General features: G+C 30.7%; 46 protein-coding genes, 1 riboswitch and 1 other annotated feature (1 of these 48 running past the window's edge). Of the genes, 34 read left to right on the plus strand and 12 right to left on the minus strand.

Going from position 1 to position 57671, the window contains the following annotated elements; translation table 11 throughout:
• Nucleotides 1–33: 33 nt before the first annotated feature.
• From tyrS to I6U48_RS12715, 3 genes are all read right to left on the minus strand, one after another.
• Complete coding sequence (gene tyrS / locus I6U48_RS12705) at nt 34–1245, minus strand: tyrosine--tRNA ligase (protein ID WP_218320841.1); 1212 nt, start codon at nt 1243–1245, stop codon at nt 34–36.
• Between the two features lie 87 nt (nt 1246–1332).
• Nucleotides 1333–1591: a binding site (T-box leader), on the minus strand.
• A 119-nt stretch (nt 1592–1710) separates the two neighbouring features.
• The gene (locus tag I6U48_RS12710; protein WP_218320842.1) at nt 1711–2115 is read right to left on the minus strand and encodes a winged helix-turn-helix transcriptional regulator; all 405 of its coding nucleotides are present in this window, start codon (nt 2113–2115) and stop codon (nt 1711–1713) included.
• 122 nt (nt 2116–2237) lie between these two features.
• Nucleotides 2238–3203 carry a substrate-binding domain-containing protein gene (locus I6U48_RS12715; protein ID WP_218320843.1) on the minus strand — a complete coding sequence of 322 codons (966 nt, stop codon included), beginning with the start codon at nt 3201–3203 and terminating at the stop codon, nt 2238–2240.
• A gap of 447 nt (nt 3204–3650) precedes the next feature.
• Between I6U48_RS12715 and modA the strand changes: the two genes are divergently transcribed.
• From modA to I6U48_RS12790, 15 genes are all read left to right on the plus strand, one after another.
• Nucleotides 3651–4481, plus strand: coding sequence for a molybdate ABC transporter substrate-binding protein (gene modA, locus I6U48_RS12720; protein WP_218320844.1), 831 nt, complete (start codon nt 3651–3653; stop codon nt 4479–4481).
• Nucleotides 4482–4537: 56 nt separating this feature from the next.
• On the plus strand, nt 4538–5221 hold the full coding sequence (gene modB, locus I6U48_RS12725) for a molybdate ABC transporter permease subunit (RefSeq protein WP_218320892.1): 684 nt from the start codon (nt 4538–4540) through the stop codon (nt 5219–5221).
• A gap of 3 nt (nt 5222–5224) precedes the next feature.
• Nucleotides 5225–6298: a sulfate/molybdate ABC transporter ATP-binding protein gene (locus I6U48_RS12730; protein WP_218320845.1), complete on the plus strand. Its 1074-nt coding sequence runs from the start codon at nt 5225–5227 to the stop codon at nt 6296–6298.
• Between the two features lie 467 nt (nt 6299–6765).
• Nucleotides 6766–7584 carry a nitrogenase iron protein gene (gene nifH / locus I6U48_RS12735; RefSeq protein WP_218320846.1) on the plus strand — a complete coding sequence of 273 codons (819 nt, stop codon included), beginning with the start codon at nt 6766–6768 and terminating at the stop codon, nt 7582–7584.
• 138 nt (nt 7585–7722) lie between these two features.
• Nucleotides 7723–8049 (plus strand): P-II family nitrogen regulator, encoded by a 327-nt coding sequence (locus tag I6U48_RS12740; protein ID WP_218320847.1) that lies wholly within the window; start codon nt 7723–7725, stop codon nt 8047–8049.
• Between the two features lie 13 nt (nt 8050–8062).
• A complete protein-coding gene (locus tag I6U48_RS12745; protein WP_218320848.1) occupies nt 8063–8446 on the plus strand; it encodes a P-II family nitrogen regulator in 384 nt (127 codons plus the stop codon).
• Between the two features lie 23 nt (nt 8447–8469).
• Nucleotides 8470–10065 carry a nitrogenase molybdenum-iron protein alpha chain gene (gene nifD / locus I6U48_RS12750; protein ID WP_218320849.1) on the plus strand — a complete coding sequence of 532 codons (1596 nt, stop codon included), beginning with the start codon at nt 8470–8472 and terminating at the stop codon, nt 10063–10065.
• Nucleotides 10065–11426 (plus strand): nitrogenase molybdenum-iron protein subunit beta, encoded by a 1362-nt coding sequence (nifK, locus tag I6U48_RS12755; RefSeq protein WP_218320850.1) that lies wholly within the window; start codon nt 10065–10067, stop codon nt 11424–11426. Before nifD ends, nifK begins: the two co-directional genes overlap by 1 nt.
• A gap of 183 nt (nt 11427–11609) precedes the next feature.
• Entirely contained in the window at nt 11610–13001 is a 1392-nt protein-coding gene (gene nifE, locus I6U48_RS12760) for a nitrogenase iron-molybdenum cofactor biosynthesis protein NifE (protein WP_218320851.1), read from the plus strand.
• A 14-nt stretch (nt 13002–13015) separates the two neighbouring features.
• Nucleotides 13016–15646: a nitrogenase cofactor biosynthesis protein NifB gene (gene nifB / locus I6U48_RS12765; RefSeq protein WP_218320852.1), complete on the plus strand. Its 2631-nt coding sequence runs from the start codon at nt 13016–13018 to the stop codon at nt 15644–15646.
• Nucleotides 15647–15731: 85 nt separating this feature from the next.
• Entirely contained in the window at nt 15732–16742 is a 1011-nt protein-coding gene (locus I6U48_RS12770; RefSeq protein ID WP_218320853.1) for a homocitrate synthase/isopropylmalate synthase family protein, read from the plus strand.
• Between the two features lie 158 nt (nt 16743–16900).
• Nucleotides 16901–17845: a hypothetical protein gene (locus I6U48_RS12775; RefSeq protein WP_218320854.1), complete on the plus strand. Its 945-nt coding sequence runs from the start codon at nt 16901–16903 to the stop codon at nt 17843–17845.
• Nucleotides 17846–17885: 40 nt separating this feature from the next.
• Entirely contained in the window at nt 17886–18689 is an 804-nt protein-coding gene (locus I6U48_RS12780) for a hydroxymethylglutaryl-CoA lyase-like TIM-barrel protein (RefSeq protein WP_218320855.1), read from the plus strand.
• Between the two features lie 89 nt (nt 18690–18778).
• Nucleotides 18779–20662 carry a site-specific DNA-methyltransferase gene (locus I6U48_RS12785; protein ID WP_218320856.1) on the plus strand — a complete coding sequence of 628 codons (1884 nt, stop codon included), beginning with the start codon at nt 18779–18781 and terminating at the stop codon, nt 20660–20662.
• The gene (locus I6U48_RS12790; RefSeq protein ID WP_218320857.1) at nt 20656–22911 is read left to right on the plus strand and encodes a DEAD/DEAH box helicase; all 2256 of its coding nucleotides are present in this window, start codon (nt 20656–20658) and stop codon (nt 22909–22911) included. The genes I6U48_RS12785 and I6U48_RS12790 overlap by 7 nt, the downstream gene beginning before the upstream one ends.
• A 64-nt stretch (nt 22912–22975) precedes the next feature.
• Here I6U48_RS12790 and I6U48_RS12795 read toward each other — a convergent pair whose 3' ends face one another.
• The 3 genes from I6U48_RS12795 to I6U48_RS12805 all read right to left on the minus strand — a co-directional run bounded on the left by I6U48_RS12795 (nt 22976) and on the right by I6U48_RS12805 (nt 24873).
• Entirely contained in the window at nt 22976–23743 is a 768-nt protein-coding gene (locus tag I6U48_RS12795) for a 3'-5' exonuclease (protein ID WP_218320858.1), read from the minus strand.
• A 69-nt stretch (nt 23744–23812) separates the two neighbouring features.
• Nucleotides 23813–24421, minus strand: a complete 609-nt coding sequence (locus I6U48_RS12800) for a LysE family translocator (protein ID WP_218320859.1) — start codon at nt 24419–24421, stop codon at nt 23813–23815.
• Nucleotides 24422–24432: 11 nt separating this feature from the next.
• Nucleotides 24433–24873 carry an Lrp/AsnC family transcriptional regulator gene (locus tag I6U48_RS12805; protein WP_218320860.1) on the minus strand — a complete coding sequence of 147 codons (441 nt, stop codon included), beginning with the start codon at nt 24871–24873 and terminating at the stop codon, nt 24433–24435.
• A gap of 327 nt (nt 24874–25200) precedes the next feature.
• Between I6U48_RS12805 and I6U48_RS12810 the strand changes: the two genes are divergently transcribed.
• The 4 genes from I6U48_RS12810 to I6U48_RS12825 all read left to right on the plus strand — a co-directional run bounded on the left by I6U48_RS12810 (nt 25201) and on the right by I6U48_RS12825 (nt 30678).
• On the plus strand, nt 25201–25749 hold the full coding sequence (locus I6U48_RS12810) for a helix-turn-helix domain-containing protein (RefSeq protein WP_218320861.1): 549 nt from the start codon (nt 25201–25203) through the stop codon (nt 25747–25749).
• A 217-nt stretch (nt 25750–25966) separates the two neighbouring features.
• Entirely contained in the window at nt 25967–28336 is a 2370-nt protein-coding gene (locus I6U48_RS12815) for a glycyl radical protein (protein WP_218320862.1), read from the plus strand.
• Between the two features lie 72 nt (nt 28337–28408).
• Nucleotides 28409–29314, plus strand: coding sequence for a glycyl-radical enzyme activating protein (locus I6U48_RS12820; RefSeq protein WP_218320863.1), 906 nt, complete (start codon nt 28409–28411; stop codon nt 29312–29314).
• Nucleotides 29315–29754: 440 nt separating this feature from the next.
• The gene (locus tag I6U48_RS12825; RefSeq protein ID WP_218320864.1) at nt 29755–30678 is read left to right on the plus strand and encodes a DMT family transporter; all 924 of its coding nucleotides are present in this window, start codon (nt 29755–29757) and stop codon (nt 30676–30678) included.
• Nucleotides 30679–30818: 140 nt separating this feature from the next.
• On the opposite strand, the gene I6U48_RS12830 is transcribed toward I6U48_RS12825, so the two are convergent.
• Both I6U48_RS12830 and I6U48_RS12835 read right to left on the minus strand, forming a co-directional pair.
• Nucleotides 30819–32165: an aspartate aminotransferase family protein gene (locus I6U48_RS12830; protein WP_246615323.1), complete on the minus strand. Its 1347-nt coding sequence runs from the start codon at nt 32163–32165 to the stop codon at nt 30819–30821.
• Between the two features lie 295 nt (nt 32166–32460).
• Nucleotides 32461–33012 (minus strand): helix-turn-helix domain-containing protein, encoded by a 552-nt coding sequence (locus I6U48_RS12835; protein ID WP_218320865.1) that lies wholly within the window; start codon nt 33010–33012, stop codon nt 32461–32463.
• A 228-nt stretch (nt 33013–33240) separates the two neighbouring features.
• Here I6U48_RS12835 and I6U48_RS12840 point away from each other — a divergent pair, with 228 nt between their 5' ends.
• From I6U48_RS12840 to I6U48_RS12865, 6 genes are all read left to right on the plus strand, one after another.
• Nucleotides 33241–33429, plus strand: coding sequence for a hypothetical protein (locus I6U48_RS12840; protein WP_218320866.1), 189 nt, complete (start codon nt 33241–33243; stop codon nt 33427–33429).
• 272 nt (nt 33430–33701) lie between these two features.
• Nucleotides 33702–34649, plus strand: a complete 948-nt coding sequence (locus I6U48_RS12845) for an AEC family transporter (protein WP_218320867.1) — start codon at nt 33702–33704, stop codon at nt 34647–34649.
• A 70-nt stretch (nt 34650–34719) separates the two neighbouring features.
• A complete protein-coding gene (locus tag I6U48_RS30320) occupies nt 34720–35364 on the plus strand; it encodes a cobalamin B12-binding domain-containing protein (protein WP_312890994.1) in 645 nt (214 codons plus the stop codon).
• The gene (locus I6U48_RS12855; protein ID WP_218320868.1) at nt 35364–36410 is read left to right on the plus strand and encodes a uroporphyrinogen decarboxylase family protein; all 1047 of its coding nucleotides are present in this window, start codon (nt 35364–35366) and stop codon (nt 36408–36410) included. Before I6U48_RS30320 ends, I6U48_RS12855 begins: the two co-directional genes overlap by 1 nt.
• Nucleotide 36411: 1 nt before the next feature.
• Complete coding sequence (locus tag I6U48_RS12860; RefSeq protein ID WP_218320869.1) at nt 36412–38847, plus strand: ATP-binding protein; 2436 nt, start codon at nt 36412–36414, stop codon at nt 38845–38847.
• A 51-nt stretch (nt 38848–38898) separates the two neighbouring features.
• Nucleotides 38899–39369: a chemotaxis protein CheD gene (locus I6U48_RS12865; RefSeq protein ID WP_218320870.1), complete on the plus strand. Its 471-nt coding sequence runs from the start codon at nt 38899–38901 to the stop codon at nt 39367–39369.
• Nucleotides 39370–39525: 156 nt separating this feature from the next.
• Here the strand turns inward: I6U48_RS12865 and I6U48_RS12870 are convergent, their stop codons facing one another.
• The 3 genes from I6U48_RS12870 to I6U48_RS12880 are packed head-to-tail and all read right to left on the minus strand — an operon-like array spanning nt 39526 to nt 42801.
• Nucleotides 39526–40971 (minus strand): GldG family protein, encoded by a 1446-nt coding sequence (locus I6U48_RS12870; RefSeq protein ID WP_218320871.1) that lies wholly within the window; start codon nt 40969–40971, stop codon nt 39526–39528.
• A 17-nt stretch (nt 40972–40988) separates the two neighbouring features.
• A complete protein-coding gene (locus I6U48_RS12875) occupies nt 40989–41852 on the minus strand; it encodes an ABC transporter permease (protein WP_218320872.1) in 864 nt (287 codons plus the stop codon).
• Nucleotides 41833–42801, minus strand: a complete 969-nt coding sequence (locus I6U48_RS12880) for an ABC transporter ATP-binding protein (protein WP_218320873.1) — start codon at nt 42799–42801, stop codon at nt 41833–41835. The genes I6U48_RS12875 and I6U48_RS12880 overlap by 20 nt, the downstream gene beginning before the upstream one ends.
• A gap of 217 nt (nt 42802–43018) precedes the next feature.
• Here I6U48_RS12880 and I6U48_RS12885 point away from each other — a divergent pair, with 217 nt between their 5' ends.
• Nucleotides 43019–44707, plus strand: coding sequence for a methyl-accepting chemotaxis protein (locus tag I6U48_RS12885; protein WP_218320874.1), 1689 nt, complete (start codon nt 43019–43021; stop codon nt 44705–44707).
• 178 nt (nt 44708–44885) lie between these two features.
• On the opposite strand, the gene I6U48_RS12890 is transcribed toward I6U48_RS12885, so the two are convergent.
• Nucleotides 44886–45677, minus strand: coding sequence for a folate family ECF transporter S component (locus tag I6U48_RS12890; RefSeq protein WP_218320875.1), 792 nt, complete (start codon nt 45675–45677; stop codon nt 44886–44888).
• Nucleotides 45678–45815: 138 nt separating this feature from the next.
• Nucleotides 45816–45910, minus strand: a riboswitch (THF riboswitch).
• Between the two features lie 367 nt (nt 45911–46277).
• On the opposite strand from I6U48_RS12890, the gene I6U48_RS12895 reads away from it, so the two are divergent.
• The 8 genes from I6U48_RS12895 to I6U48_RS12930 form a co-directional block, all read left to right on the plus strand.
• On the plus strand, nt 46278–46964 hold the full coding sequence (locus I6U48_RS12895; protein ID WP_218320876.1) for a response regulator transcription factor: 687 nt from the start codon (nt 46278–46280) through the stop codon (nt 46962–46964).
• A 2-nt stretch (nt 46965–46966) separates the two neighbouring features.
• Nucleotides 46967–48424, plus strand: coding sequence for a sensor histidine kinase (locus I6U48_RS12900; RefSeq protein ID WP_218320877.1), 1458 nt, complete (start codon nt 46967–46969; stop codon nt 48422–48424).
• Nucleotides 48425–48592: 168 nt separating this feature from the next.
• Complete coding sequence (locus I6U48_RS12905; protein ID WP_218320878.1) at nt 48593–49186, plus strand: TetR/AcrR family transcriptional regulator; 594 nt, start codon at nt 48593–48595, stop codon at nt 49184–49186.
• A gap of 12 nt (nt 49187–49198) precedes the next feature.
• On the plus strand, nt 49199–51244 hold the full coding sequence (locus I6U48_RS12910; RefSeq protein WP_218320879.1) for a chemotaxis protein CheA: 2046 nt from the start codon (nt 49199–49201) through the stop codon (nt 51242–51244).
• 61 nt (nt 51245–51305) lie between these two features.
• Nucleotides 51306–51791 carry a chemotaxis protein CheW gene (locus I6U48_RS12915; protein ID WP_218320880.1) on the plus strand — a complete coding sequence of 162 codons (486 nt, stop codon included), beginning with the start codon at nt 51306–51308 and terminating at the stop codon, nt 51789–51791.
• Nucleotides 51792–51821: 30 nt separating this feature from the next.
• Nucleotides 51822–53543: a methyl-accepting chemotaxis protein gene (locus I6U48_RS12920; protein ID WP_218320881.1), complete on the plus strand. Its 1722-nt coding sequence runs from the start codon at nt 51822–51824 to the stop codon at nt 53541–53543.
• A gap of 115 nt (nt 53544–53658) precedes the next feature.
• A complete protein-coding gene (locus I6U48_RS12925) occupies nt 53659–54687 on the plus strand; it encodes a protein-glutamate methylesterase/protein-glutamine glutaminase (RefSeq protein ID WP_218320882.1) in 1029 nt (342 codons plus the stop codon).
• Nucleotides 54688–54750: 63 nt separating this feature from the next.
• Nucleotides 54751–57671 carry the 5' portion of a PAS domain S-box protein gene (locus tag I6U48_RS12930; protein ID WP_218320883.1) on the plus strand. It continues 145 nt past the right edge of the window, so the window shows 2921 of its 3066 coding nt (coding positions 1–2921); the start codon lies at nt 54751–54753; the stop codon falls past the right edge of the window.

The following is a 57671-nucleotide window of genomic DNA, read 5'->3' on the forward strand; positions in this document are numbered from 1 at the left end:
GCATAAGTCTACTTTCGGCCGTTGTTACCTATATTATTTTACAAATCTCAAAAAGCGCTTTTTACCAATTTTCATGACTTCGCTGCAAGTTATAACTCTGCTTATATCATTTGATGTCAATTTTTCACCATTTAACTGAACGCCTCCTTGATTTATTAATCTCATAAACTCACTTTTACTCTTTATGAACTTCATATCCATTAACCTTGGAATAATATCCTCAATAGTTTCTTTTTTTAATCCGATTAAAAGCTCTGGAATATCGTCAGGAATGGCTTTCTTGCTGAATGCCATATCATAGTAAGCAACTGCTTTTTCCACATCCTCTTTTGTATGGTAAAGAGAGGTTATAATTATAGCTAAACGGTATTTAGCATTCCTTGGGTTTGAACCGTTATCCAGCTCTGCCTTGATTTTATCAATTTCATCGGGATGCTCATCTGTGGCTAGTTCAAAATATTTAATGATGAGTTTGTCAGGGATTTCCATGACTTTTTTAAACATTACTTCAGCAGCTTCATTAACACCAATATAGTTTCCAAGGCTTTTACTCATTTTTTCCATGCCATCTAATCCTTCAAGGATAGGCATAAAGATGGCAATCTGCTGTTCTTGATTCCAGGTTTTCTGTAGCGATCTACCCATAAGAATATTAAAGGTTTGATCTGTACCACCAAACTCGATATCAGCTTTAATTGCTATGGAATCATAAGCCTGCATTAGGGGATAAAAAAATTCATGGATTCCAATTGGAACCTGTTTTTGATATCTATTTTGAAAATCATTTCGTTCTAAAATTCTTGCAACAGTGGTGGTAGCAGCAAGTCTGATGACATCTTCAAAATTAAGTTTAGAAAGCCATTCACTATTAAATCGCACTTCTGTTTTTTCAATATCAAGTATTTTGAAAATTTGATCGCAATAGGTTTTGGCATTTTCTTTTACTTGTTCATCAGTTAGTGCAACTCTGCCTTTAGACTTTCCAGTAGGGTCGCCGATTTTTCCGGTGAAATCCCCAATAATAATTACTGCATGATGACCTAAAGTCTGCATTTGTTTGATTTTACGCAGTACAACTGCATGGCCTAAATGAATGTCTGGTGCAGAGGGGTCAAGGCCCAGTTTAATGATCATTGTTTTTTTCTCTTCACAGGATTTTTGCAGCTTTGAAAATAACTCTTCCTCGTTTATAAGAGAGTGAACTCCTTTGCAGATAATTCGCATTTGTTCATTTGCTGTTAACATATTTAACATCTCCTTGAAATATTATTTCAATATTTGCAAGGTCTATAAGAGTGTAAAAGCAGCAATAAAAAAACTCGCCCCTTTTTTCAAAAGGACGAGATTATATTTCGTGTTACCACCTTAGGTTTATAAACAACTCACATTGCTTACCTTATCAAGTACATCATTACAAAATGAGATACTCTATCACGATAACGGGTGCAGGTTTCCGTCGCAGCCTACTTAGTAAATCCGTTCGGTGCGAAGCTCAAAGATGTATTCACAATCATTAACCATGCACCTCTCATCATACGGTAACTTTCTGTCTGGTATACTGATTGCTACTAATTCTTATCGCAGCTTTTATTTCTTATACTCCAAAATGCGGAATGCCGCAAATTTTCGTTATGCAGATATTAATTAAAAAAATTATACTCTATGGTATATCTAAAGTCAATAGGTAAATGTATCTTTAAAATTAGATAGTTATATAGCATCATTATTTGATTTCAAAGAATCATCTAGTTCTATTTCGCATATATCATATTTCAAAGAATAGCCAAAAAAATTGTTCTTATGAGCCCAATCACACATCATTTCGAGGATAGGCACTATTTCTTTTCCACATTTTGTAATCGAGTATTCAACTCTTGGGGGAACTTCTGGATATACTTTTCTTTCTATAAGTTGGTTCTCTTCAAGATCTCTCAATTGCTTTGTTAATATCTTATGCGTTATATCCGGGATCAAATGCTGAAGTTGTCCAAATCTCAGGGTGTCATACTCTTTAAGAAACCATAATATTAAGGGCTTCCATCTGCCACCTACAACGCTAAAAGTAACTTCAAGCTCACATATAGCTTCTTTTGATTTTCTACTTTCTTTGCTCATAATAAATCTCCTTATTTGCATAGTTTATTAGTATTATTTAGGATACAATCTGTAATTAAAGCGTATTCTTGATTAGTATTATACTATAAACTAGCTAATATAAAAATTTTTTATCAACAATTTTACAACTCTGCTATTATATTTCCAGTTTCTGTAATAACGTAACCACCTATACCGAGTAACTCTGTCTTAAACTCCTTTGAACGTACAATGTCAATAATGGCTTTAAAAGAAGGTTTATTTAGATCCTCTTTTTTTATAACTAACTCATATCTTTCGTTTTGAAGTGGAATGAAATCTATATTTTGAACTTGAAGACTGGTTTTTTCATTTCCCAAACCAACATCGGCACTTCCACGGGCAACGCTGCTGGCAACTGCTAAATGAGAGAATACCTCTTTATTGTAACCTTTAATTTTATATCTATCTATATTAAGTTTACGCAATTGTTCGTCTAAAAGAATTCTAGTTCCACAGCCTTTTTCTCTGTTGATTATGATTATATTAGGTTTTTTTAAATCTTCCCAAGTTTTTATGTTCTTAGGATTTCCTTTAGCCACGTAAAAACCCTGCATCCGGCATGCAAGGTGAATTATTACTGTTGGGATGCCAGGGACAAGCCTTCTCACATAAGGAATATTATACTGATTAGAATCTCCATCCCATAAATGGGAAGTAGCTACTTGCACATTTCCTTGATAAAGTGCAAGCAAACCATTGTAGCTTCCGGTATATGAACGAAGAGCATGTACTCCATTAGGATGAAGCTCTAAATATCGTGATAATATGTCAAGAAGCATATCTTGACCACAAATTATAAAACCATCATTTGAGTAAATATCCTCTAAAAGAAGAGAAGAAGTTTTTATGAATTTTGAAGGAGTATTCTGATTTATTTCAGTATTTTTGATTTTTATTTGTTTAGTTCTATTTTTATACTCCTCCACATCTTTTAAATCTATTCTAATTTTTTTCCCAACCTTATACCCATTTAATTCTCCACGTTTTATTAATTCATATACTGTATTTTTAGCAATTTTTAATTTGTTTGCAACTTCTTGTGGAGTTAAAGATGTGTCTTCTAACATTTTATATCACCTACTTTCAGTATAGAGTGCATGATGAACACTTATTCACGATGTTAAATATATTGACAGTATTATTGGTAGGATAAGTTTTGAAAATATACTCTTAAGTAAAAATTAAGTGTCTGACCTTGACCTATACATATAATTATTCTGGAAAATTAGAAAGCTGCAATTTAATTTATATGTAAACTAAATTGCAGGCGCTTGGGATAATAAAAAATATCTTTAAAGGGCTTTTAGTAATTTGATATTTATTATAACATTTAATTAATAAATTATCAATTAAATTAGGCTAAAATTAATTAATAATTAAAAAAGTTCTTGATTTAATATTAAGATGCAATTATAATTAAACACAAAATATCATGACTATGTAAATTTGTGCAGTTTTATATTGTTATGTTATGTAATGTAACCTTTTATTAATTTAAATTTGGAGGTGTTCTTATGAAAAGTTTAAGAAAAAATCTATTTGCTTTTTTACTTTTAGGAATTATTCTTGTTTTTGTAGGCTGTGAAAATTCCAATAAAACTTCGAAAGACCAAGGAAATACTGATTCTACAAAATCACAAAGCAAAGCTGTTACCTTAACTGTATCAGCAGCAGCTAGTTTAAAAGATGCAATGGAGGAGATAAAACAAGCTTATAATAAAGAAAAACCAAATATTAAAATTACATATAACTTTGGGGCATCAGGGACACTGCAAAACCAAATTGAACAAGGTGCACCAGTAGACATATTTATATCAGCAGGAACAAAGCAAATGGATGTATTAAAACAAAAAAATCTTTTATTGAACGAAACAGTAAAGAATTTATTAGAGAATGAGGTTGTACTAATTGCACCAAAAGACGCAGAAAATATTACTGGTTTTAATGATTTAGCAGAGGATAAGGTAAAAAAAATAGCATTGGGAGAACCTAAAACTGTACCAGTAGGACAATATTCTGAAGAAGTATTAACAAATTTAAAATTGATGGATAAAGTAAAGTCAAAAATTGTCTTAGGTAAAGACGTAAAGGAAGTATTAGCATGGGTAGAAACCAAAAATGTTGATGCAGGGATTGTTTATGAAACAGATGCAAAAATATCCAACAAGGTTAAAATTATAGCTAAGGCACCTAAAGATTCTCATAAGCCTGTAATATATCCAGGTGCTGTTATTAAAAATAGTAAAAATGCAGACGTTTCTATAGACTTTATGAATTTTGTATCGGGAGAAGAAGGCAAGGACATATTAGAAAAGTATGGATTTAAGGTATCACAAAATAAATAATGAGTAAAGATGCTTTGAATACTTTGCTTAGTATGAACTAAATAGGGGGGATAAAAATATTGTTTGATTTGTCACCAATGTGGATTTCTTTAAAAACGACAATTACAGCTACATGTATAATATTTTTTATTGGGATTGCAGCTGCATACTTTATGGAAGGTTATCATGGGAAACTAAAAGGTGTCATGGACACTGTACTTATTCTTCCACTTGTTTTACCTCCAACAGTAGTAGGATTTTTTTTATTACTCATATTTGGAACCAATGGACCTATTGGTAAATTACTTCTTGAGCTTAATACAAGTATAATTTTTTCCTGGCCCTCTACAATAATATCGGCAGCAGTTGTTGCTTTTCCATTAATGTATAAAACAACAAGGAGTTCTTTTGAGCAAATAGATAACAACATTATAAATGCTGCAAAAACTTTAGGATTGTCTGAATGGACAGTTTTTTGGAAAATTATAATACCATTAGCGTGGCCAGGTGTAATTGTTGGTACGGTGCTTGCTTTTACAAGGGCACTTGGAGAATTTGGAGCAACGCTTATGATTGCAGGAAATATACCGGGTAAGACACAAACTATTCCAGTTGCCATTTATTTCGCAGCAGAAAGTGGAGAAATGAGTACAGCTCTTATATGGGTAATATTGATTGTAGCTATTTCTATGCTAGTTATGGTTTTAATGAATTGTTGGTCTGAATATCAAAGAAAATTGATATACGGATTTAGGGGGTAACACATGGGAATATACGTAGATATTGAGAAAAACTTACCTGAATTTAATCTGAAAGTTACTTTTAATACGAATGAAGAGATAATTGGACTCCTAGGAGCTTCAGGATCAGGTAAAAGCATGACTCTTAGGTGCATTGCTGGATTAGAAACACCTACTAAAGGAAGAATTGTTTTAAATGACAGAGTTCTTTATGATTCAGATAAAAAAATAAATATTAAAGCTAATAAAAGGAAAGTAGGATTTTTATTTCAAAATTATGCGCTTTTTCCTCATATGACAGTAGTTGAAAATATAAGGCTTGGATTAAAAAGATTTTCTAAAAAAGAGCAGGAAGGAAAGGTGAAAGAAAAAATAGAACTTATGCAGCTTGAAGGCCTTGAAAGTAAATTTCCAAACCAACTTTCTGGAGGTCAGCAGCAGAGAGTTGCTCTTGCAAGAACATTAGCAGTAGAACCGGAAATCTTATTACTTGATGAACCATTTTCAGCTATAGATAATCATTTGAAAAGTAAATTAGAAAGACAAATTATAGATTCATTATTAAATTATAAAGGCAATGTAATATTTGTTTCACATAACTTAGAGGAAATATATAGAATGTGCGAAAACTTAGTTGTACTATCTAAAGGAAAAATGTCAGCTTGTGGCTCAAAGGAAAAAATCTTTTCTAAGCCACCAACCTTATCAGCAGCACAGTTAACGGGATGTAAAAACATATCTAGAGTTAGAATCTTGGATAAAGATTATATTGAAGCATTGGATTGGGGGTGTAAGCTGAAAATAAAAGATAGCATTAAAGCTTCTGTAGCTTATGCAGGAATCAGAGCACATCACATTCATATCGGTGATTTCGATGGTGAAGATAATACCTTTAAAGGTATTATGGATTTTGTACGAGAAGGTCCTTTTACAGTTACAGTTTATTTGAAGATTATTGAAGAAGAAACAAAATACAGATCCGTGAGTTTACAATTAGAACTTACAAAGGAAGAATGGATTGCTATAAAAGATGTTCCACAGCCTTGGAATATATGTATTGATAGAGAAAAGCTATTTTTAATTGAAGATGAAAAATAAAAATTCTAAAAGCAGGTGAAAGCCTGCTTTTAGAATTTTATCCTTTTTCTAATTCGCTGCAGGAGCAAATCTAAAATTTTATATAAATTGTAAATTCTAAGATAAAATTTATATAATTTACTAGATTAACTAAAACAGCAGTATATAACAATTCATAACTAAACATAAAGTAACATGACATAACTCCATGTAATTTGAGGGGGTATAAAACCAGAATTAACTATGGCTTTGTCTAAATGTGATTAAAATAAATTTTAGAAAATTTTCAAAATAACGAATTGTAAATGTATTCTATTAATGATAAAGTGAGAAAATCGAATTAATTTAAATGATAAATCAACAAAAAATACCCTCAAAAATTAAGAAAATGTTAAAAATCATATTGAACATATAAATTTTTTATGTTATATTCATTTAAAGTCAAACAGCGAAAAGACTTTGAATAAAAAATTCGAGGAGGAATAGAAATGAGACAGGTAGCTATTTATGGAAAAGGCGGAATTGGAAAATCTACAACAACACAAAATCTTACAGCAGGACTTGCAACTATGGGAAAAAATATTATGGTAGTAGGATGTGATCCTAAGGCAGATTCAACAAGATTATTATTAAATGGTTTAGCTCAAAAATCAGTATTAGATACATTAAGAGAAGAAGGAGAGGATGTAGATTTAGATTTAATATTAAAACCAGGTTTTGGTGGAATTAGGTGTGTTGAATCTGGTGGACCAGAACCAGGCGTGGGTTGTGCAGGTAGAGGGATAATAACTTCTATAAACATGCTTGAGCAATTAGGAGCGTATACAGATGATTTGGATTATGTATTTTATGATGTATTAGGAGACGTTGTTTGTGGAGGTTTTGCTATGCCTATTCGTGAAGGAAAAGCGCAAGAAATATATATAGTTGCCAGTGGTGAAATGATGGCATTATATGCAGCAAATAATATATCAAAAGGTATTCAAAAATATGCAAATAGTGGTGGAGTTAGATTGGGTGGTATTATATGTAATAGCAGAAAGGTAGCTAATGAATATGAACTATTAGATGCATTTGCTAAGGAACTTGGAAGTCAATTAATTCACTTTGTTCCAAGAAGTCCTATGGTTACAAAGGCAGAAATAAATAAAAAGACTGTCATAGACTTTGATACAACAGCAGAACAAGCAGATGAATATAGACAGTTAGCACAGAAAATAGATGGAAATGACATGTTTGTTATACCAAAACCAATGAAACAAGAAAGACTAGAAGAGATATTAATGGAATATGGTCTTAATGAATAAAAGTGGAGTGAAATTATGAAAAATACACTAGAAAAATATATCCCCCATTTTGCGACAATGAGAGATATATTACGTGCAGAAATACTAAATATATTTAAGCAATTATATTATAACATAGTTAAATAAGGAGGTCAATTTATGTTAATGATAAAGGCTATTATAAGACCAGAAAAGACTGCTTTAGTTCTTTCAGAACTATGTGATGCAGGGTTTCCAGCTGTTACTAAATATGATGTAGTAGGAAGAGGAAAACAAAGGGGGGTCAAAGTAGGAGAAATATATTATGATGAGATACCTAAGGAAATTCTTATGTTAGTGGTAAAAGATGAAGAGAAAGAGGATGTAATAGGAATAATTATGAAAAATGCCAAAACAGGGCAAAAGGGTGCTTTTGGTGATGGAAAAATATTTGTTACCCCTGTTGAAGAGGTGTATACAATAAGTTCAAGCTCTAAAGAATTGTAAAGGAGGGGTACTTATGAAAGAAGTCACTGCTATTATAAGGATGCATATGGTAAATAAAACAAAAGAGGCTCTTCTCAAAGAAGGATTTTCTGGATTTACCTGCAGAAAAGTAATGGGTCGTGGAAAGAAAAAAATAGATTTTTCATTGTTTTCTGATGTAATTTCACCAGAGATTATTGAAAATAGAAATATTGCAGAACAGGTTTCAGAATTTCATAGATTGGTCTCTAAAAGGATGATAGTACTTTTAGTTAATGATGAAGATTTGCAGAAGGTAGTAAATACAATTATGGAAGTGAATAACACAGGGAACCCAGGGGATGGAAAGATATTTGTCGTTAATGTGTTAGATGCAATTAGAGTAAGAACTGGAGAAAAAGGAGCAGAGGCAATTTAATAGTGAGAAGAGGTGATTGTTAAATGAAGAAAGTAATTGACAAAGTTTTAGAAAAATACCCTGCTAAAGCTTTCAAGAATAGAAAAGAACATATAGTTGTAAAAACTGGAGAGAATGAAAAACCTATTATACAAGCAAATGTAAGAACAATACCGGGGATAATCACCAACAGAGGCTGCTGCTATGCTGGATGTAAAGGTGTTGTTATGGGACCTATTAAGGATATGCTTCATATAGTACATGGGCCTATCGGATGTGCTTATTATGCTTGGGGCACCAGAAGAAATAAGGCAAAGTTAGAAGAAGGAGGGCAAAATTTTATTGAATATTGTTTTTCAACAGATATGCAGGAAAGCGATATAGTTTTTGGTGGAGTTAATAAATTGAAACAAGCCATAAAAGAAGCAGTTGAAATTTTTCACCCAAAGGCCATAGGAATTTATGCCACCTGTCCTGTAGGTCTTATAGGTGATGATATTAATGCAGTTGCACAAGAGGCAAGAAAGGAATATGGAATAGATGTACTTGCTTTTAGCTGTGAAGGCTACAAAGGAGTAAGTCAGTCTGCTGGACACCACATAGCCAACAATATTATTCTAGAGAATGTCATAGGTAAAGGAACAAAGGAGCATAAAAAATATTCCATAGGTATTTTAGGTGAATACAACATAGGTGGAGATGCTTGGGAAATTGAAAGAGTTTTAAATAAAATTGGATACAATGTAGTTGCAACTTTAAGTGGTGATGCTACCTATGAAAGTATTGAAAATGCACACTCAGCAGATATAAACCTAGTACAATGTCACAGATCAATAAATTATATTGCTGAAATGATAGAAACAAAATATGGAACTCCATGGATAAAAGCAAATTTCATTGGTGTAACAGGAATGGTTGAAACCTTAAGGAATTTAGCAAAGTGCTTTGATGATCCATATTTATATGAAAAAACAGAGGAGGTTATAAAGGAAGAACTGGATGAAATTCAAGGTGAAATAGATTATTATAAGGAAAAATTAAAGGGAAAAACTGCATGTTTATTTGTTGGAGGCTCAAGAGCCCACCATTATCAAATACTGCTTAAGGATCTTGGAGTAAAAAGTATTCTTGCTGGCTATGAATTTGGTCATAGGGATGATTATGAAGGAAGAGAAGTAATTCCAACAATAAAAAAGGATGCAGACAGTAAAAACATTCCTGAAATTACGGTTACGATGGATAAAGACAAATACCGTATCATAATACCGGAAGATAAATATGAAATCTTAAAACAACAAGTACCATTAGGAGATTATACCGGAATGATAAAAGATATGGAGGAAGGCTCAATAGTAGTGGATGACTTAAACCACCATGAAACTGAAATGTTTATAAAGCTATTGAATCCGGATATGTTCTTCTCAGGAATAAAGGATAAGTACGTAGTTCAAAAAATGGGAGTTTTATCAAAACAACTTCACTCTTACGATTATACAGGACCCTATGCAGGCTTTAGGGGAGCATTAGTGTTTGCTAGAGAAGTAGCAGCTGGTGTTTATACCCCAGCTTGGAGGTATGTAACTCCACCTTGGAAAAAAGAACCGATGCTAGAAGGAACACTTGTTGGAGGTGATAAATAATGTTAGACATGACACCAAAAGAAATAATAGAAAGAAAAGCCTTAAAAATAAATCCTGCTAAAACCTGTCAGCCAATAGGAGCTATGTATGCAGCCTTAGGAATTCACAATTGTCTTCCACATAGTCATGGTTCACAAGGATGCTGCTCCTATCATAGAATGCAGCTTACAAGACATTTTAAAGATCCAATAATGGCATCCACTAGTTCATTTACAGAAGGAGCCAGTGTATTTGGAGGAGGGTCTAATATAAAAACGGCTATAAAAAACATTTTTTCTGTATATAATCCGGATATTATAGCTATTCACACTACTTGCCTATCAGAGACCATAGGTGATGATTTGCCTACGTATATATCTGATGCAGAAATACCAGAAGGTAAATTGGTTATTCATGCTAATACCCCAAGTTATGTAGGGTCTCATGTAACAGGATTTTCCAACATGGTTAAGGCTATGGTAGATTATCTTTCGAAAAATAGCGGAACTAAAAATGGTAAAATTAACATCTTACCTGGATTTGTTAATCCTTCAGATATGAGAGAGATTAAAAGAATATTTGATGTTATGGGAGTACCTTATATAATGTTTCCAGATACCAGTGGAGTTGTAGATTCTCCAATGGGAGAAAAATACGAAATGTATCCGAAAGGAGGAGCTAAGGTTTCAGATATTATTGATGCTGGAAACTCAGAGAAGACCATTGCTCTTGGAAGCTATACGTCTAAGGCTGCGGCAGTTGCTTTAGAGAAAAAGTGTAAAATACCTTTTCATATGTTAAAAACTCCAATAGGAATAGAAGCGGTAGATGAGCTGTTGATGGTCTTATCAAAGATGACAGGAAGAGAAATACCTTATGAGCTAGAGGAAGAAAGAGGACAATTAGTTGATTTAATGCTGGACAGTTATCAATATTTTCATGGTAAAAAAGTAGCTATTTATGGTGACCCTGATTTGGTAATAGCTTTAACTGAATTTGTGGTTAGTTTAGGAATGATACCTAAATATGTTATTACAGGAACTCCAGGAGAAGAATTTGAGAAAGAGGTTGAAAAAATAATGGAGAAAGCAGAGATAGAAGGATATGCTAAAAGCGCTTCAGATCTATTTCAGCTTCACCAATGGATTAAAAACGAGTCTGTAGATTTATTAATAGGAAATACTCATGGAAAGTTTATTGCCAGAGCGGAAGATATACCTTTTGTAAGATTTGGTTTTCCTATTTTAGATAGATATGCACATTATTATATGCCAACAGTGGGGTATAAGGGAGCTATTAGATTGATGGAAGCAATGTGCAGTGCAATACTCGATAGAATGGACAGAGAGTGCAGAGATGAAGATTTTGAATTAGTAAGATAGTTAAATTTTGATATATAAAGCTTAATTTATAAAATTTATATTTTAAATTCTTATCCCCTTTTGGGTTTAGATATTTATTTTATAGATTAAGTTTTATGTTATATCCAATGTTTGTTACTTTTAATATTTATAAAAACTATATTTAAACTTTAGAATTATTTAATTTTAGCAGGAGGTGAGTATATGGAAAGTTTACCTAAAGAGATTGTCAATGAGTGTCTTGAGACTGTAGAGAATATAGAAGAAAGAGTACAAGATTTGATAAAGGAAAGAGAGGCCTTTGTATGTTACAATTCTAAAAATAATAAGGGGACTTTAAGATGTGATGAAGAAAGTGTTTCGGGCTCTGTAAGTCAAAGAGCTTGCGTATATTGTGGGGCAAGGGTAGTTTTAAATCCTATTACTGATGCTTATCACATAGTACATGGACCTATTGGCTGTGCTAGTTATACTTGGGATATAAGGGGGAGTTTAAGCAGTGGTGAAGAAGTATATAGAAATAGTTTTTCTACTGATTTAAGAGAAACGGATGTTATATTTGGTGGAGAAAAAAAGCTAATTGCTGCAATAGATGAAATAGTAGAAAAATATAAGCCAAAAGTAATTTTTATATATTCAACTTGCATTGTTGGTGTTATTGGAGATGATACAGATGCAGTCTGCAAAATGGCAGAAAAAAAGCATAATATAAGGGTCATTCCAGTTAAATCTCCAGGTTTTGCAGGACATAAATCTATGGGATATAAAGCTGCTTGCAATGCAATCATTAATTTAATGGGAGAGGAAAAAAGCAACCAAAAACTAAATGGAATTAATTATTTAGGTGATTTTAATTTAGCAGGAGAGGTTTGGATTATAAATAATTACTTAAAACGTATAGGAGTTGATATAATTGCTAAAATCACCGGAGACAGCACATGCAGAGAAATAATGGAGGCACCTAAGGCAAAATTAAACATTGTACAGTGTGCAGGTTCCATGGCGTACTTAGCTAAAAGGATGGAAGAGCTTTATGGAATGCCTTTTCTAAAAATAAGCTTTTTTGGAGTAGAAGATACTAAAATATCTCTTATGCAAATTGCAGATGCTTTTGGAGATGAAACAATAAAAGAGAGAGCAAAGGAATTAATATATAAAGAAGAAGAAAAGGTGGAAAAAGAGCTTAATTATTATAGGGGAAGATTAAAGGGCAAGAAGGCAGCTATTTATGTGGGGGGAGGCTTTAAAGCTATTTCTTTAATAAAACAATTTAAAGATCTTGGTATAAAAACAGTTATGGTAGGGACACAAACTGGAAAAGCAGAGGATTATGACATTATAAGGAGTATAGCAGAAGAAGGAACAGTAGTATTAGATGATGCTAACCCAGCAGAATTGGAAAAGTTTATGCTTGAAAAAGGCGCAGATATATTAGTTGGTGGAGTAAAGGAGAGACCTTTAGCTTATAAACTTGGAGTGGCCTTTTGTGATCACAATCATGAAAGAAAGCATGCTCTATGTGGTTTTGAAGGAGCTGTAAATTTTGCAAAAGAAATAGACTTAACAGTAAATAGTCCTGTTTGGAAATATGTATAAAAGGGGTGATTAAGGTGAAAAGTAGAAATTTTGTCAATTTAAATGTAAATCCCTGTAAAATGTGCATGCCTATGGGTGCTGTGCTGGCCTTTAAAGGTATTGAAAATAATATGGTTATATTGCATGGATCTCAGGGTTGCAGCACGTATATCAGAAGGCACATGGCAACTCATTATAATGAACCTATAGATATTGCTTCCTCCTCTTTGACGGAAAATGGGACAATATATGGTGGAACTAATAATTTAAAAGCAGGATTAAGAAACATGATAAAGCTTTATAATCCATCAAGTATTGGGGTTATAACTACCTGCTTAGCTGAAACTATTGGAGAAGATATAAATAGAATTGTTAAGGAATTTTTAGAAGAAGAAAAAGTCCATGAGAAGCTTAAAATAATCACAGTGCAAACTCAGGGCTACGGTGGAAGCCATTCAGAAGGATATTATAGAACTTTAAGAAAAATAGTAGAGCAAGTGGCTGAGAAAAGGGAAGAAAATAATAAAATTAATATAGTAAGTGCAAATTTAAATCCGGGAGATGTTAGAAATATAAAAAGAATTTTAGACAGCTTTGGAGCCTCTTATATAATGCTTCCAGATGTATCAGAAACTTTAGATTCTCCGCATAACAACAATTATAAGAGAATACCAGAGGGTGGCACTAAAATTGAGGAAATAAAGGAAATGGGCGGGGCCGAGGCTACTATTGAGATGGGAATGACAATAGATAAAAGCCTGTCTCCAGGACAATATTTAGAAGATACTTTTGGAGTACCACTTTATAAAGCTCCAATTCCAATAGGACTTGAAAGTACAGATGAGTTTATTTTTCTAATATCTAGAATACTAGGAAGAAAAATACCAGAGGACTTAAAGACTGAACGAGGAAGATATCTAGATGCTATGATAGATAACCACAAATATACTGGCGAAGCAAGAGCAGTAATATATGGAGAGCCAGAATTAGTATTTGCTGAAGTAAATTTATGTCTTGAAAATGGAATTTTGCCTAAGGTTGTGGCTACAGGAGCTAAGAATGAAATTATAAAGACTTTACTAAAGGATAAGCTAAGTAATTTAAAAGAAGAAGCTATTGTTTTAGATGATACGGATTTTGATACAATAGAGTATCATGTTAAAAAAGAGAAGGTTAATATAATGATAGGTAATTCAGATGGACGAAGAATAGCTGGTAGATTGGGTCTTAAAATTCTAAGAACAGGTTTTCCTGTACATGATATGGTAGGAGCTCAAAGAAAGTTCTTTACTGGATATAATGGTTCCGCATTCTTCATTGATAATGTAGCTAATATCATATTAGAACATGCAGAAGAAACCTTTAGAAAAGACGCTTTTAATAAATATTATAAAGAGGAAAATAAAATGAATACTAAAGAAAAAGGAAATAATATGGAAAAAACTTTTACTCATCCTTGTTACAATAAAGGTGCCCACGAATTTGCCAGAATGCATATACCAGTAGCTCCTAAATGTAATATAAGCTGTAATTACTGCAGCCGAAAATTTGATTGTCCAAATGAAAGCAGGCCAGGAGTAACTAGTGAAGTTCTTACGCCAGAGCAAGCTTTATATAAGTTTAGAGAGGTTAAAAAGAAAATTCCTAATCTTAAAGTATTAGGTATAGCAGGTCCAGGAGATGCCCTTGCTAATTTTGAGGAAACAAAACGATCTATAGAACTTATAAAAGAAGAAGACCCAGATATAACCTTTTGCTTATCCACAAATGGACTAATGCTTCCTTTTTACGCAAATGAATTAATATCTCTTGGGGTTTCACATATTACTGTAACTATTAATGCTGTTGATAAAAAAATAGGAGCTCAAATTTATAAAGAGATAAACTATTTAGGTACCAAATATACTGGAGAAGCAGCAGCAGAAATACTTATGAATAATCAACTTACAGGATTAAGATACTTAACTGCAAATGGTGTAGTATGTAAAGTTAATACAGTAATGATAAAAGGAGTAAATGATAAGCATATTGTAGAAGTTATTAAAAAGGTTAAAAACTTTGGAATTTATATAACTAATATAATGCAGTTAATACCAGTTAAAGGAAGTGTGTTTGAGGACAAACCATTAGTTAGTACTGTTGAATTAAATGAAATGAGAAAAGAATGCGAAAAATATGTAAAACAAATGTATCATTGCAAACAATGTAGAGCAGATGCTATAGGTACTTTATCTTTGGACAGATCTATTGATTTTAGAAATTTCAATGGTTGTAATGGTGGATGTGGAAGTGAGAAGAAGGTTATAGAATTAAAAGAGAACACAAATAATTATAAATTTGCAGTGGCTACTAAAACTGGTATAAATGTAGATCAGCATTTTGGTCATGCAGAGGAATTTCATATCTATTCATATTCCGCAGGGAATATAACTTTTTTAGAGAAAAGACAAGTTGATAAATATTGCACTGGAATTGAGGAGTGTGATGAACATGAAGATAAAATTGATAAGATTATAAGAATTATAGGAGATTGTAATGCAGTGCTTGCAATTAGAGCAGGAGAACAGCCAGTAAAAAGACTTGAAGAAAAGGGAATAAAGTTCATTCAAATATACGAAGGCATAAATAAAGGGATTATAAAGGCAGTAAAACAACTGTTAGCATAGATTATAAATGAGATTTAAAAGTGCTTTAACTAGTTAAAAAACTTTCAAAGTTTTATTAGCAGGAATAATAAAAGGAGGGTTGAGGGTGAGTTTAAAACTTAATGGCTGTAAAAAGCTAATTTTAGATAGAAGTCTTATGGAAATCTTTAAAAATCAAGTAAGAATAGATAATACATTAATTATAAACTTTTTAAAAATAATGAAGGACATTGGGGTAGATTATTTCCAAATTGACAGAACTACTCTGGATAAAGTGAAAATTTATCCAGGGTTTTTTAACAATTATATATATGAAGTAAAAGATAAAAAAGACTTGAGCGTAATGGATAAATTTAAAATTATAAGTATGGATTTTGAAAAATTCTGGAGTATTCCGGTGCCTAAGTATATAAAAGCAATACTCCAGTTAAAAATAGAAGATTTATTAGAAGAAAACATGAGTAAAATAAAATGGGTTTTAATGAATCATAAGATAGAAGCAATAATGATAACTAATATAAGTAAATGTAATTATGATTCCTGGAGTAATTATATACTAAAATTAAAAGAAGCTTTTAATGTAAAGATTGGATTTTGTGCAAATAATAAGTTATACATGGGTACAGCAGTATCCATAGAAGGTCTTATGGATGGAGCTGATATAATAACTACAGTTTTTAATGGGACAGAATATGGATTTGCAGCTTTGGAAGAAACCTTAATGGCACTTAAAACAATATGTCATTGTGAAGTTAAAGGAAACTTAGAATTGTTATCACAGCTATCCTCTTTTTATAAGAAAATAACTTACAAAGAAATATGCTGCATTAAATCTGTTTTAGGAGAAGATATTTTTAAATATGAATCAGGTATTCATGTGGATGGAATAGAAAAAGATCCACATACCTATGAACCTTTTGATCCAAAAGAAGTTGGAAAGAAAAGAGAAATGCTGCTTGGAAAACATTCAGGAAGCAAGTCCATCATAGTTAAACTTAAAGAATTAAAAATTAATTATAATAATGTTAATATAAATGAACTTTTAGAAAGAGTTAGGGATAAGAGTATTCTTTTAGGAAGAAATGTTTTAGATGAGGAGCTTTTGAATATGCTGTAGAGAGGGTGATCGGCCGACACTTAACTTATACTCCGGAATATATAATTCTATTCATATAGTAATCTAGTCTATATGAAGGAGTATAATGATGACAGTCTTTAATATGTTTAATGCTTTTAAATACAAGAAGATAGTTATTATAGAAAGTAGGGGATACCATGAAGAATATAAATACTAAGTATGGAATACTAGAAGGAATAACTTCAGTGAGCTATTACGATAACAATCTAATAAAGGAATGTACCTTAAATAAGATAAACAATATTAAAACTCCTTATGGAATCTTTGTACCACAGTGGGATGACAGTGGAGAAAGGCGAAAGCTTACTTATTCTATTTCCTTTCATAAGAATGGCAATTTGAAAAGTATTTCTCTGCAAAATATGAGCTATCTTAATACACCTATAGGAATTTTACCAGCAGAGCTTATTACTTTTTATGAGGATGAAAGTATAAATAGAGTATTTAATTTAAATGGGAAAATATCTGCTTACTGGACAGAAGAGGATGAGTGTAAATTAGCAGATGACATAGAATTTAATCTTCCAATAGGAAGGTTTAGAAAAAAAACTATAGGAATACATTTTTATAAAAGTGGTGAAGTAAAGAGTATTACATTCTGGCCAAGAGACAAAATTACTATAAAATCTCCCATTGGCAATGTAGTAACCCGTATAGGCTTATCTTTTTATAAAAATGGAAATTTAAAATCTTTTGAACCTAGTGAGTATATATGCGTAAAAACTAAAATAGGTAATATAACTGCTTATGATAACAATCCTCTTGGAGTTAATGGAGATTCAAATTCAGTAAGGTTTTCTATAGATGGTGAAATTAAAAGTTTAACTACTTCTACAGATAAAATAGAGGTGATTTTAGAAAATGGAGCTAAAAAGGTTCATCAGCCACAGTTAAAGCCAAGCTTGTTAAGTGAAGGGAGTATGGAAATTGTTCCTCTCTGTATAGAATTTTATGAGAATAAGGTTTGCTTTGATAAAATCTATGAATATTTTGTAAGTGACTGCACCTTCAAAATTGAAAAAAAGATTTTAAAAATTGATTCTTCTTGCTCTAATTGTGCTGGGTGTTCTGGGTGTAGTTGAAGTAATTTAATGAATGCTTGAAATATGTGGAGGTGAAAGCATGTTTGCAAAAGTGGTAGATACTACCCTTAGAGATGGAGAGCAGAAGGCTGGAATTGCACTGGGGATGAAGAAAAAGTTGAAAATAGCAAAGCTTATAGATGAAATAGGGATATATCAAATTGAAGCTGGAATACCAGCTATGGGAGGAGAGGAAAAAGAGAGTGTTAAGAAAATTGCAGAGTTTGGACTTAAAAGTAAAATTTCATCCTGGAACAGGATGAATATTAAAGATATACAGCATTCTATAGACTGCTCTGTGGATATAATTCATATATCTGTTCCTTCATCTTATATACAAATAAATAGCAAGTTATGTAAGGATAAGAATTGGATTATTGAAAGTATGAAAAAAAGTGTAAGTTTTGCAAAAGAGAAAGGCTTTGAAGTAACTATTGGCTTTGAAGATTCTTCTAGGGCGGATATTAATTTTATGATTAAATTGTGTAAAAATGCACTAGCTTTGGGAGTAAGGAGAATTAGATATGCGGATACAGTTGGGGTTTTATACCCAAGAAAGACTTATAAACTAATAAAGCAGATAAAAAATGAAGTACCTGTAGAAATAGAAATTCATGCTCACAACGACTTTGGTATGGCACTTCCGAATTCTTTGGCAGCTATTAAGGCAGGTGCTGAATTCGTGGACTGTACGGCTGCCGGAATAGGCGAGAGGGCTGGCAATTGCAAGCATTCAGAGCTTTTTAGCGTACTCAAAAATTATAAAATAGAAAGTAATTATACAGATAAAAATCCTTTAGAGGAGAAAGAAAAAATAATTTTAAGTTCTATGCTAAATGTATAAAAAGGTTCTCTAGCGCTTATATATTTTAAAAAAATATATACAAATTATGTAAAAAATATGATAATATGTAAGCGTGAAGAGGTGGTAATGTGGAGAAAGTGTATGCTTTAGAAAAAATAGATAATATTGGCAATATAGAACTTACAAATGAAAATTTACTTTATATTATAGATAAACTAAAGCTGGAAAATAGTTATCTTAGAAAAATCAAAAAATATGGTTTAGTTTGGGAAGAACAAATAGAAGAGGCAGAAGAAATTTTAAAAAATAATTATCCTGTTCTTACAGAAGTCAAAGAAAAGGAAATATGTAATGGAAATACCGATATAGCAAATGTACTAATTGAAGGAGATAACTTATATGCTTTAAATACTCTATTATTTACTCATGGAATGAAGGGTGAAAAACAGATAAATATTATTATTGATCCACCATATAATACAGGAAATAGAGATTTTATCTATAATGACAATTATGTTAATGAAGAGGATAGCTATAGACATAGCAAATGGATATCCTTTATGAATAAGCGTTTAAGATTGGCAAGGGAGATTTTAAGCAGTGATGGAGCTATATTTATATCAATAGATGATAATGAGCAAAGTCAACTGAAAATGTTGTGTGATGATATATTTGGAGCTGAGAATTTTATTAATTGCATAAGCGTTAAAACTAAAAGTGCGGCAGGTGCAAGTGGTGGTGGGGAAGATAAAAAGCTAAAAAAGAATATAGAATATCTACTTATCTACTGTAAAAACAGAGAAGAATGTAATTTAAAATCTGTATATAAAGAGCAGCTTTTGATGAATGTCATAAAAGAGAGGAGAGAAGAAGGAAGACAGTATGATTATAGGCAGGTGCTTATAGATGAAGGTACTAAAAAGTATATGTACACTATAAAAGATGGCTTCTCAGAAGATATTAAAATTTATAAGCATGAAGGATATGTTATGAAGAACATATCAGAGGTCATGGAAGAGGAAGGGTTGACGGAAGATGAGGCTTATCTAAAGTATTTCTCTAAAATATGCAGTAGTACCAATTCACAATCTTCAATAAGAAAAAGGGTAATAGAAGGTACCAAAGATGATAGAGGTCTTCTGTCTATCGAATATGTTCCTAAAACAGGTAAAAACAAAAATAGATTAACTACTAATTATTATATTAACAGCAGAATAGTTATATGGTTATCAGATGTAGCTTATATGAAAAATAAAAAAATATACAAAAAGGAGAAACTAGGAACTTTATGGGATGATATCAGCTGGAATGGAATTTCTAATGAAGGAGGAGTAGCTTTTAGCAGTGGTAAGAAACCTTTAAAATTTATAAAAAGAATTGTTTCAATGTGTGATCCTAGTGGTATTTTTATTGACTTTTTTGCTGGTTCAGGTACTTTAGGGCAGGCTATTTTGGAGATGAATAATGAAGATCACGGAAATAGGCAGTTTATATTATCTAACCTTGACAGAGAAACTCCAAACAGCTGTTTAAATATATGTGAAGGCATAACTTATAAGCGTATAAAAAATATTATCACAGGATATATGAATTCGCATGATACCTTTATAAAAGGAATAGACGGGAAATTGAAATATTATAAAGTAGAGTTTATTCCTAAGCTGCAGAGTAGAGATACTGTAAAAATACAACTAGCAGATAAGTGCACTGAACTTTTATGCATAAAGGAGAATTGTTTTAATCTGTATAAACAAGAAAATGATTATAAAATTTTTAAAAATAATAATTTAGTTATGGTAATTTGTAAGAACTTTATGGATTATTCTATTATCAGTAAGATTAAGGAAGACTTAATTGAGTTACATTCCTATAAAAAAATTCTTTATGTTTTAAGCTTAAACTATGAAATAAGCCATTGGGAATTTCAAGAACTAGATAATATGGGAATAAAGGTTGAAACCATACCACAAAAAATTATGGAAGTTTATGAGGAGGCACTAAAACTATGGTAGTGCTAAAAAGTTATCAGAGGAAAGCAGTTGAAGAATTACTCACTAAAACTAACAAGCTTCTTGAAAATTCCGAGAATAAAAAATTATTAGTTTTTAAAGCACCTACAGGAGCAGGTAAAACTATAATTGTATCAAAATATATTGAGATGTTCAGCAAACTTAAAGATAAAGATTTTTGTTTTATATGGATATCAATCGGAAAAGGTCACCTGCATGAGCAAAGTAGAAACAAAATAAGCAGTTTATTGGAAGGCAGCCCTCCATGCAGACTATTAGAGGATGTTATTAGAGATGGAATTATAAAAAGAAATTCCATAGTAGTGGTCAATTGGGAAAAGCTAAATGCAAAGAAGAATGGAGTATGGGATAACATTTTAATGAGAGAAGGAGATGAAATAAATTTTATAAGGCTTTTAGAAAACACCAGGCGTGTAAGAAAAATTATGCTAATTATTGATGAAAGTCATAATAATACTGATACAAGGACTTCAAAGGAGCTAATGAATATAATAAATCCTGAAATTTTGCTTCAAATGAGTGCCACTCCTAAATACATACCTACAGGAGAAGATATAAATGATAACAGGGCTGATTTCGTAAAAATTTTTGCAGAAGAAGTCATTAAGGCTGGAGTAATTAAAAAGGAAGTATTGATAAATGACAATATTGACGATATAAGTTTAGAGGATAAAAACTCTCTTGAGATTGTTTTAGAAATGGCAATTAAAAGAAGAGCCGAATTAAGCGAAGCTTTTAGTAAAGAGTATACTGTGATAAATCCATTATGCCTTATTCAAATACCTAATGCTAAAAGGGGAGAAGAGGTTTTAAATAAGCTCCTTACAATACTTAAAAACAAGGGAATATCAGTAGAAAGTAATAATCTTGCCATATGGGTAAATGGTAATTCTAAGAACTTAGAAAACATTGAGGATTTTAATTCTAAGATTGATGTTTTGATTTTCAAAATGGCTATAGCTACAGGATGGGATTGTCCGAGGGCACAGGTACTTTTAAAGGTTAGAGAATCTGGAAGTGAGATTTTTGATATACAAACCATTGGAAGAATTCTTCGCATGCCTGAGCAGAGATACTATAAAAATGAAATTTTAAATAAAGCCTATATATATACCAACAATAAAGATATCTCTGTTAAAGTTAACAATCTTTCTTTGGTTAAATTCTTGAAGGCTAAAATTAAGCCAGAAATGAAAAATATTGTTTTGCGTTCATATTATAAAGAACCTAGTAAGACTATGATTGTTAAAAGAAAACTATTAGATCCTATTTTTTATTCTGAGGTTTTAAAAGAACTAAATGTATCAGTAGAAAAAAGCTATGTAGATAATTTATACGTTCTAAACAAATTGAATTTTAATATGGAAATTGATAATTTGGAAAGTCAGCTTATGTATGATGGTCGTATTGAAACGTCAAAATTAGATAGAGTTAATGTAAAAATAGATCATAAAGATAGAAAGGTAAAGGTATATGAATTTGATATTGAAGAAGCCTTTACAAATCTTGTGAAAACAACTTCTGAAACCTTTTACCCCTGTTTAAAGGAGCTTATCTACAAATGTTTTTGTGATATTCTTGGCTATAGCCTGAAGGAAACAGGTATAATAACTAAGATACAAGCCTTATTTATTGTTAATTATGAAAATTTTTTTAAATCCATATTAAGGAGTACTATAGATAAGTACATGGAGGAATATAAAAAATGTGAACTCACAGAAGTAAAAGAGCATTATTACAATTTTTCTATAAAGGAGACAAAGCTTATTGAGGATTTTTCTTATGAACTCTTTAAATCAGAAAAAAGTATATATGATAAATGCTACTTAAAGAAGAATAGAAGACAAACTGAAAAAATCTTTGAAAACTTCTTGGAGAAAAATGGAGACAAACTCCTATGGTGGTATAAAAATGATGATAGAGGGAAGGAGAGCTTTGCTGTACGTTATGAGTATAATGGTGAACCACATGCCTTTTATCCAGACTACATTATGCTTTTTAAAACTGGATTGACTGGAATATTTGAAGTTAAATCAGAAAATGATAGGGAAGTAGATACCAAAACTAAGGCGAAAAGTGAATATCTGCAAAAATACTTAAAGGAAGAAATAGCAAAGGGAAAAAACATTATTGGGGGAATAGTTGAAGTATCAGACAAAAATGTAAGAATCAATAATAGTAGAGAAGAATATATTGTTGATGCGGCACATTGGGAAGGTTTTAAATGTTAATTTATGAAGAAAACCATACTGTATCTATGCAAAAGTTGATACAGTATGGTTTATTTGCAGACGATTAATCTTTTGAACTATCAGAATTTGAAATTTCAAATTGTCTGGTTTTTCCCATCATATAAGCTAACTCAATGATTCTTTGCTCTTCCTCAGACATTTCTCTATTAAACATTTTTTCAAATTGCTTAATTAGTCTAGAGGTATCAAGCTTGCTTTTTTCGATTTTATTTCTAGTATTTTTATTTATATCGTAAGTATTAATTTTAAGTTTTTCATTATAAATTTTTTTAAAGATCTCCGCTGTATAGTAAGCATCGTTAAAGGCATTATGAAAATCACCTTGAAGGTTAAGTTTTAATAATTCTACAGCATTTTGCAAACCAACATTAATACCCTTTGGAAGCTTAAAGTATTTAGATACATAGGACTGAAGATTAATATACTCTTTAGGAAAATTTATGACATCTAGATTATGATATTTAATATTTCTAAAAAGTTCTTTTATGTCGGAAACTCCCCATACACAAAATATACTCCTATCAGATCCAATGAATTTCAAAAATTCTTTATAAACCTCTTTAAAAGATTCTGCTGTATTTAACATATCTATTGTAATACCTGTCATTTCCTCTACAAAAGGATTCATAGTAGTATATAATTTAGGTTTAACTAGTCTATCAAAAGTATAAAGAATCTGGAGGTTTTTATCAAGCTTTACAGCACCAATCTGAATTATTTCAAAAGGACATTCTGAAAATATTAGATCCTTATTTTCTTTCTTAGAACTTAAGTTTTGATTAAATTCTAAATCAAATACTATATAATTCATTATTTTTCTCCTAAGATTGTAAGTTTCTATATTTGATTATAGCATAAATAAGAATCAATAAGGTTATTTTTATGTGTTTTTTAAGAGCATTCTAAGAGCAAAATATATTAGTAAAAGACCAACAATTATATTTAAAAATTGTATTACTTGAGTTGGAAAAAATACATTAGCAAAGCTTCCTATTAAGGAAATTAAAGTCAAAAAAATCATTGTAGATAAAAGTGCACCAAAACCAAAAAAGTATATATCCTTCTTTTCCATATTTTCTTCTGCGACCTTAGCAGAAAATATACCTGCCCAAAAAACTATTGTAAGTGGATTTGAGGCAGTTAAGATAACTATACGAATAAATATATCATTTGAATTAGGAATATTAAACATACATAAGCTTGGTAGAAAATCGATATTGAATTGACTTAAAATCATACTAATTCCAAAAACAAACAAAATAACAGAACCAAATATTTTTAAACATATTCTTATATTTCTTCTATTAATTATTGAAGCTATACCAAGAGTAGCTATGGTAATGAAAATACCATCTACTAAAGTTGCACCTAGTGTAGCTATTTCGCCAGCATAAAAGCCTTTTAGGACAGCTATTTGAAATATAAAAATACAAACGGGACCGATTGCAAGCTGTAATAACATACCAAATTTAAAACCTTTAAAAATCATTTTGGAACCTCTCAAATGTTAATATTTTCTTTCAGGGAAGAAAGCGTTATTATTGTATTTGATTTACTTACACCTTTGATTTTCTTTAATGTATGAGATACAAAGTCTTCTAAGGCTTTAGTATCTTCTACAAGTACCTTTAATAGATAATCATATTCACCAGCTACATGGTGGCATTCTAATACAGAATTATATTGAACTATAGATTTTCTAAATTCATCTATATTTTCTGTTTTATCGATGTTAACAAAAATAAAGGCTAAGAGCTTAAAATTAATTTTATCCCTGTTAACTTTTATAGTATATTTTTCGATTACATCTGCTTCTTCCAGTTTTCTTATTCTCTCAGCTACAGCAGGAATGGAAAGGCTTACTCTTCTACTTATTTCTGAAGTAGAAGCTCTACTATTTTCTTTTAAAGCATCAATAATTTTTAAATCAATTGAATCCATATAATCACCAACTTTTTGAATTTTTGTTAATGTTATTGTACAAATAAATTTAATTTAAGTAAATGATTTTTTAAATTACGTTAAAATATTAGGTTTTTTAAGTTTTAACTTATGATATTGAAAGTTTAAGATAATATCTTTAATATTAAACTTGAGAATTTAAAAGTTAATAATATTATCTATAGAAGAGATAACTATGAAGGTAAGCTTAATAGTTATTTTGCTTAGAATATATTAAATATTTTTAATTTTTATATGTTATAGTGTATAAAATATGTTATAATATAAACATGATAAAAAGACAACATTAAGAAAGGCTGATATAAATTGAATGATCCAACATATAATATAGGTTCTGTTTTGAAAAGAGTTAGGTTTGAAAGGGGATTGACTTTAGAAGAAACTTCAAATTTGACTGGAGTAAGTAAAGCAATGCTAGGTCAGATTGAAAGAGGAGAATCAAACCCCACAATATCAGTACTGTGGAAAATCTCTACAGGACTTCGAATTTCATTTTCTGAATTATTAGGAAGTGAAGGCAATAACTATGAAGCAATATCAATAGATAATATAGAACCAGTATATGAATCAGATGGAAAAATGATATTATACGATGTATTTCCTTTTAACCCTATATCAGGATTTGAATATTTCTATATTAAATTGCTTCCGGGAGCAGAACATGTTTCTACGCCACATCAAAGTTCGGTAGAAGAATATATTGTGGTAACAAAAGGAACTTTAAAGCTAACTTTGGATGAGCAAACATTTGAGCTTGCCGCACCGGCGGCGCTGAGATTTAAACCCAACAAGAGCCACACTTACAGTAATCCATACGATACAGAAGTTATATTTCAAAATGTAATTAAATATTAGAAATAATCCAGAGTATTATAGACATCCACGGCCGACACTTAACTTATGCGACCGGATATATTTACTTCTTCCATCACTATAAATATATCCCTGAGTATAAGTTAAGTGTCTGATGTAGGTATCTATAAAATGTATTCTGGATTAATTTTAAAATGTTTGTATGTCATAACGTATAATATATGTTATATAATAACAAGAAGGATGAAAGGAGATAATTATGATTACAGAAAGAATTGAAGCCTCAAGAAAAAATTATATTAATGCAAAGCCAGCAATTTCTTATGAGAGGGCAAGAATTTGGACAGAGTCACACAAGAAAACAGAAGGTGAAGCAGTTGCTATAAGGAGAGCTAAAGCTTTTAGAGATACTTGTGAGCAGCTACAAGTTAACATATTTGAAGGAGAGCTGATTGTTGGTGCTATTGGCGAATTTAGAAAATGTGGTATTTTAACTCCAGAATTTTCATGGACATGGGTAGATAGAGAGATGGATAACTTTGATAAAAGGGTTCAAGACCCATATGTTATGACTGATGAGCAAAGGGAATTTGTGAGGAAAAACATATTTCCATATTGGAAAGGAAAATCTTTAGAAGAAGCCTTCTTAGCTCAATTACCTAAGGATACTGCAAAAGTTGTTGTTGATACAGGTATAGTTGATAACGACTCAAAATGGAGACAGGCAGTTGGCGAAATAACGCCAGATTATCAGGATGTTTTATTTAAAAAAGGTTTTGGCGGAATTATTAAAGAATCCAAAGAAAGTATTTCGAAGCTTTCCACTACTTCAGCAGAGGATATGAAAAAGAAAGAATTTTATACTTCAATTATAATTACATCTGAAGGAATAATTACTCTTGCCAATAGGTATGCATCAAAAGCTAAAGAGATGGCAGGAATAGAGAAGGATAGTATAAGAAAAAATGAACTTCTTAAAATAGCTGAGATATGCAGTAAAGTTCCAGAAAATCCTCCTGAGACCTTTTATGAGGCTATTCAATTCCTTTGGTTCACGCAAATAGGAGGAATAATATCTGAAAATCCACTAGCGCTTAATATTGGAAGATTTGATCAGTTCATGTACCCATACTATAAAGGTGACATAGAAAAAGGAATCATGAAGAAGGAACAAATTCAAGAGCTTATTGAAGCACTTTGGATAAAGCTGTCAGAGTGGGTTTGGACGATTTCTGCAAATACTGCTGAGTTTTTTGCTGGATACAATCAGTTTCAAAATCTGACTGTAGGTGGAAAAACAAGAGAAGGAAAGGATGCTACAAATGACCTCTCTTATATGTGTTTACAAGCAACTGAAAGAGTAAAAACTCATCAGCCAGGATTAAGTGTTAGAATACATCAAGACTGTCCGAGCGGCTTTTTAGAGGAAGTTACTCATCTTGTAAGTAAAGGCACTGGATTCCCAGCAATTCATAATGATTCTGCAGGTTATCAAATGCTTATAAATGCTGGTTATGAGCCAGAAGATGCTAGGGATTGGAATAACTGTGGTTGTGTAGTACCTCATTTTCGTAAAACTGGTGAATGGACTTCTGCAGTAAATATTAATTTTACCGCAGCTTTGGAATTTACACTAAATAAAGGCAAAAGCAGGATTACTGGTGAAAAAATAGGCTTGGATGAAAAGAATCCAGATAGTTTTACATCCTATGAAGAAGTTGAAGAAGCTTTTTATAAACAATTTGATAATTTAATTGAACATTCAATTATAGCTACATTAGTAGCACAAAAGCTTCATAAGGAGATGGTTCCAAGACCTTTCCTATCTTCTTGCATAGAAGACTGTATGATAAAAGGAAAAGATTTAGTGGATTCTGGAGCTAAATATAACCTTGGACCTGTACTTACTGGAATTGGCCTTGCGGTTACATCTAATTCACTTGCTGTAATTAAGAAACTTGTCTTTGAAGATAAGGTTGCAACTATGGAAAATTTGGTAAAAGCTCTTGATGCAAATTGGGAGGGATATGAAGATCTAAAAAGATTAGCAATGTCTGTTCCCAAATATGGAAATGATATTGACTATGTAGATGACATTGCTATTAAAATGTCAAATCATTATTATAAAGAAGGTCATAAATATAAAGATATCAATGGTAACCACTTTAATACTGCTTTTATGGGAATTTCAAATTATCTGCCAACAGGAAAAGTAGTGGGAGCCACACCTTGTGGTAGAAAAGCTAAGGAGCCATTATCAGAAGGAGTATCACCTTTTGCTGGGTCGGATACTTCTACACCACTTGCAGCTATGCGTTCAGCAGCAAAGCTTAATCAAGATGTACATTCTGGCGGAACATTATTAAACTTAAGATTAAATGAAGATCTAGTAAATACAAAAAGAGGACAGAGTAATTTAGGTTCTATGATTCAATCCTTCTTTTCACTAGGAGCTTTTCATGTTCAGTTTAATACAATATCCACTGAAACTCTAAGAAAGGCACAAGAAAATCCAGAAGATTACAAAGATTTATTAGTCAGAGTAGCTGGATATAGTACACAATTTGTCAATCTATCTAGATCAATGCAGGATGCAATTATAGCAAGAACAGAGCATGAAAGTTATTAAATCTAGAACAAAGAAAAGGTTTATGGATGAGCATTGCGGTGTGACCCCATAATTATGAGAAAGGGGATTTATATGGGGAATATAAGCGGATATTTTTTGGAACCTCAAAATTTTTCTGTTAATGATGGAAATGGAATAAGAACAATAATCTTTTTTGCTGGATGTCCTCTTAGATGCAAGTGGTGTTCAAATCCGGAGAGCTATACTAATTCAAATAAAATTGCTTACTATGAGAGAACCTGTATAAAATGTGGTATATGTATGGAAGTGTGCCAAGCAGAGGTAGGAATAAATTTAAATAATCGCCTTGAGCAGCAGAAATGTAAAGGTTGTGGTCTCTGTGCAGATATATGTCCAACAAAAAGTAGAAAAAATTTAATTTATCATTATAATAGCGAAGAAATATTAAATTTGATTGAAAAACAAAAAATATTTTATAAATACTCTGGTGGCGGCGTTACCTTTTCAGGGGGTGAGGCAACGCTGCAAATAGATATGCTGAGAGAACTTGCATATAAGCTTTATGATCAAGCTATAGATCTAGCCATTGAAACTTCTGGATATTTTAACTTTGATGAGATTAAAGATATATTGGAAAAAATGAATTTAATATTCATAGATATAAAACATATGAAGAATGATAAACACAAATTTTATACAGGAGTTAGCAATGAAAAGATATTAAAAAATATATGTAGGCTTAATGAACTAAAAGTGCCTGTAGTGGTTCGAATACCAGTAATTAATGGAGTAAATTCAGATGTTGAAAACATTAGAGAGACTGCTAGGTTTATCAAAAGTAATATAGATGACCCTAAATTAGAACTTCTACCATATCATTCCTTTGGGGACAATAAATATGAAGCATTGGGATTAGAAAAGCCTTCAAGACAATTTGAGACACCATCAAAAGAATATATGGAAGAATTATATAAAATAGTTAAAGATGAAGGAGTTCAAATAGTTAGTTATAAATAATTAAAAAATAAATTTAAAAAAATTTCCAGAATATAATAAATCTAAAATAGTCAATATAATAGCGTAGGGTATTTAATAGTTGAGCGAAGATTTATATATAATTGTGTAGATATTTTATATAGTCGAAGAAACCATCACTATAGGTAATAGATTGTTTTATTATAGTGGTGCAACTTAAATTATTGAGTGCTCTATTATGAAAAGGCTATAAGTAGTTTTTTAGTTATAAAATCTACTTATAGTTCTTTTTATTATGTTATAATGAAAATATAATTTTTATATACTTTAAATAACTAAATGGAGGGAACAAGTATGTATTATATATTATTTGAGAACGATCAACCAGTAATCCTTTCTTAATCTGAGATGAGGATAAACTGAGTTCCTCATCTTAGGTATTATTTTTTATCAATAATAAATAAGAAGAGGAAGTATTAATAATGAAAAATAAATTGATTGGTTATATTTATCTGTTGCTAGCTGCCTTAATATGGGGCGGTATGTACGTAGTAAGCAAATATACATTAAGCTTTGTTTCACCTATTACTTTATTATGGATGAGGTATATTATTGCATTTATAGTCCTATTCATAACACTTACTATTTCCAATAGTAAGAAAGGTTACAAAACAGCTATAAAGAAAAAGGAATGGCTGCTTATAGTCTGGATAGGGTTTATAGGATATTTTGTTTCTATATGCTTACAATTCATTGGAATAAAATTATCGGATGCACATACCGGTTCCCTAATTACTGCATCTACACCAGTATTTGTTATCTTATTTGCAAAGTTTATACTAGGAGAAGTATTTACCAAGAAAAAGATAATTGCTTTACTTCTGGCAACTAGTGGTGTTATAGTAGTGATCGGACTAGATTCAATGATGGTAAAGCATTTTTTTGGAAATATAGTTTTGGTCGGAGCTGCAATAACTTGGGCACTACTTTCAATTTACGTTAAAGTAGCAACAAAACACTTAGATTCTTTAACTATAACAACATATTCAATATTTTTTGCCCTTATATTTACAACACCCTTTATGCTATATGGGCATGAAAACATTACTTCTATAATAGGCAACAGACAGCTTATCTTAGGAGTGCTTTATATTGGAGTGTTATCAACTGCAGGAGCCTTTTTCTTGTGGAATAAGGGAATTGAAATGGTGGATACTGGAATTGGTTCATTGTTTTTATTTTTTCAGCCAGTTACAGGTGCAATTCTAGGTTGGATTTTCCTTGGAGAACGACTAAACTTTGGCTTTTTCATAGGAGGATTTTTAATAGTAATTGCTGTAATTATGGCATCTAAAAGTGAACACAGCCCAATTTTTATAGACGCTGATCTAAAAGAAATACAATAAACAAATTTGACCTGTTGTGAATAGGATAGCAATAAGCACAACAGGTCAATTACTTTTTTATTTATTTTTTCTTGGGTTAACTATAATTTCACGAATATTTTTAGCATTTGTTGTAATATTTTCTTTAATTTCCTTGGATTTTACCATCCCTTGGCTATCTTAAGTACTTCATCTGGAATATCTCCATTTAAATACTCTTTTATTGAGCTTTCAATAGCATCTAGTGCTTTATCAATTTGATCTTTAGTTATTACAAGAGGCGGTTGAACACGTAATACATTGTTTGCAAAGAAGGTAAGTAGTACACCTTTTTCCCAGCAGCTATAGCAAATTTTTGCAGCAGCTTCCTTTGCTCGTTCTTTTGTATTTCTATCCTTCACTAAATCAACACCTATACTTAATCCAATGCCTCTAACATCTCCAATCAACGGATATTTATCCTTCATTGTATTAAAGCGTTGTTTGACGTACTCACCTAAATTTTTAGAATGTTCCAAAAGGTTATCTTCCTTTATTACATTAATTGTAGCAAGAGCAGCTTGGCAACATATAGGGTTTGCCATAGTTGTAAATGCATGTGCAGGAGGTTCTAAAACTTCCATAATTTCTTTTCTTGCAACAATTGCGCTTAGTGGCATGCCTGATGCTATTGATTTTCCAATTACTATTATATCTGGTTCAACACCAAAATTTTCTATTCCAAACCATTTACCTGTTCTTCCAAACCCCTGTTGTACTTCATCAACAGCAAATAAGATTCCGTTTTCTCTGCACAAATTATACAGTTTTTTAACATACTTTAGGGGTGGTACAATAAGGCCGTTATCGCCTTCTATAGGCTCCATTATTACTGCGGCAACTTCTTCTGGAGGTAAATAATTTTTAAATTGATCTTCCAATTCCTTAAGACATTCTAAGTTACAATTTTCTTTCTTTTTACCAAACTTACAGCGATAACAATGAGGATAGTTTATATGGTGAATATCTGGAACTAATGGTCCAATTTTTCGACGCATGTTGAGGCTTATAGCCGAAAGTGAAATGGATCCATAGGTGGAACCATGATAGGCACCAACAAAAGAAATTATTTTACTTCTTCCTGTGTAAGCTCTTGATAACTTTATCATTCCATCATTGGAATCAGAGCCTGCAAGACCAAATATTACTTTCTTTTTGAAATTACCAGGTGTGATTTCAACTAGTTCTTTAGCCAATTTAACTAAAGATTCATGATATGTGTAGACTGGAGTGTAGTGAATAATTTCTTTAGCCTGCTGCACGATTGCTTCCACAACTTTTGGATGAGAATGACCTATGTTAGTTGCAGCTGCACTAGAAAGCATATCTATATATTCGTTGCCATCAACATCTTTTATTAGTGCACCTTTTCCACTTTTAATGACTAAGGGATAATAAGGAACTCTGCAAGCAGCTCCAATTAACTCCGAATCTTGACTAACAATATTTTTACAATACTCTATATTCAAAGTAATTCCTCCTAAAAAATTAATTAATAATTTATTTTTTAAGTATTACTTAAATGTCATTATTAACTATTCTAATGTATCTTAATTATAATTTCAACTTAATTTTTAATTATTTATTAAAAAATTAAGTTGTACTTATTTAAGCATAAGAGCTAATTATCTTGAAAAAGATGCTATTTGAAAATAATCTTAAAGAGTATTTTCATAGGATAAGAATTTTAATTGAAAGGAAAAAGGGCTGCCTATAGCAAATATTCACTATAAGTAACCCTTAAAATATACTTAAATTTCATAGTTAATATATTGGTGGACATATACTGCTGACACCAATGATTTTTTCAGAAGTTGGATTGTAAAACCTATGTGGTATGTTTTCTTGTATATAAATACTATCACCTTTATTTAAAATATATTTTTCCTCAGCTAAATATATTTCAGCTGTACCTTCGATTATAAATATACATTCATCTGCTGGGTGTACCATAAATTCATCACTACTCCAGCTAAAAGGTTCTAACTGGAAATATATAATTTCCATCTTAGAGTTCACTTCTTTATCAGAAGCCATGGGTGTAACAAATTCATATACAATACTTGAATTAGGAAGTTCAAGTTTTTTTCGTTTATTTGCTTGAATAAGAACATTTTGCTTTTTTTCATCTGTTAAAAATGTATAAATAGGTACTTTTAATTCAACAGAAATTTTTCTTAATGAAGAAAGAGAAGGATCAATAATATTTCTTTCAATTTGTGAAAGATAACTAGCTGTTAGCCCTGTTTTGTCAGCTAACTCATTCAGCGTTAAGCCTTCCTGTTGGCGTATTTCTCTAATTTTAGGCCCTAGCAAAAGTAATTCCTCCTTACGCTAAATAAAGTTGATATGTTTTAAATAGATAAACTATTCTATTTTTATTTTATATTATTTTTACACAATGTCAATTTTAATAAAAGAAGTAAATTTAGTAGATATTTATAAGTATCATAGAAATAATTATAATATAATTACATTGAATATATTGTTTAATTATATTATAATTGATATTAAATAGAAAATAAGTGGAAAGAGGGTGTATTTATGGCAATTGAAATAATATCATTCTTAACATTTTTGCTATTTGTAGTAGCCTACATTCTATATAAAACTAGAAATAACCAAGAAAAAGAGGATAACGGAATACCATATCAAGATTTCGAATTATGCAATAATGAATGTTACCAATGTAAAATTTCTCAAAAGTGTTGGGAGTTACTTAATCATATGTAAGTTTTGTGGCTGAATAAAAAGGACCTTGGTTTTAACCAGGTTCTTTTATTTTACTTAAATTAATGTAATTTACAATTTATTATGCAACTTATATTTCTTAAAAATCTATTATATATTTTACAATAAAAGCGAAAATAATTCATAATTTAACTTTTTTTGATAAAAAGGTGAAATTAAGTTATAATATGTATAAATATTAATTTGATACAAAAAGTAAATCTTTAAACAAATGAAAATATAGCTGAAGGTGATAGAAGGGATGTGATTAGAATATGGAAAACTTAATATACAGCTTAAATGCCACTATTCCAGTGTTTGCTGTTATTGTTGCGGGCTATATTTTAAAGCAGATAGGAATGCTAAATGATAATTTCATAGAAGTAGCCAATAAATTTAATTTTAAGATAACTTTGCCTGTATTACTATTTACGGATATAGCATCAACTGACATAATTAAAAATTTTGATGGAAAATATATATTGTTTTGTGCAACAGTTACTACCATTTGCTTTTGGATGATTTGGTTTATAACCAAAAAACACATGAAAGATAGTACAATGGTAGGTGCTTTTGTGCAAGCATCTTTTCGTGGAAGTGCAGCAGTTTTAGGAATTGCTTTTATTCAAAATATTTATGGTAGTGCTGGAATGGCCCCATTAATGATTATTGGAGCGGTTCCTTTGTATAATATATACTCTGTTATTGTACTTACTTTCGAAGGAAATAACAAAGAAAAAGGAAAAAACAGCATAAAAAAAGCATGTATTAATATTATAAAAAACCCTATTATTATAGGAATAGGGTTTGGAATGATAGCATCATTGTTAAATATTAAATTTCCTACAATAATTGATAAAACATTGGGAAATTTTGCAGTTATGGCTTCACCTCTGGCATTAGTAACAATTGGAGCTGGATTTGAAGGAAGAAAAGCATTGACAAAAATAAAGCCGACTTTAATAGCTAGCTTTGTTAAGTTAGTAGTTCAAGCAGCCTTATTTTTGCCGCTAGCAGCATTTTTTGGATTTCGAGATCAAAAGCTTATTGCTTTAATAATTATGCTTGGTTCGCCTGCAACACCAAGCTGTTATATTATGGCTAAAAATATGAATAACGATGGAGTACTGACTTCTAGCATTATTGTAGCAACGACTCTTTTATCGGCCCTTACGCTAACCTTTTGGATTTTTAGCTTAAAAAGCTTGGGGCTTGTTATATAATTTAATTATTTGAAAATTCCAACAATAAGGGGTATAATTATTTTATTAAATTGTCATTGAGGTGAGTAAAGTGGAGTTAAATATATATCAAAGCGAATTTGAAAACTCATTATTGCAATATGACAAAAGCAGGGCTTTTGAACTTTTAGATATGTTTTTATTAAAAAATGGTAAAGGTGATTTTATTGATAAAATTATTGTAGAGGTACTTATAAAAATTGGTGAAAAGTGGGAAAAAGGAACTGTTGCACTTTCGCAAGTGTATATGAGTAGTAGAATATGTGAAGAAATGATAGAAAAACTACTTCCTACACATCTTAATCAAACTAAAGCGGTGCCACCTATGGCGATAGTTACTCTCGAAGATCATCATAATTTAGGTAAAAAGATTGTAAGTGCTGTATTAAAGTCTGCTGGATATAAGATAAAAGATTACGGGTTTGGAATTAGAGCAGAGGAAATTATTGAAAAGGCTCTTAGTGACAATATAAAAATTCTTCTAATTTCAGTTTTGATGTATCCATCCGCATTAAAAATTAAAGGTATAGTCGATATATTACATGAAAAAGATCCTTCTATTAAAATACTTGTAGGAGGTGCTCCATTTTTGATTGACAAAGAATTATGGAAAAGTATTGGAGCAGATGCTATGGGAAAAAGTGCAGCAGATGATATTCCTATAATTGAAAGATGGATACGAGGAGGAGTTTTATAATGAGTAAAAACATGTCGTCTTTAGAACGTGTGTTAACTACAATGAGTCATAAAGAACCTGATCAAATTCCATTGTTTTTGATGTTAACCTATCATGGGGCTAGAGAATTGGACATGCCTATAAAAAAATATTTTGGCAAAGCAGAAAATATTGTTAAAGCTCAATTAATTATGCGTGATAAGTATAAAAATGATTGTCTAAACCCCTTTTACTATTCGGCAATAGAAGTAGAGGCCTTTGGTGGGGAAGTAATTTATACAAATGATGGTCCACCAAACTCAGGAGAACCTATTATAAAAAATGAGAAGGACATTATTGCTTTGAAAATACCTTCTATCAAGAATACTAAATGTCTAGTTAAGGTACTTGAAACCATAGAAAACCTTAGGAAGAAAGCAGGACCAGATGTTCCTATACTAGGAGCTGTTAGTTCACCTTTTACGCTTCCAATAATGCAGATGGGTTTTGATAAATATATTGAATTAATATATGAGCGACCTAAATTATTTAATCATATTATGGCCGTAAACGAAGAGTTTTGTGTAGAATGGGCAAATGCACAGCTCTCTGCAGGAGCAACAGCTATCAGCTATATTGACCCTATGGCAGCACCGTCAATTATACCAACTGAATTATATAGTAAAACTGGATTTTATGTAGATCGAAGGACAATAAGAAGAATTAATTGTCTCACTGGTATGAGTTTTGCATCAGCTTGTTGTCTACCAATACTGGATCATATTATTCGCACGGGAACTAAAATGATAGCTGTAAGTTTCCTTGAAGATATAGAGGAAGTAAAGAAAAAAACCTATAAAAAACTTGCTTTACTTGGAAATTTAAATAATATAGAAATGTGTAGATGGGATAAGGCTGAAATTAGAGATAAAATTAAAGATATTATAATCAAAGCAGGTCGTGGTGGTGGATTGATTATTTGTGATAGTGCAGGTGAAATTCCCATTCAGGTATCAGAGGAAACGCTTTTAGAAATTTCAGCAACTGTTAATGAGTTGGGGAAATATCCTTTAGATTGGATTGATTGAAATGGAAGAAAAATTAACTTTAATAATATGTGAAAATTTTCGAAAAGAAATTGAATATTCGATTAAAAGTATAGGAACAAATAAAATTGATATTGTTTATTATTCGCTAGATTGTTTTGAATGTGAAAAAAATAATCAAAAATCTTCAAGAGAATTTACATACAAGAACAGCAGTAACGTTATAATGTTTCAATGCTTTAATAAGAAGAATATGTATAATGTTAAAACCTTTGAAGATTGTTGTTCAGTTCTTTTAGGAAGCACACTTGTTGAAAGCTATTCAGTTCAAGGCAGCTATCTTATTACACCTGGCTTATTGAAAAAATGGAAACATTATATTATTGATGTATTTGGCTTTGATACTAATACTGCAAAAGGTTTTTTTAAAGAAAATTTTAAAAATCTAGTGCTATTAGATAGTATTGTATATGAAGGAATAGAGGAAGATTTAAAGGAACTTTCTGCTTTTGTTGATTTAGAATATTTAATTTTATCGGTAGGGTTAGATTATTTTAAAAGTAATTTGATAAATATTTATCAAAATTGGAAAATTAGAAATCTTGAGAAAAAAATAAATGAAAAAAATAAAAAAGTTGCTGATTTTGCACTTATTTTAGATTTTATTGAAAAGAGTGCCACTTTATTAAAACAAGAAGAGTTAATAAGCAGGATATTTGATTTATTTGTTATACTAACTGGAGCATCAAATTTATCCTTTTTGCCTATAGTTGATGAAATGGCTGAGGAAGTGATAAGTTATAGTAATTTAAGCTATGATAGCGATCTTATAGAATTTAGTAATAAAGGTTTTCACAAACAATATAGGCTCACTTCTTCTGGAAAAGGCATTATTCTAAAACTTTCATTTAATAATGAAATTATTGGATATTTAGAGATAGAAAATATACTTTTTCCCAATTACATTGATAGCTATTTAGATATTTCCCAAACTATACTTAAAACTTTTTCATTAATGATCTTTAATTCAAGGATATATGAAAGATTATTAGAAGTAAATGAACAACTTAAAAATTTAAATACAAATCTTGAAGATACAATATTAGCACGTACAGCTGAGCTTTTAGAAGCTAAAGAAGGCCTAGAAGAAATGAATATGATGCTTGAGGAAACAAATGCCTTGTTGGAAGAGGAAATTGCAGAAAGAAGGTCAGCTGAAGAAGATATACATGTGTTAAATGGCAAACTTATTGAAACTAATATGCTTCTTGAAGAAGAACTTGAATATCATAAAAAAATTGAAGAGGAACTGGTCCAAGCTAAAGAGGATGCTGAAAATGCTAACGCAGCAAAAAGTAATTTTCTTGCAAATATGAGTCATGAAATTAGAACACCAATGAATGGAATTATGGGAATGACAGAATTAGCTTTAATGACAGAACTTAATGATAAGCAGAGAACATATCTTGATTTTGCTAAAAAATCGATGAACTCACTGTTAGTGATTATTAATGATATTTTAGACTACACGAAAATCGAACAGGGGAAAACCCATATAGAGACAAAGCCCTTTGACGTAAGAGAGGTAATAAGTGAAGTCGTTACCTTGTTTGAGGTGAGTGCAAATCAAAAAGGATTGAAAGTTCAATTTGAAATTGATGAAAGCATTCCTAAGATTATAAATGGAGATATGATAAGAGTACGACAGATATTTTCTAATCTTCTTGGAAATGCAGTTAAGTTTACAGACATTGGCGAAATAAATGTATCTGTAAGGCAAATTGAGCTTAAGTCAGACTCAGTAAAGCTCTTATTTGCCGTTAATGATACAGGCATAGGTATACCTGAAGATCAAAAAGACTTATTATTCCAGAGGTTCACGCAATTAGATAGTTCATATACAAAGAAATTTCAAGGTACTGGTTTAGGATTAGCAATTTCTAAAAAGCTTGTTGAAATGATGGGAGGAGAAATATGGTTTGACAGTAAAATAGGTATTGGAAGTGAATTTTGTTTTACAGCTTCCTTTGGTATAATTGAAGAAATTAGGGTAAAAGAATTTTCTAATGATGAACAATTTAAGGGTGTAAAGGAAATAAAGAAAGACACAAAAGTTCTTATCGTTGAAGATGATGAAATAACTAGGAAATTTGTTATGACATTTCTTAAAATGAAAGGAATTATTAGTATAACAGCTGAAAATGGTAAAGAAGCAATTGAAATTTATAGAAACGAAAAAATAGATATGATATTAATGGATATTCAAATGCCTGTTCTTGATGGGCTTTCTGCAACTAAGGAAATAAGGGCATTGGAGTTTAGAAATGGTATTCATACTCCAATAATTGCTATGACTGCTTATGCATATGATGATGACATAAAAAAATGTTTTGAAGCTGGAGTGGATGAACATACAACTAAACCTCTTGATCTTAAAGAGATAAATTGTCTGATGTGTAAGTATTTAAAAGGATTTTGATATAATAATAAATAAAACAATAAGTTTATTTAAGGTAAGTAGGTGTTAAGAGTGGATATAGTGGTTGGCATTGGAGATTTTGCAATTTCGAATAATGAAGAGGATGTAATAGTAACTTATGCATTGGCTTCTTGTGTAGCAATAACTGTTTATTCTTTTAAGAAAAAAGTTGCTGGAATGTTACATATAGCACTTCCAGGAGCTGATGATATATCTAAAAATAGATATAAACCATCTTATTATGCGTCTACTGGAATACCTTTATTATTTGATGAACTATTTCAGAAATTTAAATGTGAAAAGGAGGAACTTGTCCTCCGTATTTATGGAGGAGCAGATTCAATAAGAAATGAAGATGTTTTTGAAATAGGGAGAAAAAATATATTAGCTGTAAAATCTATTCTTTATAAGTTGAATTTTAAAATTGCAGAGGAACAAATTGGAGGAATTATAAGTAGAACAATACAATTGAAAGTGAGTAATGGTGAAATAAAAGTATTTACACAACCGATAAATATTTAGAAAGCATTCATAAATATTTTTTAATAAGGAAATTAGGTTTTTAGTCAATATATAAAGACGTACAATATACAAAATAGAAAGTGTTAGGCATGGATTTTCATAGCCTAACACTTTCTATTTTATATATTATATGTTTTTAATCTATTGGATTTTTCATTATAGCTTTCTTCTTTTAATCCATACAGAAATTCCTATTATTAAAATTACACCAGGTATGACAAGAACTACAAAAGTAGATGCCACTAATCTATTTAATGCACTTACCTGAAGTGTATAGTTATCTAGAGCTTTAGGTCTAACAGATATATCATCCCTTTTTCCTTGAGCCCAACTGATTGAATTCATAAAGAAGTCTAAATTAGCATTATTACTTAGAGACACTACCTGAGAGTTAGTAAAGGTTGCATTGGCAACAACAACTATTTTTGTATCGCTAACTTTGGCGTTGCTGGATTTATCAGTTACAGCTACAGCTATATTAAAAGGTCCATTAAGATCACCAGATTGCTTTTCTAATGTGTCAGTTTTTAGATTAGTTTTACCCCAAGACTTATTTGTAGTTGTAAGTAATGGCTCAATTGTTAATGAGCTCTTCTGATTTTTTGATATCTTTATACTTTGAGCACCAGGGATAAGTACCCTCAAATTATTATTTATTAATGAACTTAAAATGTCATGACTCTTTTGCTCGGGTAAAAGATATATTGGATTTTGAGAAACATAACTACTGTCACCTTCAACTGTAATGGCTCTTTGCATAGATAAACCATAGTTATTTAACACTGATTGAAAGTTTGGTAAATCATTCTCAGTTAAATCCATTAAGAATACTGCCTTACCGCCTTTAGAAAGGTACTTTTCTATAGTATCTGCTTCTGGTGCAGATAAATCTCTTTTTGGAGATACTACAAGTAAAATTGAATCATCTTTTATGCTGGCATCCTTAAGAGATAAATTAATAGAGGATACAGCATAATTTTCAAGAGATAACTGATTCGTTATTTGTGAGGAAAGTTCATCTTCTCCTTGACCCTGAAGAGCATATATAATAGTGCTCTTATCAGAAGTCACATATATTATGCCAGAAGTTATATTTTGTTCTACTGCAAGAGATTGACTTGGAGAGGCAGATGAATCAGAAGAATTGCTGGAAGTGGTACTTAAAAAGGAATCTTGATTTAAAACTTTAAATTTTGATCCATTTTCAACTACTATAGAACCAGCATCTATTTTATTGTTATCTTTACTAAACTTTTGAGTAAGTTGAGGATATTTTGAAGGATCTCTATATACAACCTTAATATGCTCTGAATGTGCAGCATATTGATCTAAAATAGTTTTTACAGTGTAGTTTTCTTGACCGGATTGATAAAATCCATATATTGTTATATCCTGTTTTAAGTTATCTAAAATTTTATAAGTCTGATCAGATAAGGTAAACATTTTATTTTTAGTTAGATCTTTATTCCAATTTAACTTTCCCAATAATAAATTTATTCCTATTAAGAAAACTAAAGCTAATGCCAGTGTTAATACAGCCAAGCTGCCTTTTTTAGACTTTTTTTCATTAAAAAGATTCTTTATATTTTTTACATTCTTCATAATTATAGTTCACCTCCTTAACTCCATCTTCTTCTATCCATAACATTTATAGACAAGAGTATAAAAAATGCACAAAATGATATATAGTAAGCTATTGAGCTTACACTAAGCATTCCCATGTTAAAAGGTTCATAGCGTTTTATTAATGAGAACCAATCAACAAATTTTACTATAAAGCCATCATATAAGTTTTTGTTTTTTAGATAAACTATAAGAACTACCAGAGAACCTATAAGAAAAGTAGAAACACTAATAATTATATTTTGAGCATTGTAATACAAAAATAAGGCTACAATAGCAATCAAAATCTCTGCAAAAATAACTCCAGATGTGATAGTTGTAGGTAATCCGCTGCCTATCCAATCAAGTATAAATATGATAAACAAAATGCCGAAAGTGCTTACTGCAGCAGTGACTTGGTTTTCTGTCAAAGCTGAAATAAAAACCCCTATTGAAATAAAACAAATTCCTATTAGAACAAAACCAATATATGCACCAATGGTTTCTCCTACAGGTATAGAACCAAATTTTTTAAGTATTAAAGGATATATAAAGGTTATTATTACGGCTATAAAAAAGACGGTAGTAGATGCTAAGAATTTACCAACGACTATTTCCCATATTCTTAGTGGTGAAGTTAATAATAGTTGGTCAGTTTTTTCATGGGTCTCACTTGCAATTATTTTCATAGTTAGAATAGGTACGAGAAATAAGAAGACAAAAACCATTGAATAAAGTATATTAGGATAATATCCGCTTCCAGGTATTAAGTTTGATAATGTAAAAAATATCCCTGATAATAATGAGAAAACAAATAAAAAAATATAAGAAGAAGAAGAATGAAAATACGATTTTAATTCTTTACTGAACATTTCCAGCATTTAAAGATTCCTCCTTTGATTCATTAGTTACTTCCAAGAATATTTCTTCTAAAGTTAGATTTAATGGCTTTATCATAAGTAAAGGAATGTTTGCTCTGCTAAAAGCGTAAAATAGAGCTTCTCGTATGTCACAATCATTTTTCCCCTCAACTATTAGATCTATAGTATCAGGTTCTTTAACACCTTCATTAGATACAGAATTTATGTTGGAAACTCCTTTTATAATTTCTTCTGCTTCATTTAGTGAGCTCTTTATCCTTAGTGCTATCTTAGTTCCATAGCTTAGCTTATGCGACAACTCGTCTGGTGTACCTTCTGCAACAATAGAGCCCTTATTTATAATTACAACCCTATCACATATAGCACTTATTTCAGAAAGTATGTGAGAACTTAAAATAATTGTATGTTCTTTGCCAAGTTTTGAAATTAGGTCTCTAATTTCAATAATTTGTTTAGGATCTAATCCAACAGTAGGTTCATCTAATATAAGAATTTCTGGGTCTCCAACTATAGCCTGTGCTAATCCCACCCTTTGTTTATAACCTTTAGAAAGATTTTTTATGAGTCTCTTTCTTACATCAGTCAATTTAATGGATTCTAGAATTGTATCTATATGTTCCTTTCTTTCATTTTTATTAACTTTTTTTAATCTACTTACAAAATTCAAGTATTCTTCAACGGTCATATCGGTATATAAAGGAGGAATTTCTGGTAAATATCCTATTCTTTTTTTAGCTTGAATTGGATTTTTGAATATATCAAATCCATCTACTAATACAGATCCGTCTGTAGCAGATATATACCCTGTTATTATATTCATTGTAGTAGATTTTCCTGCACCGTTTGGACCTAAAAGACCAAGAATTTCACCTTTTTTTATTTCTAAATTAATATTTTTTATAGCGGTATGATTTCCATAACGTTTTGTTATGCTATCAATTTTTATCAAAATTATCACCTCTTAGAATTTTGTTTCACTTGAAATTTATAACAAATAAATATGTCATTTATATGACGGTTCTGTGACATAACTGTAAAATCATTGTTAATAACTATATCCATATTTATTAAATTGTAAACATTTCTAAAAATAATAAAAAAGATTATTTAACATTTCTTGCCGCTAGAGTATAATTAAGTGTAATTTGAGATGAGGAGGAAGAATAATGAAACTTAAGATAAGACATAAATTAGAAATAGCTTTTTCTTTAATTCTAATAACTCTATTTGCAAATATCATAGTAAGTATTAATATAATTAATCATAATAAAAACAGTATCAAAGATGTTAGAGAGAATGCATATAAACAGGTAGAGTATGCTGTTAATATTAATGAGGCTGTTATTCAAGTTCAACAGTTTCTATCTGATGCATCGGCTACAAAAAATGAAGAAAGTTTTACTGATGCAGAAAAATATAAAGCCGAATTTAAAGACTCTATAACTAAATTAGAACAAATTAATCCTGAAACAAAGGATAATATTGAAAAGATAAATAGTGATTTTGATAAATTTTATGAATTGGGCACTAATATGGCTAACGTTTACATAAAAGATGGTTATGAAAAAGGAAATGTATTAATGGAACAATTTGATCCAATGGCAACAAATTTGTCAATTGAAATAAATAAGCTTAGTGATAATAGTAAAAAATTAATGGATACAGACCTTAAAGATATAACTAATGAAATGAATATTAGTTTAATAGTATCTTTAATATTAGGTGGAATTTCATTGATAGTTGCTATTTTTATAGTGTTAAAACTTAGCAAAGCCATAACAAATCCAATTAATAGTATGCTTTTTATTCTTAAAGATTTAGAAATGGGGGAAGGAGATTTAACTGAGAGAATAAATATAGAATCAAGAGATGAAATAGGAACTATGGCAAATTCTTTTAATAATTTTATGGATAAGCTATCTGGTATGGTAGAAAACATTAAAGACAACTCAGTTTTTGTTTCTGAAAGCTCTGAAGCTTTGAATGAAAGTGTTGCAAAGATAGAAATTGGAGCAATTGAAATAAATAATAGTATTAAAAATGTAAAAAGCGATATTGAAAATATAACTAATTCTGTGGAGGAAGTTACTTCAACAATGGACAGTATAGCTCAAGTTTCTTATGTTACGGCAGAAGGTGCACAGGAAATAGTTTCTATGTCAGAACAAATAAATGATATTGCAATTCAGAGTGAGCAGATGGCATTAAGAGCCAAGGAAGAGATGAAAAAAACACAAAAATTATCTATAGATACTATGGATTTAAATAAAAAGTTAGGTATGAAAGCAGAAGAAATAGAAAAAATAGTTGATACTATTAAACAAATTACAGACCAAACAAATTTATTAGCGTTAAATGCATCTATAGAGGCTGCTAGGGCTGGTGAATATGGTAGAGGCTTTAGTGTTGTTGCAGAAGAAATTAGAATTTTGGCTGATAATAATATAAGCTCTACAAAAATGATTTCTGAACTTGTATCTAGTATTCAGAGTATAATTTTAAATACTATAAGTTCAACTATAGAGTCAGGAGAAAATATAAAGCAGGGTACTGCTATAGTAGAAGATGTGCATGAGCAGCTTAGAAAAATTGTAGATAGAATTAATAATATCAATTCTAGGATTGAGAATATGGCGTCTGCTGCTGAAGAGCAAAGTGCATCTACTGAAGAACTTGCTTCTACTATGGAATCAATTAATGATAGCAATTCTAAAATGGCTTTAGAAGTAAGCAGCATAGTAGAAAATGTAAATGTTCAAACAGAGATTATTTTAAAAACTAATAAAATGTCTTCAAAATTAAATAATTTATCTGAGAACTTGAATAATTTAGTTAACAAATTCAAAATCAGCTAGTCAAGTTCTTCAATTGAAGAAATAGCTACTTTATCAGAGAAATTAAATAATTCTACAGAAGAGGCTACTAATGCAGCGGAAAAGTTATTAAATATAGTTAATGATGATGAATAATGTAAAAAATTTAGATGGAGATTGATTAGAATTATAATTGAATCCCCATCTAAATGAAACTTTATTATATTTTTTTAGTTACTCTTCCGGCAAGAGCACTATAAGAGTACAAAAGTACTGCTATAGCATAAGAATTTATAATAGTCATAACCAGTGTTTCTACTATTCTAGGAACCCATAACACCATAAATCCTTTAGCAGCAAGTGCTGGTGTGAATGTTAGTATAAAATAAGTATTCATAGTTGACACTAGTATTCCTGATACACCTATAGAAATAATTAATTTAAAAAAGTTACTATAAACATAACTGTAATTACTGTTGTTATTTCTATTTATTATATTGTTTATTATAAGAAGAGCAAATCCTATAGCTCCAATCAGTATAAGTCCAACACCAAGATATTGAGCCTTTTTACCCATAAACATAAGCATTTTTCCTAAATATGAGCTATGCATAGTTGTAATTATTAATGTGTTAAAAATTCCTATTAAAGTTAATAAAGTGAAGAAAATAATATAATATTTTTTTAAGTTTTCAATTGAAACATCTTTAATCTTTTTCCAAATTAAAGCTGGTAAAAATCCGGCTAAAATGTTAGTTAAAGTAAATACTGGTATATAGGCACCCATAGGCATTATAATTGTACCAAGTATGTCCACTATACCTCCAGCGGCTGCACCGTATAGAGGTCCAAAAAGTAGACCGGGAAGTATATAGAAAATTGCACCAAAACTTACCCTCATAGTAAGAACTCCACCAGCAGTAATCATTATAGAGAAAGATCTTAACACTACTGATATACTTATGCACATAGCTGTAGTTACAAGAAACTTTGTATTCATCTTATTTTTCATTTCATTATCTCCCTATATAATAATATTTTGATAAGATGTATAGGTTTTCATTTCTGAATAAAACAACACCTCTTTTCTCTTTAATGTGTGTCACATTAAAGAGAAAAGAGGTATATAAATACAAAATCTCTTTAATGTAACAGTGGAAGCAATATTGTATCATAAGTTTTAAACTTTTCGTTTAGAGACAACCTCCCATTCTCTAACACTTAATGCACAATATTTACTCTGCTACTTTATTTAAATTATACAAAAGTTGTATAGGTATGTCTATGATTTTTTACAAGAATCACCAATACTTTCAAAAAATATTTTGTATGACTTATTGTGTCATAAAGTTGTAAGTTTTACATGAAAAATTATAACTTTATTGGATATATGTCCAATATAACTATATTTTTTCTGTAAATAATTGAAATAAGATTAGAAAATATGTTGAGATTAATACTGATAATAATGTTGCTAAGTGAGAATTCATATGCTATGCTACAAATGTTTAAAACAATTACTATTCTTGTAATTTTCTACAATAATAAAAAGAAAAGAGGTGAGTTTTAGTGAGAGGTGTTACTTATCGTATTCTCTTACTAAAGATAACTTATGATACTAAAAAATAATGATAATATAACTATTCTTATAGTTGATGATGAAATAAGCATAGTACAATTTATACAAATGGGGTTGGAGGACGAAGGCTTTAAGGTTTACACTGCTTATAATGGAATCGATGCAGTAAGGTTAGCAAAAGAAGTGAATCCTCATGTAATTATTTTAGACATTATGATGCCTGGAATGAATGGATATGAGGTATGCACAGAACTTAAAAAAAGCATTAAAACTTCAATTATAATGCTAACAGCTAAGGATGATGTAGATGATAGGGTTTTAGGTTTGAATCTAGGTGCTGATGATTATATGTTAAAGCCTTTTAGTTTTAAGGAATTAGTAGCTCGTATTAATGCAAGAGTGAGAAATAGTTTTCCTGAACTCACGAGTACAACTTATGTTGGCAACTTCTGCATCGATGATGGAGCTCATGAAATTTCTTTTAATAATGAAGTATTGCAACTATCACCAACAGAATACAATTTATTGAGGTATCTACTAATAAATAATGGCATGGTTTTGAGTAAATCAATGATTATAGAAAAGGTTTGGGGAATTGACTTTAATGGAGAAGAAAATATTGTTGAAGTATATATAAGATATTTAAGAGATAAGATTGGAGATAAAGAGCATAGTATTATTAAAACAGTAAGAGGTCTTGGATATAAGGTGGTAGTATAATAATGAAATTTAAAAACAGATTCAAGATAAAGAGTTTAAGATGGAAGCTTTTAATTCGTTTGTTTTTACTCTTAATACTTTTGCTAGTTATCATGGAAACATCTCAATATGTAATTTTAAGTCACTATTTATCTAGAGGAAAAGAACAACTATTGGAATCTCGTATTCATAATACTGATCCACATAAATTTCTAGAACTACATTCTGAAGAAGATTTAAAAAATAGTGCAAAAGAAATCATAAAGAGAAGTATTGATATGGAAATAGGAATATCTATTATAGATAAAGATGGAGAGGTTATAGAGCAAGGCATTAAAAGTAGAGACAATGCTTTGGTTCCAAATCTTGGCAAAGAAGATTATAAAAGAAAGCTCAATGAAAAGGGAAATCTAGAAGGATTTATAATAGTTAAAGATATGAACGATAATGATACGATAGTTATCTTTCGCAAAATAGGTGATGAACAATCACCTATTGGTTTGATACAAGCAAGTACATCAATGGAACCTATAGAAAGTATATTGCACCGACAATTATATATATATTTGTTTGCTTCAATCTTAATATTAATTATAGGAAGTTTGCTTGGGAGAACAGTACTGAATTATACTTTAAAACCATTGTATAATGTGACAAATGCTGTAGAAGAAGTTACAGTGGGACAGCTAGATATGCGTCTTCCAGTAAATAGTGGGCAACTTGAAATAGATAAACTATCCATTGCTTTTAATAATATGCTCAGTCATATAGAAGAATCTTTTGAAAAGGAACAATATATTACAGAAAAGATGCGTCAATTTATTTCTGATGCATCCCATGAATTAAGAACGCCGCTAACATCTATACATGGTTTTGTAGAAGTATTGCTAAGAGGTGCAGCTAAAGACGAAAAAAAATTGAACTTGGCGCTAAATACGATACTAATGGAAAGTGAAAGGCTAAGTACCTTGGTAAATAATCTGTTATTATTAACTAGATTAGACAAAAAGAATTCGGTAAAAATGAAGACAGAGAATATTGGTGACATCATAAAAGAAATACATCCTCAGTTAAATATAATCGCAGGAAAAAGAAAAATTCAACTACATATAAAAGATGAGCTATCTATTTTGGTAAATAAAGATCAAATTAAGCAGGTTATCTTTAATCTGGTTCAAAATTCTATAATGCATACAGATGCCGAAAATGGAGTTATTGACATACTTGTAAATAAAATAGCTGAAGAAGAAGGTTTTTTGGGAGTAATAGAAGTTGCAGATAACGGTGTTGGCATTTCTGAGGACAACTTAAACAAGATATTTGATAGATTTTTTAGAATAGAGTCTCATAGATCTAGAGAACAAGGTGGATATGGCCTAGGGCTTGCAATTGTTAAGTCAATAGTAGATGGTCATAATGGAAAAATTAAAGTAACCAGTAAACTTGGAAAAGGAACCACATTTTATATATATTTTAAATAAAAACTTCAGAAGTTTATCTGAAGTTTTTATTTAAAAATTCTTCAATGTAAATTATAATTATTCAAATGGACTTTTTTGTTAATAAAATCTATAAATTGACAAAAAAGAATAAAATGATATAATTAGAAACAATAGGAGTAAGTATTTACTCCATGTGGAGGTAATGAAATGGATGTATCATTAATACATAGAAAAGAAGGTATAGTACTTTCAACTATTGAAGCAATAAATGAAGTTGGTATTCAAAACCTTTCTACTAAAATAATTGCTAAGCATGAAGGAGTATCAGAAGGAACTTTATTTAGACACTTTAAAAGTAAAACAGACATTATGATTTCGGTACTTAATCATTTTAGCCAATTTGATGATGCAATTATTGAAGCAAGTAGGAATTTAGCTTTAAATCCAATAGAGACAATAAAATATTTCGTAAATGCTTATGTTGAATATTACGAAAATTATCCAGCAATAACTGCTTTAGTACAAGTATATGACAGTTTACTCGCAGATATTGAATTGAGAGATAAGGTACGAGACATAATAGAAAAAAGATCTGGCTTTATGCTCGATACAATTAAAAAGGCTCAAGCAGAGAAGCTTATCAAACAAGATATAGACTGTGAAGATGTAGAAGATTTAATCCTTGGTGGAACCAGGAGCATATGCTTAAAATGGAGAATGAGTAAATACAATTTTTCTATTAAAAATAGAACCTTATCTATGCTTAACATGATCTTGGATCAAATTGTTTTTAATAAATAGGAGGTGATAGTTTTGGCAGAGCAGTATGTTAACGATCCAATGTTGGAGGTTTTCATTTTTGAAACCTCTCAACAATTAGAGCAGCTTGAACAGTGTGTTATTAACAGTGAGGCAGATAAAGAATACTCTAGCGATACAATTAACGAAATTTTTAGAATTATGCATACTATAAAAAGCTCATCAGCAATGATGCTATTTAATAATATTTCAAAAGTAGCACACTCAACAGAGGATTTATTCTATTTTATTCGCGAAGGTAAAGCTAAAAATATAGATAAGTCAAGTTTGTGTGATTTGGTACTTGAAAGTATAGATTTCATAAAGATAGAATTAGAGAAAATTAAGAACAGAGATAACGCTGATGGTTTAGAGGACTCACTTATCGAAAATATTACTAATTATCTTGAAGTCTTGAAGCAAAATAATAATATAACAGTTCCTTTAGAGACTAATGAATCAACAGAAAAACAATTTTATATACCTGCGAACAAGCTTATGCAGAAAGTGAAAAATAATATGTTTAAGGCTGAAATCTTTTTTCAAGATGGATGTGAAATGGAGAATATAAGGGCTTTTACAGTAATACATAATTTAAAGGATATTACAGATGACTTTTATTATATACCAGAAGATATCATTGAAAATAATGATAGTTGCGAGGCTATAAGAAAAGAAGGATTTAAAATATATTTAAGAACCGATAAAATTTATAAGGATATAGAAAATTTTTTAGAGCAGATTACTTTTCTAGACAGATCAAAGTTAACCCAATTAGAGAACGAAGAGGAATACTACAATAATAAAAATCACAGCACTCTAGATAGAACAATTAAAATTCCTGAGGCTCATGATAACATATCAGAAAAAGAAATACAAAGCATATCAAATAATCAAACTCAGAGTATTATAAGTGTAAATGTAGGAAAACTGGACAAACTTATGGATTTAGTTGGAGAACTAGTAATTGCAGAGGCTATGGTAACTCAAAATACTGATCTTGCTGGATTAACTTTAGATAACTTTCATAAGGCATCAGGGCAGTTAAACAAAATAACTAGTGAAATTCAGGATATGGTAATGTCTATAAGAATGGTTCCAATTGGCAACACGCTCTTAAAAATGAACAGAATTATAAGAGATATGAGTAAAAAACTTGGTAAGGAGATTCATCTCGACATAATTGGCGAGGATACTGAGGTTGATAAGAATGTTATAGAGCATATAGGTGATCCGCTTATGCATATTATAAGAAATGCTGTTGACCATGGGATAGAGACTGTAGAGGAAAGAATAGCAGCAGGTAAGAAAGTGTCAGGAACTATAACTTTAGAGGCTAAAAATGAGGGCAGTGAAGTTCTTATAATTATAAAAGATGATGGAAGAGGATTAAATAAAGATAAAATAATTTTTAAAGCCATGCAGAGCGATTTGCTTCAAAAATCACCAGAAGATATGAGTGACAAAGAGATATTTAATCTTATATTTCTCCCAGGTTTTTCAACGAAAGATAAAGTAACAGAATTTTCTGGTAGAGGGGTAGGCATGGATGTAGTTATTAAAAATATCGAGGCAATAGGCGGTATCATACAGACAGATAGTATAGAAGGAAAAGGAACAACAATAACTCTAAAAATTCCTTTAACTCTAGCTATTATTGATGGAATGAATATAAAGGTAGGAAAGTCGCGTTATACACTTCCTATAGTTTCAATAAAGCAGTCCTTTAGACCAAAGGAAAATGATGTATTTAAAGATCCAGACGGAAATGAAATGATTATGATTAGAGGAAAGTGTTATCCAATATTAAGATTACATAAGTTTTATAAAGTTAAGACTGAAGTAACTGATATGCAGCAAGGTATTATCATAGTAGTAGAAAATGAAAGTAAAACTGTATGTATTTTTGTAGATGAGCTTATTGGAAAGCAACAGGTAGTGGTAAAACCAATACCTAATTATATTAATAATATAAAAAAAATAAAAGGACTTGCAGGGTGCACCTTGTTAGGTGATGGAAGCATAAGTCTTATACTTGCTGTTAATGATTTGATAGGTTAAATACGAAATAAGATTAACTGATGAAGAAAGTTTTGAAATTTCAAGAGAGGAGTAAAAATATATGCCTAATTCTAATGAGCAGTTATTAATAGATAATCGAGAAGATACTCAGAAGGGGAGATTTTTAACCTTTACTCTAGGAAGTGAAGCTTACGGAATAGAAATTAAATATGTCACTGAAATAATAGGTGTTCAAGAAATAACCGAAGTTCCGGAATTACCGGGATACATAAGAGGGATTATTAACCTGAGAGGAAAAATAATACCAGTTATGGATGTAAGATTGAGGTTTGGAAAGGAATTTAAAGAATATAATGATAGGACTTGTGTAATTGTTATAGATATTCAGGATATCTCAGTAGGACTTATAGTAGACAATGTTTCAGAAGTTATATCAATACAGGAACAGGATATAGTAGCACCACCTGATTTAAATAAAGGAAGTGGCAATAAATATATAAAAGGCATAGGAAAAGTAGGAAGTAAAGTTAAACTTTTATTGGATTGCAAAAAGTTACTCACTGATGACGAAATTTTAAGTTTGTAAAATTAATACAAATTTACAGGAGGAATTATTATGAAATGGTTCAGTAATTTAAAGATAAAAACTAAGTTAATATCAAGTTTTATAGTTGTGGCTATTTTTACTGCGGTAGTTGGGGCAGTGGGAATTAGTAGTATGGGGAAAATAAATAAGAGATCAATTGAAATGTATACAAATAATTTTAAGCCAATTACTAATCTTACGAAAGTACAAAAAAATTTACAGTATATCCGTTCAAATTTTTTATTAATGACTTATGAGAAAGATGGAACTAAGCTGCAAGAACGAATTGATGAGATAGCGAAATGGACAGATGAGAATACAAAAGCATTGACTGATTATGAAAAAGGTATTATAACTCAAGAAGAAAAAGATATGGATGCCGAGTTAAATAACAACTTAATTCCATATAGACAGATCCGTTCAGATGTTATAAAGTTACTTCAAGCTGGTAAAATTGCTGAAGCAGATGCAAAGATTAATGAATTTGCAAAAGCAAGAGAAAAGGTTGAGACGGTAATTGAAAAACTCATAGAATTAAATAAAAAGTATGCTGTGGAAGCTAATAATTCAAATGAAGCAAACTTTAAAAGTCAAACTATCATAATGATAATAATTATCGCAGTAAGTACAGGACTTGCTGTACTGCTAGGGCTAATGATTGCTAGTATTATAAGCAAACCTTTAGTTAATTTGGTTGGATTAGCTAATAGAATAGCTGATGGTGATTTGAATATTGAAGTGGATGCAAAAACTAATGATGAAGTTGGTATTTTGAGCAAAGCTTTTGGTAAGATGTCAAATAATATTAATAATGCTATGATAAATATAAGTGCTGCGTCTGAACAAGTAGCTTCTGGTGCAAAGCAGGTTTCTGATTCCAGTATGGCATTATCTCAAGGGGCTACAGAGCAAGCAAGTACAATAGAAGAATTGACTGCTTCTGTAGAAGAAATTTCTTCACATACTAGACAAAATGCGGATAATGCAAATGAAGCCAATGGATTAGCTGAAGTTGCCAAAGACAATGCAATTCAAGGCAATGGTCAGATGGAGGTAATGTTAAAAGCGATGGAAGAAATAAATGAATCCTCTGCCAATATATCTAAAATTATAAAAGTTATAGATGAAATAGCATTTCAAACAAATATTCTTGCATTAAATGCAGCAGTTGAAGCAGCCAGAGCAGGGCAACATGGGAAAGGCTTTGCGGTGGTTGCAGAAGAAGTAAGAAACTTGGCAGCACGTTCAGCAAATGCAGCTAGAGAGACCACTGAGATGATCGAAAGTTCAATAAAGAAGGTTGAAGGTGGCACTAAGATAGCTGCTGATACAGCGGAGGCACTTAATAAAATTGTTAGAGATGTGGATAAGGTGGCTATGATAGTAAATGGCATTGCAGTTGCCTCAAATGAACAAGCAGCAGGCGTTGATCAAATTAGTGAAGGTATTATACAGGTATCAGAAGTAGTTCAGGCAAATTCTTCAACTGCCGAAGAAAGTGCTGCAGCAAGTGAAGAGCTATCAAGTCAAGCTGAACTATTAAGGGATCAAGTAGCAAAGTTTAGATTGAAAAAAAATAATTATTCCTTTTATAATGGAATAGATGAATTAAATCCAGAGTTATTAAGAGTTCTTGAAGATATGAAGGGGAATAGGAAAAGACAGAATCAAGAATTTAATGAAGAAGCAGCGGTTACTTCAACTAAGCCTAAGAATATATCATTAAGTGATGATGAATTTGGGAAATATTAGAATTTGAAATCAGAGAGTCTTTGGGACTCTCTCCTAGTATTTATAGAGCGTAAAAAATTGATTTGTATCTAATTGAGAAATAAGGGCTGCAGTTTACAGAAAGGAGTAGGAGATAATGCCTATACATAGGAAAATTAAAGTACTTGTTGTAGATGATAGTATGATCTTTAGGGAAGTTATAGCAAGGGGTCTAGCAACTGATCCACAGATTGAGGTTGTTGCAACAGCACAGGATCCTTTTGATGCAAGGGACAAAATATTAAAATATGAACCGGATGTTATGACCTGTGATGTTGAAATGCCAAAGATGAATGGCATTGAATTCTTAAGAAGACTACTCCCTCAATATTTGCTTCCAGTAATTGTAGTTAGTACTATAAGTGAAGCAGTATTTGATGCAATGAAGGTAGGCGCAGTAGATTTTGTAACAAAGCCTAACCTTAAACTTGCAAGAACTGTAGAGGAATTCCTTTATGATTTAATAGAAAAAGTAAAAACTGCAGCAGTAGCAAAAGTTTCCATCGAAAATCATAATGATCTAAAAGAAGAGCTATTTGAATCTATAAGAGTGAATTCAAATAGAATTATAGCAATAGGATCATCTACAGGTGGTACAGAAGCAGTTTATAAGATATTAAAGCAGCTTCCTAAAAATAGTCCGGGCATAGTTGTTGTACAACATATTCCTCCTGTTTTTTCTAAAATGTTTGCTGAAAGGCTTAATAATCAAACAAAACTCCAGTGCAAAGAAGCAGAAAACGGAGATTTCGTAGAGATTGGTAGGGTTTTAGTAGCACCTGGTGATCACCATATGAGAATAAGAAAAGTTGGAGAAAAATATAGGATAGAAATTTTTAAAGGGGAAAAGGTGAATGGACATTGTCCATCAGTAGATTTACTTTTTCAATCAGTAGCAAAGGAAGCCGGAGATAAAGCAATAGGAGTAATACTTACCGGTATGGGCTATGATGGTGCAAAAGGGCTTCTTAGCATGAGAAGAAAAGGAGCAAGAACAATTGGGCAAGATGAAAAATCTTCGGTGGTATATGGCATGCCTAAAGTTGCATTTAACATAGGAGCAGTGGAGAAACAGTGCTCTTTGGAGAATATTCATAGACTTATATATTCTATGCTTAAGGAATGAGAGATAAAGCTCAGGGATCACGATATTAAAGGAGAATTAACATATAGGAGGTGATTATCTATTATGTTAGGGAATATGGATTTTGATAGTAAAAATAGTTTTCTAGCTACTACTTTAGCAAGTATAGGTGATGGAGTAATTGCTACTGATATAAGTGGCAATATTATATTCTTTAATGCTGCTGCAGAACAAATAACCGGTTGGAGTAAAAATGAAATTGATCACAAAAAATTCCATGAAATATTTGAATTGGTAAATATAGTCACAAAAGAAATTTTAGAAAGCCCTATTGATACTGTTCTTAAACAGGAAAGTGCAATAGGACTGCGAGAAAATTCTGCTTTAGTTACAAAGCAAGGAGAATATAAATATATATCGGCTAATGTTTCCCCTATAAAGAAAAATGGTGAAACTGTTTCTGGAACAGTAACTGTCTTTAGGGACATTACTAGAATTAGAAGCATAGAACTGGAATTGAAGGAAGAACAAAGTAATTACATGAGGGTATTTAACTCTGCGCCTGTTGGCGTTATAGTTGTTGATGAAAAGGTAATTATTAAAACGGTCAATAAAGCTGCGATAGATTTTCTTGGGAGTAGTGAGGAGTTAAGCATAGGTAAAAAATTTGGAAATGCGTTTTTATGTGAGCAAAGTTTTAAAAGTAAAAAAGGCTGCGGATATAGTCCACAGTGTGCTACTTGTTCTATAAATATAGCTATAGAATTAGCGCTGAAATTTGATTTATCTACAACAAATATTGAGTGCAGTAACACATTTATATTAAATAATCAAAAAAACAAATTATGGTTTAAAGCTAGTATTACTCCAATGAGTGATGGCAGCAGAAAGAATGTTGTTATAGTATTAATGGATATAACAGATAGAATGAACAAAGAACTAGAAGTAGCAAAATCAAGAGATTTCTATCTGAAAATATTTGAAAATTTTCCTTCTATAGTTTGGAAAAATGATACTCATGGGAATACAACATATATAAATAGAAATTGGTCAGAGTTTACAGGAGAGTTTCAAGAAGCAAGTTTAGACCTTGGATGGTTAAATTTTTTACATCCTGAAGATAGAGAGAAATGCTATGAGAGGCATAAAAAGTCTATTAATAAAAGGCAACCCTATGATATAGAATATAGGATGATGCATAAGAGTGGTGAGTATAAATGGATACAGAGTATAAACAGACCATTCTATGATATAGATGGAAAATTTGATGGATATATTGGTATGGGAGTAGATATAACAGATAGAAAAATTGCAGAAGAAGGACTCAAGAGATATGAAATCCTTTCGGAAAGTGTTACAGATATTATACATTTTATAGACATTAAAGGTAACGTTATTGGTGCAAATGAAGCAGCATTGAGATCTTATGGATATACTCATGAAGAGTTTTTAAAACTCAATATAAGAAATTTAAGAGCTGAAGGGCATATAACTGATGAATTACTCAAAAAATGTTATAAAGAAGGAATGTTTTATGAAACTATTCATTACCGTAAGGATAATAGTACATTTCCAGTTGAAATAAGTTCAAAGGGTGCAGTAATTGGAGGTCAAGAGGTTATTGTAAGTATCATTAGGGATATAACCGAAAGAAAAGCTACTGAAAATAGTCTTAAGGCGGCAAAAGAAGATGCGGAGGTTGCTAACAAAACAAAAAGTGAATTTTTAGCAAATATGAGCCATGAAATTAGAACACCTATAAATGGAATAGTAGGTATGGTGGATTTAACTCTTCTTACACAATTAAATAGCGAACAAAAAGAAAATCTTACAGTTATAAAATCCTGTGCAAAATCTTTACTCAAAGTAATTAATGATATTTTAGATTTTTCAAAGATGGAAGCAGGAAAGTTGGTTATTGAAAATATTAATTTTGATATTAAATCTTTGATAGAAGAAACGATTAAATTTCATCTGGCACGAGCTTCTGAAAAAGGTATAGAATTAAATTATATATTCTCAAAAGATATACCCAAATTTGTTTTTGGTGATCCAGGAAGACTCCAACAAATACTTAATAATCTTATAAGCAATGCTATCAAATTTACTGAAGTTGGAGAAGTTTTAATAAAAATTGATAAAGTGAAAATAGAAAATAACGAAGTAGAACTACAATTTGTTGTTGAAGACAGTGGAATAGGAATTGCAGAAGAAAATATAGAAAGGCTATTCAAAAGTTTTAGTCAGATTGACAGTTCTATTACAAGGGAATTTGGAGGAACTGGACTGGGACTTGCAATATCAAAGCAATTATCGGAAATCATGGGCGGCAGACTATGGGTAGAAAGTAAAAAGGAAATAGGAAGTAAGTTTTATCTCACTCTTAAGTTTGGAATAGGTAATACAGTTGAAACACAATCAGTGGATAAAATTCAATTAAAGAAGGTCGATAAAACATATAAGCTATTACTTGCAGAAGATGATAAAATAAATCAAATAGTTATTACTCGTATATTAAAAGAACTAGGATATTTTGTTGACGCTGCTAACAATGGTCTTGAAGCTGTAGAAATGTGTGAGAAAAATTCCTATGACGCTATTTTAATGGACATTCAAATGCCATTAATGGATGGAATTGAAGCTTCTAGAAAAATAAGAGAAAAGAATAAAATAACTCCAATTATAGCAATAACAGCTTATGCACTTAAAGGAGATAGAGAAAGATTTTTAGCACAAGGTATGAATGAATATGTATCTAAACCGATAGAAACTAAGCAATTAGTTAATACTGTTGAAAAAGCTATACATACAAGCAGAAATTTTTCATTTATGTCCAATATATCGGATGTGAGTATCTGCATTGGTGAAAATGGAGAAGTTTCTATAGGCTTAAGAAAAAATGGATATGATGATGAAGGGATGCCGAATCTAAATGAATTATCTAAAGCAATAGATTCTCTAGATAATGCTATATATAAAAGAGAGATTAATATGATTGAAATATTGGCTCATAGAATAAAGAATTT

Origin of the sequence: Clostridium thailandense, from assembly GCF_019207025.1 — a bacterium.
Taxonomy (GTDB): Bacteria; Bacillota; Clostridia; order Clostridiales; family Clostridiaceae; genus Clostridium_AM; species Clostridium_AM thailandense.

Excerpts from the sequence above, each read along its gene's own strand:
- tyrS (WP_218320841.1), bottom strand. The coding sequence starts at position 1,245 with ATGTTAACAGCAAATGAACAAATGCGAATTATCTGCAAAGGAGTTCAC.
- I6U48_RS12710 (WP_218320842.1), bottom strand. The coding sequence starts at position 2,115 with ATGAGCAAAGAAAGTAGAAAATCAAAAGAAGCTATATGTGAGCTTGAA.
- I6U48_RS12715 (WP_218320843.1), bottom strand. The coding sequence starts at position 3,203 with ATGTTAGAAGACACATCTTTAACTCCACAAGAAGTTGCAAACAAATTA.
- modA (WP_218320844.1), top strand. The coding sequence starts at position 3,651 with ATGAAAAGTTTAAGAAAAAATCTATTTGCTTTTTTACTTTTAGGAATT.
- I6U48_RS12730 (WP_218320845.1), top strand. The coding sequence starts at position 5,225 with ATGGGAATATACGTAGATATTGAGAAAAACTTACCTGAATTTAATCTG.
- nifH (WP_218320846.1), top strand. The coding sequence starts at position 6,766 with ATGAGACAGGTAGCTATTTATGGAAAAGGCGGAATTGGAAAATCTACA.
- I6U48_RS12740 (WP_218320847.1), top strand. The coding sequence starts at position 7,723 with ATGTTAATGATAAAGGCTATTATAAGACCAGAAAAGACTGCTTTAGTT.
- I6U48_RS12745 (WP_218320848.1), top strand. The coding sequence starts at position 8,063 with ATGAAAGAAGTCACTGCTATTATAAGGATGCATATGGTAAATAAAACA.
- nifD (WP_218320849.1), top strand. The coding sequence starts at position 8,470 with ATGAAGAAAGTAATTGACAAAGTTTTAGAAAAATACCCTGCTAAAGCT.
- nifK (WP_218320850.1), top strand. The coding sequence starts at position 10,065 with ATGTTAGACATGACACCAAAAGAAATAATAGAAAGAAAAGCCTTAAAA.
- nifE (WP_218320851.1), top strand. The coding sequence starts at position 11,610 with ATGGAAAGTTTACCTAAAGAGATTGTCAATGAGTGTCTTGAGACTGTA.
- I6U48_RS12775 (WP_218320854.1), top strand. The coding sequence starts at position 16,901 with ATGAAGAATATAAATACTAAGTATGGAATACTAGAAGGAATAACTTCA.
- I6U48_RS12780 (WP_218320855.1), top strand. The coding sequence starts at position 17,886 with ATGTTTGCAAAAGTGGTAGATACTACCCTTAGAGATGGAGAGCAGAAG.
- I6U48_RS12790 (WP_218320857.1), top strand. The coding sequence starts at position 20,656 with ATGGTAGTGCTAAAAAGTTATCAGAGGAAAGCAGTTGAAGAATTACTC.
- I6U48_RS12795 (WP_218320858.1), bottom strand. The coding sequence starts at position 23,743 with ATGAATTATATAGTATTTGATTTAGAATTTAATCAAAACTTAAGTTCT.
- I6U48_RS12800 (WP_218320859.1), bottom strand. The coding sequence starts at position 24,421 with ATGATTTTTAAAGGTTTTAAATTTGGTATGTTATTACAGCTTGCAATC.
- I6U48_RS12805 (WP_218320860.1), bottom strand. The coding sequence starts at position 24,873 with ATGGATTCAATTGATTTAAAAATTATTGATGCTTTAAAAGAAAATAGT.
- I6U48_RS12815 (WP_218320862.1), top strand. The coding sequence starts at position 25,967 with ATGATTACAGAAAGAATTGAAGCCTCAAGAAAAAATTATATTAATGCA.
- I6U48_RS12820 (WP_218320863.1), top strand. The coding sequence starts at position 28,409 with ATGGGGAATATAAGCGGATATTTTTTGGAACCTCAAAATTTTTCTGTT.
- I6U48_RS12825 (WP_218320864.1), top strand. The coding sequence starts at position 29,755 with ATGAAAAATAAATTGATTGGTTATATTTATCTGTTGCTAGCTGCCTTA.
- I6U48_RS12840 (WP_218320866.1), top strand. The coding sequence starts at position 33,241 with ATGGCAATTGAAATAATATCATTCTTAACATTTTTGCTATTTGTAGTA.
- I6U48_RS12845 (WP_218320867.1), top strand. The coding sequence starts at position 33,702 with ATGGAAAACTTAATATACAGCTTAAATGCCACTATTCCAGTGTTTGCT.
- I6U48_RS12855 (WP_218320868.1), top strand. The coding sequence starts at position 35,364 with ATGAGTAAAAACATGTCGTCTTTAGAACGTGTGTTAACTACAATGAGT.
- I6U48_RS12860 (WP_218320869.1), top strand. The coding sequence starts at position 36,412 with ATGGAAGAAAAATTAACTTTAATAATATGTGAAAATTTTCGAAAAGAA.
- I6U48_RS12870 (WP_218320871.1), bottom strand. The coding sequence starts at position 40,971 with ATGAAGAATGTAAAAAATATAAAGAATCTTTTTAATGAAAAAAAGTCT.
- I6U48_RS12875 (WP_218320872.1), bottom strand. The coding sequence starts at position 41,852 with ATGCTGGAAATGTTCAGTAAAGAATTAAAATCGTATTTTCATTCTTCT.
- I6U48_RS12885 (WP_218320874.1), top strand. The coding sequence starts at position 43,019 with ATGAAACTTAAGATAAGACATAAATTAGAAATAGCTTTTTCTTTAATT.
- I6U48_RS12890 (WP_218320875.1), bottom strand. The coding sequence starts at position 45,677 with ATGAAAAATAAGATGAATACAAAGTTTCTTGTAACTACAGCTATGTGC.
- I6U48_RS12895 (WP_218320876.1), top strand. The coding sequence starts at position 46,278 with ATGATACTAAAAAATAATGATAATATAACTATTCTTATAGTTGATGAT.
- I6U48_RS12900 (WP_218320877.1), top strand. The coding sequence starts at position 46,967 with ATGAAATTTAAAAACAGATTCAAGATAAAGAGTTTAAGATGGAAGCTT.
- I6U48_RS12905 (WP_218320878.1), top strand. The coding sequence starts at position 48,593 with ATGGATGTATCATTAATACATAGAAAAGAAGGTATAGTACTTTCAACT.
- I6U48_RS12915 (WP_218320880.1), top strand. The coding sequence starts at position 51,306 with ATGCCTAATTCTAATGAGCAGTTATTAATAGATAATCGAGAAGATACT.
- I6U48_RS12920 (WP_218320881.1), top strand. The coding sequence starts at position 51,822 with ATGAAATGGTTCAGTAATTTAAAGATAAAAACTAAGTTAATATCAAGT.
- I6U48_RS12925 (WP_218320882.1), top strand. The coding sequence starts at position 53,659 with ATGCCTATACATAGGAAAATTAAAGTACTTGTTGTAGATGATAGTATG.